General features: G+C 47.0%; 50 protein-coding genes (2 of these 50 cut by a window edge). 36 read left to right on the top strand and 14 right to left on the bottom strand.

Going from position 1 to position 57671, the window contains the following annotated elements:
* Positions 1 to 1383, top strand: partial view of a YheC/YheD family protein gene (locus AC6RGY_RS05780; RefSeq protein WP_499860435.1) — the 3' portion only. It extends 885 nt beyond the left edge of the window; only the last 1383 of its 2268 coding nucleotides appear in the window; its start codon lies beyond the left edge, outside the window; it ends in the stop codon at positions 1381 to 1383.
* Between the two features lie 150 nt (positions 1384 to 1533).
* On the opposite strand, the gene AC6RGY_RS05775 is transcribed toward AC6RGY_RS05780, so the two are convergent.
* Positions 1534 to 2772 (bottom strand): UDP-N-acetylmuramoyl-tripeptide--D-alanyl-D-alanine ligase, encoded by a 1239-nt coding sequence (locus AC6RGY_RS05775; RefSeq protein ID WP_499860433.1) that lies wholly within the window; start codon positions 2770 to 2772, stop codon positions 1534 to 1536.
* Positions 2773 to 3132: 360 nt separating this feature from the next.
* On the opposite strand from AC6RGY_RS05775, the gene AC6RGY_RS05770 reads away from it, so the two are divergent.
* Both AC6RGY_RS05770 and AC6RGY_RS05765 read left to right on the top strand, forming a co-directional pair.
* The gene (locus tag AC6RGY_RS05770) at positions 3133 to 3870 is read left to right on the top strand and encodes a hypothetical protein (RefSeq protein ID WP_499860430.1); all 738 of its coding nucleotides are present in this window, start codon (positions 3133 to 3135) and stop codon (positions 3868 to 3870) included.
* A 211-nt stretch (positions 3871 to 4081) separates the two neighbouring features.
* A complete protein-coding gene (locus AC6RGY_RS05765) occupies positions 4082 to 5455 on the top strand; it encodes a nucleotidyltransferase family protein (protein WP_499860428.1) in 1374 nt (457 codons plus the stop codon).
* 10 nt (positions 5456 to 5465) lie between these two features.
* Here AC6RGY_RS05765 and AC6RGY_RS05760 read toward each other — a convergent pair whose 3' ends face one another.
* On the bottom strand, positions 5466 to 6095 hold the full coding sequence (locus AC6RGY_RS05760) for a LysE family translocator (protein ID WP_499860426.1): 630 nt from the start codon (positions 6093 to 6095) through the stop codon (positions 5466 to 5468).
* Between the two features lie 287 nt (positions 6096 to 6382).
* On the opposite strand from AC6RGY_RS05760, the gene AC6RGY_RS05755 reads away from it, so the two are divergent.
* The 14 genes from AC6RGY_RS05755 to AC6RGY_RS05690 all read left to right on the top strand — a co-directional run bounded on the left by AC6RGY_RS05755 (position 6383) and on the right by AC6RGY_RS05690 (position 28201).
* Positions 6383 to 6913, top strand: a complete 531-nt coding sequence (locus tag AC6RGY_RS05755) for a DUF7948 domain-containing protein (protein WP_499860424.1) — start codon at positions 6383 to 6385, stop codon at positions 6911 to 6913.
* Positions 6914 to 6952: 39 nt separating this feature from the next.
* Entirely contained in the window at positions 6953 to 8467 is a 1515-nt protein-coding gene (locus tag AC6RGY_RS05750) for an SBBP repeat-containing protein (protein ID WP_499860422.1), read from the top strand.
* Between the two features lie 422 nt (positions 8468 to 8889).
* The gene (locus AC6RGY_RS05745) at positions 8890 to 10980 is read left to right on the top strand and encodes an SBBP repeat-containing protein (RefSeq protein WP_499860420.1); all 2091 of its coding nucleotides are present in this window, start codon (positions 8890 to 8892) and stop codon (positions 10978 to 10980) included.
* Between the two features lie 465 nt (positions 10981 to 11445).
* A complete protein-coding gene (locus AC6RGY_RS05740; RefSeq protein WP_499860418.1) occupies positions 11446 to 13530 on the top strand; it encodes a DUF7948 domain-containing protein in 2085 nt (694 codons plus the stop codon).
* Between the two features lie 378 nt (positions 13531 to 13908).
* Complete coding sequence (locus AC6RGY_RS05735; protein ID WP_499860417.1) at positions 13909 to 15990, top strand: SBBP repeat-containing protein; 2082 nt, start codon at positions 13909 to 13911, stop codon at positions 15988 to 15990.
* 447 nt (positions 15991 to 16437) lie between these two features.
* Positions 16438 to 18504, top strand: a complete 2067-nt coding sequence (locus AC6RGY_RS05730) for an SBBP repeat-containing protein (protein ID WP_499860414.1) — start codon at positions 16438 to 16440, stop codon at positions 18502 to 18504.
* Positions 18505 to 18613: 109 nt separating this feature from the next.
* The gene (locus tag AC6RGY_RS05725; RefSeq protein ID WP_499860412.1) at positions 18614 to 18769 is read left to right on the top strand and encodes a hypothetical protein; all 156 of its coding nucleotides are present in this window, start codon (positions 18614 to 18616) and stop codon (positions 18767 to 18769) included.
* Between the two features lie 218 nt (positions 18770 to 18987).
* Positions 18988 to 21066 carry a DUF7948 domain-containing protein gene (locus tag AC6RGY_RS05720; protein WP_499860410.1) on the top strand — a complete coding sequence of 693 codons (2079 nt, stop codon included), beginning with the start codon at positions 18988 to 18990 and terminating at the stop codon, positions 21064 to 21066.
* Between the two features lie 497 nt (positions 21067 to 21563).
* The gene (locus AC6RGY_RS05715; RefSeq protein ID WP_499860409.1) at positions 21564 to 23642 is read left to right on the top strand and encodes an SBBP repeat-containing protein; all 2079 of its coding nucleotides are present in this window, start codon (positions 21564 to 21566) and stop codon (positions 23640 to 23642) included.
* A gap of 524 nt (positions 23643 to 24166) precedes the next feature.
* The gene (locus AC6RGY_RS05710) at positions 24167 to 24907 is read left to right on the top strand and encodes a sugar phosphate nucleotidyltransferase (protein ID WP_499860407.1); all 741 of its coding nucleotides are present in this window, start codon (positions 24167 to 24169) and stop codon (positions 24905 to 24907) included.
* Complete coding sequence (gene rfbB, locus AC6RGY_RS05705) at positions 24904 to 25875, top strand: dTDP-glucose 4,6-dehydratase (RefSeq protein ID WP_499860405.1); 972 nt, start codon at positions 24904 to 24906, stop codon at positions 25873 to 25875. Before AC6RGY_RS05710 ends, rfbB begins: the two co-directional genes overlap by 4 nt.
* A complete protein-coding gene (gene rfbD / locus AC6RGY_RS05700; RefSeq protein WP_499860404.1) occupies positions 25872 to 26723 on the top strand; it encodes a dTDP-4-dehydrorhamnose reductase in 852 nt (283 codons plus the stop codon). Before rfbB ends, rfbD begins: the two co-directional genes overlap by 4 nt.
* 1 nt (position 26724) lies before the next feature.
* Complete coding sequence (locus AC6RGY_RS05695; RefSeq protein ID WP_499860402.1) at positions 26725 to 27180, top strand: dTDP-4-dehydrorhamnose 3,5-epimerase family protein; 456 nt, start codon at positions 26725 to 26727, stop codon at positions 27178 to 27180.
* 40 nt (positions 27181 to 27220) lie between these two features.
* A complete protein-coding gene (locus AC6RGY_RS05690) occupies positions 27221 to 28201 on the top strand; it encodes a CgeB family protein (protein WP_499860400.1) in 981 nt (326 codons plus the stop codon).
* Here AC6RGY_RS05690 and AC6RGY_RS05685 read toward each other — a convergent pair.
* Positions 28191 to 29603: a UDP-N-acetylmuramoyl-tripeptide--D-alanyl-D-alanine ligase gene (locus tag AC6RGY_RS05685; protein ID WP_499860399.1), complete on the bottom strand. Its 1413-nt coding sequence runs from the start codon at positions 29601 to 29603 to the stop codon at positions 28191 to 28193. The two genes, AC6RGY_RS05690 and AC6RGY_RS05685, sit on opposite strands and share 11 nt — an antisense overlap.
* Before the next feature lie 261 nt (positions 29604 to 29864).
* Here AC6RGY_RS05685 and cysC point away from each other — a divergent pair, with 261 nt between their 5' ends.
* Positions 29865 to 30416, top strand: a complete 552-nt coding sequence (cysC, locus tag AC6RGY_RS05680; RefSeq protein ID WP_499860397.1) for an adenylyl-sulfate kinase — start codon at positions 29865 to 29867, stop codon at positions 30414 to 30416.
* The gene (locus AC6RGY_RS05675) at positions 30413 to 31834 is read left to right on the top strand and encodes an alkaline phosphatase family protein (RefSeq protein WP_499860394.1); all 1422 of its coding nucleotides are present in this window, start codon (positions 30413 to 30415) and stop codon (positions 31832 to 31834) included. The genes cysC and AC6RGY_RS05675 overlap by 4 nt, the downstream gene beginning before the upstream one ends.
* A gap of 180 nt (positions 31835 to 32014) precedes the next feature.
* Here the strand turns inward: AC6RGY_RS05675 and AC6RGY_RS05670 are convergent, their stop codons facing one another.
* On the bottom strand, positions 32015 to 33355 hold the full coding sequence (locus tag AC6RGY_RS05670; protein WP_499860393.1) for a sulfatase family protein: 1341 nt from the start codon (positions 33353 to 33355) through the stop codon (positions 32015 to 32017).
* A 231-nt stretch (positions 33356 to 33586) separates the two neighbouring features.
* Between AC6RGY_RS05670 and AC6RGY_RS05665 the strand changes: the two genes are divergently transcribed.
* From AC6RGY_RS05665 to AC6RGY_RS05655, 3 genes are read left to right on the top strand one after another with little or no spacing between them, the layout of a single operon-like run.
* A complete protein-coding gene (locus AC6RGY_RS05665; protein ID WP_499860392.1) occupies positions 33587 to 34609 on the top strand; it encodes a CgeB family protein in 1023 nt (340 codons plus the stop codon).
* 31 nt (positions 34610 to 34640) lie between these two features.
* Positions 34641 to 35603, top strand: a complete 963-nt coding sequence (locus AC6RGY_RS05660; RefSeq protein ID WP_499860390.1) for a GDP-mannose 4,6-dehydratase — start codon at positions 34641 to 34643, stop codon at positions 35601 to 35603.
* 46 nt (positions 35604 to 35649) lie between these two features.
* Positions 35650 to 36846, top strand: coding sequence for a glycosyltransferase family 4 protein (locus AC6RGY_RS05655; protein ID WP_499860389.1), 1197 nt, complete (start codon positions 35650 to 35652; stop codon positions 36844 to 36846).
* Between the two features lie 39 nt (positions 36847 to 36885).
* On the opposite strand, the gene AC6RGY_RS05650 is transcribed toward AC6RGY_RS05655, so the two are convergent.
* Together AC6RGY_RS05650 and AC6RGY_RS05645 are read right to left on the bottom strand one after the other, a co-directional pair.
* Positions 36886 to 37206 carry a transcriptional regulator gene (locus tag AC6RGY_RS05650; RefSeq protein ID WP_499860387.1) on the bottom strand — a complete coding sequence of 107 codons (321 nt, stop codon included), beginning with the start codon at positions 37204 to 37206 and terminating at the stop codon, positions 36886 to 36888.
* 151 nt (positions 37207 to 37357) lie between these two features.
* A complete protein-coding gene (locus AC6RGY_RS05645) occupies positions 37358 to 37537 on the bottom strand; it encodes a DUF896 domain-containing protein (protein WP_499860386.1) in 180 nt (59 codons plus the stop codon).
* A gap of 103 nt (positions 37538 to 37640) precedes the next feature.
* Here AC6RGY_RS05645 and AC6RGY_RS05640 point away from each other — a divergent pair, with 103 nt between their 5' ends.
* On the top strand, positions 37641 to 38705 hold the full coding sequence (locus AC6RGY_RS05640) for a M42 family metallopeptidase (protein ID WP_499860383.1): 1065 nt from the start codon (positions 37641 to 37643) through the stop codon (positions 38703 to 38705).
* 172 nt (positions 38706 to 38877) lie between these two features.
* On the opposite strand, the gene AC6RGY_RS05635 is transcribed toward AC6RGY_RS05640, so the two are convergent.
* On the bottom strand, positions 38878 to 39474 hold the full coding sequence (locus AC6RGY_RS05635) for a DUF421 domain-containing protein (RefSeq protein ID WP_499860382.1): 597 nt from the start codon (positions 39472 to 39474) through the stop codon (positions 38878 to 38880).
* A gap of 101 nt (positions 39475 to 39575) precedes the next feature.
* Here AC6RGY_RS05635 and AC6RGY_RS05630 point away from each other — a divergent pair, with 101 nt between their 5' ends.
* The 5 genes from AC6RGY_RS05630 to AC6RGY_RS05610 are packed head-to-tail and all read left to right on the top strand — an operon-like array spanning position 39576 to position 44598.
* Positions 39576 to 40544 carry a glycerophosphoryl diester phosphodiesterase membrane domain-containing protein gene (locus AC6RGY_RS05630; RefSeq protein ID WP_499860380.1) on the top strand — a complete coding sequence of 323 codons (969 nt, stop codon included), beginning with the start codon at positions 39576 to 39578 and terminating at the stop codon, positions 40542 to 40544.
* Positions 40541 to 41170: a DUF4129 domain-containing protein gene (locus AC6RGY_RS05625; protein ID WP_499860377.1), complete on the top strand. Its 630-nt coding sequence runs from the start codon at positions 40541 to 40543 to the stop codon at positions 41168 to 41170. The genes AC6RGY_RS05630 and AC6RGY_RS05625 overlap by 4 nt, the downstream gene beginning before the upstream one ends.
* Positions 41167 to 42348 (top strand): DUF4350 domain-containing protein, encoded by a 1182-nt coding sequence (locus tag AC6RGY_RS05620; RefSeq protein ID WP_499860376.1) that lies wholly within the window; start codon positions 41167 to 41169, stop codon positions 42346 to 42348. Before AC6RGY_RS05625 ends, AC6RGY_RS05620 begins: the two co-directional genes overlap by 4 nt.
* Positions 42324 to 43283: an AAA family ATPase gene (locus AC6RGY_RS05615; protein ID WP_499860371.1), complete on the top strand. Its 960-nt coding sequence runs from the start codon at positions 42324 to 42326 to the stop codon at positions 43281 to 43283. The genes AC6RGY_RS05620 and AC6RGY_RS05615 overlap by 25 nt, the downstream gene beginning before the upstream one ends.
* Entirely contained in the window at positions 43237 to 44598 is a 1362-nt protein-coding gene (locus AC6RGY_RS05610) for a DUF58 domain-containing protein (protein WP_499860369.1), read from the top strand. The genes AC6RGY_RS05615 and AC6RGY_RS05610 overlap by 47 nt, the downstream gene beginning before the upstream one ends.
* Here AC6RGY_RS05610 and AC6RGY_RS05605 read toward each other — a convergent pair.
* Positions 44576 to 45559 (bottom strand): stage II sporulation protein M, encoded by a 984-nt coding sequence (locus AC6RGY_RS05605; protein ID WP_499860365.1) that lies wholly within the window; start codon positions 45557 to 45559, stop codon positions 44576 to 44578. The two genes, AC6RGY_RS05610 and AC6RGY_RS05605, sit on opposite strands and share 23 nt — an antisense overlap.
* 53 nt (positions 45560 to 45612) lie before the next feature.
* Here AC6RGY_RS05605 and AC6RGY_RS05600 point away from each other — a divergent pair, with 53 nt between their 5' ends.
* The 7 genes from AC6RGY_RS05600 to AC6RGY_RS05570 all read left to right on the top strand — a co-directional run bounded on the left by AC6RGY_RS05600 (position 45613) and on the right by AC6RGY_RS05570 (position 51686).
* Positions 45613 to 46395, top strand: coding sequence for an RDD family protein (locus AC6RGY_RS05600; RefSeq protein ID WP_499860363.1), 783 nt, complete (start codon positions 45613 to 45615; stop codon positions 46393 to 46395).
* Positions 46392 to 47684, top strand: a complete 1293-nt coding sequence (locus AC6RGY_RS05595; RefSeq protein ID WP_499860360.1) for a GNAT family N-acetyltransferase — start codon at positions 46392 to 46394, stop codon at positions 47682 to 47684. Before AC6RGY_RS05600 ends, AC6RGY_RS05595 begins: the two co-directional genes overlap by 4 nt.
* Positions 47685 to 47783: 99 nt before the next feature.
* Positions 47784 to 47960 carry a hypothetical protein gene (locus AC6RGY_RS05590; RefSeq protein ID WP_499861489.1) on the top strand — a complete coding sequence of 59 codons (177 nt, stop codon included), beginning with the start codon at positions 47784 to 47786 and terminating at the stop codon, positions 47958 to 47960.
* The gene (locus tag AC6RGY_RS05585) at positions 47884 to 48228 is read left to right on the top strand and encodes an HAD family hydrolase (RefSeq protein WP_499861470.1); all 345 of its coding nucleotides are present in this window, start codon (positions 47884 to 47886) and stop codon (positions 48226 to 48228) included. Before AC6RGY_RS05590 ends, AC6RGY_RS05585 begins: the two co-directional genes overlap by 77 nt.
* 184 nt (positions 48229 to 48412) lie before the next feature.
* Positions 48413 to 49477 carry an undecaprenyldiphospho-muramoylpentapeptide beta-N-acetylglucosaminyltransferase gene (murG, locus tag AC6RGY_RS05580; protein ID WP_499860358.1) on the top strand — a complete coding sequence of 355 codons (1065 nt, stop codon included), beginning with the start codon at positions 48413 to 48415 and terminating at the stop codon, positions 49475 to 49477.
* Positions 49478 to 49951: 474 nt separating this feature from the next.
* On the top strand, positions 49952 to 50773 hold the full coding sequence (locus AC6RGY_RS05575) for an AAC(3) family N-acetyltransferase (protein WP_499860356.1): 822 nt from the start codon (positions 49952 to 49954) through the stop codon (positions 50771 to 50773).
* A 358-nt stretch (positions 50774 to 51131) separates the two neighbouring features.
* Positions 51132 to 51686 carry a class I SAM-dependent methyltransferase gene (locus tag AC6RGY_RS05570; protein WP_499860354.1) on the top strand — a complete coding sequence of 185 codons (555 nt, stop codon included), beginning with the start codon at positions 51132 to 51134 and terminating at the stop codon, positions 51684 to 51686.
* A 147-nt stretch (positions 51687 to 51833) separates the two neighbouring features.
* On the opposite strand, the gene AC6RGY_RS05565 is transcribed toward AC6RGY_RS05570, so the two are convergent.
* A complete protein-coding gene (locus AC6RGY_RS05565; RefSeq protein ID WP_499860352.1) occupies positions 51834 to 52850 on the bottom strand; it encodes a S66 family peptidase in 1017 nt (338 codons plus the stop codon).
* A gap of 87 nt (positions 52851 to 52937) precedes the next feature.
* On the opposite strand from AC6RGY_RS05565, the gene AC6RGY_RS05560 reads away from it, so the two are divergent.
* Positions 52938 to 54005, top strand: a complete 1068-nt coding sequence (locus AC6RGY_RS05560) for a Gfo/Idh/MocA family protein (RefSeq protein ID WP_499860350.1) — start codon at positions 52938 to 52940, stop codon at positions 54003 to 54005.
* A gap of 172 nt (positions 54006 to 54177) precedes the next feature.
* Here AC6RGY_RS05560 and AC6RGY_RS05555 read toward each other — a convergent pair whose 3' ends face one another.
* The 5 genes from AC6RGY_RS05555 to AC6RGY_RS05535 all read right to left on the bottom strand — a co-directional run.
* Positions 54178 to 55041, bottom strand: coding sequence for a TIGR03943 family putative permease subunit (locus tag AC6RGY_RS05555; RefSeq protein ID WP_499860347.1), 864 nt, complete (start codon positions 55039 to 55041; stop codon positions 54178 to 54180).
* A gap of 17 nt (positions 55042 to 55058) precedes the next feature.
* Positions 55059 to 56129: a permease gene (locus AC6RGY_RS05550; protein ID WP_499860345.1), complete on the bottom strand. Its 1071-nt coding sequence runs from the start codon at positions 56127 to 56129 to the stop codon at positions 55059 to 55061.
* A gap of 372 nt (positions 56130 to 56501) precedes the next feature.
* Positions 56502 to 56921: an arsenate reductase (thioredoxin) gene (gene arsC / locus AC6RGY_RS05545; RefSeq protein ID WP_499860343.1), complete on the bottom strand. Its 420-nt coding sequence runs from the start codon at positions 56919 to 56921 to the stop codon at positions 56502 to 56504.
* Positions 56921 to 57571 (bottom strand): MIP/aquaporin family protein, encoded by a 651-nt coding sequence (locus tag AC6RGY_RS05540; protein ID WP_499860342.1) that lies wholly within the window; start codon positions 57569 to 57571, stop codon positions 56921 to 56923. The genes arsC and AC6RGY_RS05540 overlap by 1 nt, the downstream gene beginning before the upstream one ends.
* Before the next feature lie 10 nt (positions 57572 to 57581).
* Positions 57582 to 57671 carry the final stretch of an ArsR/SmtB family transcription factor gene (locus tag AC6RGY_RS05535; RefSeq protein WP_499860340.1) on the bottom strand. It continues 243 nt past the right edge of the window, so only the last 90 of its 333 coding nucleotides appear in the window; the start codon falls outside the window, past its right edge; it ends in the stop codon at positions 57582 to 57584.

Here is a 57671-nt window from a genome sequence, read left to right as displayed (position 1 = left end):
GACGATGGATTGGCCGACTTGGGATTTGATATTGGAGTGGATCAGGAAGGGAAAGTCTGGATTATTGAAGTGAACGGTCGAGATCTGCGCATTACATTCCGGCAGGCGAGAGAATTTCAGTTATGGAATCGTACTTTTGAATTTCCGATGGCCTATGGTGCTTATTTAGCGAGGCAGGCTAGCGAAGAAGAACAGGTGACACCAGTGAAGAGAAAAGCGGGGATGAAGGCGGGGATGAAAGCGGTCGTTACTCCAGGTGATCTGCCTCTATCGGGAGTGGGTGCCGGCTCGGTTGAAATCTCTGTACGTGAAACAGTCAGCATCGAGGCGAAGCAGGAGCAAATCTGTGTTACAGGAAAACAAATTCCCTCACTGGGGAAAGCGATTCCGATTGAATGTCAGGCGACAGGCTCGTCGTTGTATCTGAAACAAGTATCTTCACAATTAAAGCGAGTGCAACCAGAAGTGATCCGTATTGAGAATCGTCCATTGTATGTAGAACCTTTGCGGAAAGTGTGTCCGGATGCACGCATTCTTCTCTATTTACACTCAGAACGATTTCTCTCTCCTCCCTATGGGAGTCTGCAATCAATCCGGAGTGGTCTAGCAAGTTGTGACTATATTCTGACCAATAGTCATTTCATGAAAAGGCAGATTGCGCAACGTTTTTCTAGTTGTGCCGGTAAGATTGAAGTGATTCCCTTGGGGGTAGATACCAATCGGTTCTTCCCGATCAGTGCAACAGATGATAGACGGAAGAAACTTCAGCAAAAGCAGGGGCTATTGGGGAAAAAGGTTATTTTGTACGTGGGAAGAATTATCGCCCAAAAGAGTGTTCATGTCTTATTGGATGTGCTACCAGAAATCAAGCGAGCCCATCCAGAGGCACATCTCCTTATTGTAGGTAGCACGCACTATCGGGGCAATCGGAGCACTCGCTATCTACGCTTAGTAAAGCAGAAGATGGAACGGGTCAAAAATGACGTCACCTGGATTCCCTCCACTTCTCACGAAGAGCTCCCTCTATATTATCAAATGGCCGACCTGTTGGTTACTCCTTCACGTGGAAGCGAAGCATTCGGACTTGTGAACCTAGAAGGGATGGCGACGGGTTTACCGATTATATCGACAACCAATGGTGGGATTTCCGAGGTGATAGAGGATGGAGTAAGTGGCCTCTTGCTTCCTGCTCATCAGATGCAGGAAAGACTCGCGGATGGTTGTATTGAGCTATTACACAATGGGGAAAAAGCAAAACGTCTCGGGCAAGAGGCACGTAAGCGGGCACAAGAGCAGTTTAGTTGGAATCAGGTTGTATCCCGCTATCAGAATCTGTATGCCAAAATGAAGGGGATACCCTATTCAGAGGCAGGAAATCAATAGCTTCTTTACTGATAAAAAGAAAATTCCTCCTTTTGCTGTGGAGGAGTCGTGAATGATAGACAGGAGTGGAAAAACGCTCTCTCATATCTAAACAAGTTTGCAACACAAACTTGGAGCGGAAAGAAAAAGCCCCGTAGTCAAAAACGGGGCTTATTTTTTACGTCGATTTAAGGAGCGAACAATGCCTTCGAACTTTAATTTGCGTGAGGCTTTGAGGTAGATGGCACCATTCTCTGGCGTTTTGTGTGAGAGATAAGGTGCGACGTCTCGTGTGTGATTGAAGTGAATGATTTGATTACGCTTCATCCCATTTTGAATGGCAGACTCACTGATAATTTTTCCATATCGACCGACGGTGATCAGCTTGACGAGTGGAATATCAGCCACGATATTGCCTATATATTTATGCCAATAATTTGTCTGGTTTCCCAGCTCAAGCATATCACCTAATACAACCAATGTGGGTCGATAAGGAGCGATTTGAGCCATCACCTGAAGGCCTGCTTTCACGGAAGAGGGGCTGGCATTCCAGGCATCATTAATGATCAATCTTCCTCTGCTATAAGGAATCGGTTGCATTCTCATTTTGGGTCCTTTAAGTTGCAACAGTCCCTTTCGGATGTTATCCACTGAGATCCCGAGGTTGTGAGCGATTCCAATGGCAGGCAATGCATTGTAAACATTGTGGATTCCAATCATCGGAACCGTGATCCCGCCCTTCGACACACCATCAATCAGGAGATTAAAAGCCATTCCTTTGGTTGTTAGTCGTACATCGGTTGCACGTAAATGTGCTTTGTTATTTATGCCGAATGTTTTTACTGTTCCGTTAAAACGTTTGGTGTTTAGTTTGGCTGAACGTTTATCGTCCGCGTTTAGAAAGACGACACCGTTTTTTCTCATTCCGGTGATGATCTCCTGTTTCGCCTTTACGATGGTATCCAGTCCACCGAGACTGCCGACATGTGCTTCCCCTACATTGGTAACAACTCCGATGTGTGGACGGACGATGGAACATTGCTTCGCGATATTGCCGAGTGATTTCATTCCCATTTCTAGCAACAAAATTTGATGGGAGCCATTGAGTCTGGTTAAATACCTTGGAAGGAAGGTGGCTGTATTTAAATTGCCTGTTGTTTCGACAAAAGAGTAATGCCTCTTCAATATGGCCGACACCATAGAGGAGGTGGTCGATTTTCCAGAACTACCCGTAATGCCGATTACCGTGGGGTTATGCTGTTTCCAATTCCAGTAGCCTAGTTTCCAGAAAGCAGTATAGGCATCCCACACTTTGATGAGTGCCGTTTGTGAGGGAAGCTGAACGTTGCCGAGTGATTGAGGAACCACCACGCCTAAGGGCTTTGCTTTTCGGATACGCTCCAACTGCAATGACCAATTGCTTCTCTTCGTGTAGAAGTAAAGGTGGTTGGATTGGAGGTGTTTTGATTCACCGAAATTACACACACGAACCAGTTGATTTCCCTGGCTTTTTATGAGCTTACCACCCATAATTCTGACGCAGGTGTTCAAACGGATGGGTTTCGTGGTAGACCCTCCTTTCTTCTTTCTTCACAGAATTTAAGATGTTCTCTGGTCAGTACTAAGGTATTCAAAAAGAAAAGGGTTTGGTTGGGCAGAACAAGAAATTTGATGAAGGGTCATATTTTTGTGTAGGATATGGTAATATCGGATGGAAGGCTCTTTTGCCGCGATCAGAACTTCTAGCGTGCAGTGGAGAGGAGATTAGTGATGTTGAAACGGTTAACCCTTCTTATTATTGGAGTGAGCTTATTAGCTGTTCTTTCTGGGTGTGGTACCCTCATGACAATGGCAAATGAAGAGGTAGAAAAAGCAGCGGAGCAACAAATGGGGCAAGTGGAAAAGTTGCAGGAGAGAGAAGAGCAACAAGATAAGGAAGCAGAAGAGGCTGTTAGGGAAGAAGAAAAGGATACGGAAGAGCTAGAGAAAATTGACCCGACGGATACAAATGAGCAAGAAAACTTTACATCGGAAGTGATCTACGGGTTGAAAATCAACTTAGACGATCAAGAATGGGTGAAGGTAGAAGAAGAGGATAGAGGAGAAGAAGGAGAGTATACGAATTTAGCGATTGAAGGACAAGGGGAAAATTGGTCGGAACAGGTGGATATTCTTTATTATGACCAGAATGATATGCAAGGGACGGGTTATACGGCCTCAGTGGTTATGGAACAGGTAATTGAAAACATGAAGCAGGAGTCTGGGGTAACTTATGACTTTAACCTGTTACAAGAGGGTGACGAGGATGCGATGGTTATGTTTACAACAAAGCCATTAGATCCAAAATTCGTTCATACGACGACCCTCTCGCGTGTGCTTGTCACAGAGCAAGGGATCTATTTTATTGATTATGTCTACAACGGTATCCCGATCCCGGATGAAAAGAAAGATCAATGGATTCAATTATTAAATCAAGCGCACCTCCCAGGTAGTGACACCTCTTTATAATTAAATAGACTCTTCACCTAAACGAAAACATCTCCTTATTGTGGATAGGTAAAACCACTTTGGTTTATCCATGACGAAGGGGATGTTTTCTTGTTTTATATTTATCTAATATAAGAAAATAGCATATACATATTTTTTCATTCACTCATAAAATACATTGTTATGAAATGGTTTGGGGGCTTTTCATAGAGTGCAGAAAGGAGGAGGTTGAATGAAAGCCGTGATTCTTGCCGGAGGAAAAGGGACAAGGTTGAGACCGTTAACGGACCATCTCCCAAAACCGATGGTTCCGTTGCTGGGAAGACCGTGCATGGGATACATGCTGGATCTCTTAAAAAAGCATGGCATTACGGAAGTAGTAATCACCGTCTCCTATTTGGCAGATAGTATAAAAGAACACTTTCAAGATGGCTCGCAATGGGGGATGAAACTTACCTATTTTGAGGAAGAGATTCCTCTAGGCACAGCAGGGGGAGTGAAAAATTGCCACTCCTTTTTAGATGAGACTCTTTTGGTTATTAGCGGGGATTCCTTGACGGACGTTCATCTGGGTAAGGCGCTTGCTTTTCATAAGCAAAAGCAAGCGCAAGCGACGATTGTACTCAGCCAAGTGGAGGAGCCCCTGAAATATGGAATGGTGATGGTGGATGAGCAGGGTCAAATTGAGCGTTTCCATGAAAAGCCCCGCTGGTCAGAAGTATATAGTGATCTTGTTAATACAGGGATGTATGTGATTGAGCCTTCTGTCTTCTCTCTTCTCTTAAAGAAAAACGAGGCTTACTTTGAGAAAGACATCTTTCCTGTAATGTTACAAAAGAACCTTCCTCTCTATGGCTATGTGATGGAAGGATATTGGCGTGACATCGGTTCACTCGAAATGTATCGCCAAGCGCAGGTAGATATGATGGAGAAGCGCGTGCAGGTGGACCTGATGGCTGATGAGATCTCAGCCAATGTCTATATGGAATCCGGAGTAAAGATGGCTTCCAATGTAAAGCTAGAGCCACCCGTTTATATCGGTGCAAAAAGCCACCTGGCCACAGGGGTGAAAGTAGGAGGGCGCACGGTCATTGGCTCGTATTGCGTTATAGCAGATACTTCCCATGTGGAAGAAAGTATATTATGGAGTAACACGCATGTAGGGGAGCAGGTTCACATGCAGGGAGCGTTATTAGGAAGCCAAGTGACGGTTGGTAACCGTGCTGTATTGGAGCCAACCTCAGTTATCGGAAGTGATGAGCGAATAAAAGATAACAGCCATATTGGAGCTGGGAGTAAATATACATCTTCACTAGTGATCACCGAAGTTGACCAACCTTACTGGCCTCTCCATCATGTACGGGGGAGATGCCCTTGTCCGCGCAAGCGAATTGCTGCCGTCATGGCAAGCCTGGTGGAAACGATGAGGGGCAAACGGATGGAGTTTGCTGAGGGCTTAAAAGTGTATGAGCAGGGTGGATGGGTGGTCCTTTATCCAGATGGTGAACGGGAAATGATTTACTTGTATACGCAAGGAAAAAGTAACACGCAAGCAAGTGCCTTATTAGCGGAATATACAGAATGGATAAAAAGATCCATTCCTTAAAGAATGGATCTTAGGAAATATCCGAGAGCACCAAGTTAATTGCAAAGGCAATGAAGATAACGGCTTGTCCATATTGCAGGCCTTTTAGAACACGTGGTTTTTTCAACAATTTGGTTCCCACCCATTCGGCAGCGAATGAGACCAGCGTGAAGATGACGAGTGCTTGCAACATAAAAATAACCCCTAGCAACAAGCTGTATAGGGTAGGATGATCGATATCAGGCGAGATAAATTGTGGAAAGAGCGCGAGGAAGAACAAGGCGACTTTGGGATTCAGTACATTCATCAAAAACCCCTGCCGGTAAAGCACTGAGGCCGCTAAGGATTTTGTCTCCGTGGTAGGTGCCTCTACCGTCGGCTGTTCTCGAATGGCTTTCCATGCGAGAAAAAGGAGGTATCCAGCACCTAATATTTTCAATATGAGAAAAGTAACAGGCGACTTTTGTACAATGACTGAAATCCCCAGCGCCGCTAGGGTCGTATGTACGATTACTCCCGTACATAAACCGAGGGCTACATAGATACCCGCTCGATAGCTTTGTACCATGCTTTGTGTCATGACATACAAGATGTCCGGTCCTGGAGCGAGTGTAAGCACGATCGCAGCAGCCAGGAAAGTAAGAAGATTGACAATGTCCATATTTTCACCACCTCAAGTATCTCCTTCATTATAAGGCAAATCCCTAATGTTGACGAGGTTGAAAATATGTAAATGAATTGTGCTAGCGGAAGGGAGTCCATGTGAACACGCGGACGAGTACGCTCACGTTAACCTTGCAAGAGGAGAAGGATCAGGAGAGCTAAGGTAGGAGTGTCCCGGTTGATATCGGTTGAAAATTGATTTTTCTAGACATATACACATTCCCGGATGGGAGATCACTTCATAGGATAAAGCATCTTAAGTGAGGTCCAATGGAGGGCTATGTCATGAAAAGAATCAAGGACGTATCATCACCCAGACGGTGGTTTCACCCCCGAGAGGACATGAGAGAAAAGAGGAAGGTGTTTGTTGCCGAGGGGGAAGGAATCCAGTACACCTTTTTTCCTGAGGGAGTAAGGTTTACGCTCAGTAAATCGACGGAGGTATTCTTACGGTTTGTGGGTGGCGGTGAAGATGTGCTTCCCCACAGGGTCGATCTACCTGGGCGAGAGGAGAAAATCGCCTACCAGGACGTGTGGCCGGGCATCGATGTCGTTTTCTATGGACAGAATGAGCAATTGAAGTACGATATCTGGGTTCATCCAGGTGTCTGTGTCGAAGCTGTGCGATTGCGATATGAAGGTGCAGAGGACATGGGAATTAATGAACAAGGCGACTTATTGGTGTATACCCAAGCAGGGACTCTTTGCGAGAAAAAGCCCGTCAGCTTTCAAGAGATAGCGCAAGGAAAGAGGCCGATTCCGACCCACTTTCAGAGAAAGGAAGACGGCTGTCTTGGCTTTCACCTCGAAGCTTAAGCATACGATGCTTCCCGCCTGCTGATAATTGACCCAGTGGTGTTTTATTCGACATATCTGGGGGGATCTCAGCTCGATAGAGGTCAAGGTATTGCTGTCGATTCGGCACGTCGTGTGTATGTGACAGGAAGTACAAATTCGTCAGATTTTCCTACTACCTCGGGTACATTCCAGACCTTGTTTGCGGGTACCAGCGATGTATTCGTATCCAAGTTTAGTGAAAGCGGGAGCTCATTACTCTATTCCACTTATATTGGTGGGGAAGGAGCGGATATAGGAAATGCCATTGTGGTTGATACGATTGGAAATGCGTATGTGACAGGAAGTACAAATTCGGATAACTATCCAACGACGTCGGGGGCTTTTCAGACCATTATACTCGGTGTGCAATCTGCTTTTGTATCCAAATTGAACGTCACGGGGAGCTCCCTGATCTACTCCACTTTCTTAGGAGGGAGTAACAATGATAGTGGAAATGCCATTGCTGTTGATGGTAGCAACCAGGCTTATGTGACGGGATCAACCAGTTCGGTCAATTTCCCCACCACTTCGGGTGCTTTTCAAACCACTTTTCCTGGTGGTTTGAATGATACAAATGCTTTTGTTACCAAGTTTAACGCAACGAGTACTTCCTTGGTGTACTCGACGTTTTTAGGAGGAAACAATACCGATGTGGGAAATGGAATTGCCCTCAATGGAAGCAATCAGGCTTATGTGGCTGGTTTTACAGCTTCCATTAATTTCCCTGTCACATCAGGAGCTTTCCAGACGACGCTAAATGGACCATCTGATGCCTTTATCACGAGGATGAATTCCCTGGGATCTTCCTTGGTCTACTCCACATTCTTGGGGGGGAACGGAGGAGAGAGAGGAGTAGCTATCGATGTGGATGGGGGCAATCAGGCTTATGCGACAGGATCCACTCGATCTACTAACTTCCCGACTACCAATAATGCTTTCCAGACTCTCCTGAAAGGCATACAGGATGCGTTCGTGACCAAGTTAAATCCCGCCGGAAGCAATGTGGTGTACTCCACTTATTTAGGCGGTGGCGGTATCGAATTAGGGATTGGTCTTGCCCTCACCTCTTTTGGAGAAGCATGGGTGACAGGACAAACGAATTCCACGAATTTTCCTGTTACCTCAGCTGCTTTCCAAGATAGCTTGGCTGGAGGATATGATGTTTTTGTCACGCAGATGAGCTTCTCGGGACAAGGAATTTCTTTTTCCTCGTATTTAGGAGGAACACAAGACGATTTTGGAAATGCTGCTACGGTGGATAATCAAGGCAATGCTTATTTTACTGGAGAAACTTCCTCTACGAATTTCCCTGTCACCTCTTCGGCCTTTCAAAGTCTGTATAGTGGAAGCACAGACGCTTTTGTCACGAGAGTGGGACAGCAAGCAGGCGTGACCGGTCCGACCGGTCCAACAGGAGCGACGGGTTCAGCTGGAGCGACCGGAGAAGCGGGAGATCGCGGACCTAGAGGGAGACGTGGACCGAGAGGCCCACGTGGACCGCGTGGGGCAGGCGGAGGAGAGTTTGGCGGATAGAGAGCGTATCCGGTTTCTATTATCGGCTTAGTGATTCATTTGTGAATAGAGAGCTTTTTTGCGCTCGATCAAGGAAGTTATCAGAGGCGTGCACATGAGGCAAGGGATAGGGAGACAGAGGTAGGAAACCCGAAGTTCCCGGCTGACATTGTTTTTACAGCACAAGAAGGTAGAGGTTGACTGTGAATGGGCATGAGAAGGGTCACCTTCGATGAGTAGGAGAAGGAGTCGGATGGGACCAACCTCGCCTTTTTTGTGGAGGGTAGTTGTTCCTTTTTTGTACGAGAGAAGGACCTGACAAAGTGAATTCGATCGACAGTAAATGTGGAGATGGGCTCTTTCTAGGCATATACACATTCCCGAACGGGGGGTCTCTTCATAGGATAAAGCATCTTAAGTGATATCCAATGGAGGGATAGGCCATGAAAAGAGTAGTCAAGAACGTATCATCAACTGGACGGTGGTTTCACCCCCGTGAGGAAATGAGAGGAAGTAGGAAGGAGTTTGTTGTCGAAGGGGAGGGTATCCAGTATACCTTTCTGCCCGAGGGAGTAAGGTTTACATTCAGTAAATCGACGGAGGTATTCTTACGGTTTGTCGGCGGTAAAGAAGATGTGTTGCCTCGTAAGGTGGCTTCATTAATGAAAAAGGAGCAAATCGTCTACGAGAGTGTGTGGCCGGGAATCGATATCGTTTTCTATGGACAGAATGAGCAGTTGAAGTATGATATCCGGGTTCATCCAGAAGCCTGTGTAGAAGCGATTCGATTGCGATATGAGGGTGCAGAAGACATGGGATTTAATGAACAAGACGACTTGTTGGTGCATACCCAAGAAGGGATTCTATGTGAGAAAAAGCCCGTCAGCTTTCAAGAAACAGCGCAAGGAAAGAGATCGATTCCGACCCACTTTCAGAGAAAGGAAGACGGTTGTCTTGGCTTTGACATCGAATCTGGAAAATACGATGCCTCTCGTCTACTGGTGATTGACCCGGTGGTGTTTTATTCGACGTATCTAGGTGGGTCTCAAAGTGATGTGGGGTTTGGGATTGCTGTTGATTCTGTGCGTAACGCGTATGTGACAGGAAGTACAAATTCACCAGATTTCCCTACTACGACGGGAGCATTTCAGACGGTGCTTACGGGGGGGAACGATGTATTCGTTTCCAAGTTTAGCAAAACAGGAAGCTCGTTACTTTACTCCACCTTCATTGGGGGGAGTGGTAACGATAGTGGAGGTTCCATTGCGGTTGATACTCTAGGAAATGTGTATGTGACAGGGGAGACATCTTCGGGTAACTATCCAACGACTTCGGGAGCTTTTCAACCCAGTATTGGGGGAGGTGAAGATGCTTTTGTATCCAAGCTGGATGTAACAGGGTCCTCCCTGATCTACTCTACTTATTTAGGAGGAATAGAAGACGATACGGGAAATGGCATTGTGGTGGATGCAATGAACAATGCCTATGTGACAGGATCGACCAGTTCGAGTGATTTCCCCGTCACTTTGGGTGCTTTTCAGACGATGTTACGAGGGACTCAGAATGCCTTTGTCACCAAGATGAACGCAGCGGGGACTTCTTTGGTGTATTCGACGTATTTAGGTGGAAACTTGTTTGATGCTGGAGGAGGAATTGCCCTCAATGCAAGTAATCAGGCTTTTGTGACTGGCGCGACAGCTTCGACCAATTTTCCTATCACTTCAGGAGCCTTCCAGATGACTCTAAATGGAGGAACGGATGCCTTTATCACGAGAATGAATTCTTTGGGATCTTCCTTGGTCTACTCCACTTTCTTGGGCGGGAATGCTGGAGATAATGGAACGGCTATCGATGTGGATGGAAGCAATCAAGCTTATGTGATAGGAACCACCTTCTCTACTGACTTCCCGGTTACCAACAATGCTTTTCAGACCCTTCGGAGAGGCACACAAGATTCGTTCGTGACCAAGTTGAATCCGACCGGGAGCAACTTGGTGTACTCCACTTATTTGGGCGGTGGTGGTGGTTCGGTTTTCGAACAGGGCTTAGGCATTGCTCTTAATTCGTTTGGGGAGGCATGGGTGACAGGACAAACCGATTCGACGAGTTTCCCCGTCACGTCAGATGCTTTCCAAGATAGCTTGGCGGGTAATTCGAATGCTTTTATTACCCAGATGAGTTTCTCGGGACAAGGAATTTCTTTTTCCTCATATCTAGGAGGAAATGAAAGCGAGATTGGTAATGCCGTTGCTGTTGATGATCAAGGGAATGCTTATTTTACTGGGCAAACTTCTTCTACGAATTTCCCCGTCACCTTTTCGGCCTTTCAAAGTCAATATGCTGGAGGAAATACAGATGCTTTTGTCACGAAAGTGGGACAGCAGACAGGCGTGACGGGTCCGACCGGTCCTACAGGAGCGACGGGTTCAGTCGGAGCGACCGGAGAAGCGGGACCACGTGGTCCAAGAGGGAGACGCGGACCGAGAGGCCCTCGGGGACCGCGTGGGATAGGTGGGGGGGAGTTGGGCGGATAGAGAGCGTATCTGGTTTCTACTAGCGGATCAGTGCCCGCCAGTGAATAGAAAGCTTTTTGATTACTATTTTACGTGATCGAGAAAGTCATCAGGGGTGTACATTTGGGCTGAGAAACAGATAGCCCGAGGTAGGAAACTCGACTCAGAGTTAATTCCTGTCTATTTGACAGAGGTTACTTCTTCCCGGCTGGTAGTACTTTTTTACAGTGGAAGAAGGTTGAGATTGACTGTGAATGGGCATGAGAAGGGTCACCTTGGATGAGTAGAAGAAGGAATCGGATGGGAGCAACCTCGTCCTCAGGGAGGATGGTTGCTCCTTTTTTGGTATGAGAGGAGTATCGGATAAGGTGGATTCAGCCCAACGAATGTAGATAGGGGCTCATTTTCGACGCATACGCCAATCCAAAAGGGAAGTCTCTTCATAGGATAAAGCATCTTGCGTGACATCCAATGGAGGGCTATGCGATGAATAGAATCAAGGATGTACTATCACCCAGACGGTGGTTTCACCCCCGAGAGGAAATGAGAGAAAAGAGGAAGGTGTTTGTTGCCGAAAGGGAGGGCATCCAGTACACCTTTCTCCCGGAGGGGGTGGGGTTTAGGTTAAGTGAATCGACTGAGGTTTTCTTACGGTTTGTTGGTGGTGAAGAAGGTGTGCTGCCTCAAAAGGTGGCTTCAGCAATGCAAGAGGAACAAATCGTCTACGAGAGCGTGTGGCCGGACATCGATGTCGTTTTTTATGGGCAACAGGCGCAGTTGAAGTACGATATCTTGGTTCATCCAGGATCCTATGTAGAAGAGATTCGATTGCAATATGAGGGTGCAGAGGACATTGTTTTAAATGATCAGGGTGACTTATTGGTGTATACCCAAGAAGGGATTCTATGCGAGAAAAAGCCCGTCAGCTATCAAGAATCAGCGCAAGGAAAGAGATCGATTCCGACCCAATTTCAGAGAAAAGAAGACAGTTGCCTTGGCTTTCATATCGAAGTCGGCACATACGATGCTTCTCGCCTACTGGTGATTGACCCGGTGGTGTTTTATTCGACGTATCTGGGTGGTTCTCAAACTGATGCGGGAAATGGGATTGCTGTTGATTCTGCACATCGTGCCTATGTGACAGGAAGTACAAATTCGTCAGATTTTCCTACTACCACGGGTGCCTTCCAGACGGTGTTTGCAGGTGCCAGCGATGTATTTGTAACCAAGTTTAGTGAAACGGGAAGCTCGTTACTTTATTCCACCTTCATTGGAGGGAGAGGTAGCGATATGGGAGCCTCTATTGCTGTTGATACTATAGGACATGCGTATGTGACAGGGGAGACAGATTCGACCAACTATCCAACGACGGCTGGGGCTTTTCAATCCAGTATTGCAGGGGGGCAAGATGCCTTTGTTTCCAAGTTGAGTGTAACGGGAGCCTCCCTGATTTACTCTACTTATTTAGGAGGAATAGAAGACGATATGGGAAATGGCATTGTGGTGGATGCGACGAACGAAGCTTATGTGACTGGAGGGACCCAGTCTGCCAATTTCCCAGCCACTTCCGGTGCCTTTCAGACGATGTTGCGAGGGATTCAGAATGCCTTTGTCACCAAGGTTAACATAGTGGGGACTTCCTTAGTGTATTCGACGTATTTAGGAGGAAACACGATTGATGTTGCAGAAGGTCTTGCCCTCAATGGAAGCAAGCAGGCTTTTGTGGTTGGTACGACAACTTCGCCCAATTTCCCCATCACTTCAGCAGCTTTTCAGACGACCCTAAGTGGAGGAACGGATGCCTTTATCACGAGGATGGATTCTCTGGGATCTTCCTTGATTTATTCTACTTTATTAGGTGGAAATTCCACGGAGAATGGAACGGCTATCGATGTGGATAATGGCAATCATGCTTATGTGACAGGACTCACCTCGTCTGTTAACTTTCCAACGACCATCAATGCTTTTCAGACCCTTCTGAGAGGCGCGCAAGATGCGTTTGTGACCAAGTTTAATCCGATTGGAAGCAATGTGGTGTTTTCCACTTACTTGGGTGGTGGTGGCGGTATGACATTTGAACAGGGATTAGGCATTGTGCTCACCTCGTTTGGGGAGGCATGGGTGACAGGAGAAACCGATTCTATGATTTTCCCTGTTACGTCAGATGCTTTCCAAGACAGCTTAGCTGGGAATAGGAATGCTTTTATCACGCAGATAAGCTTTTCGGGACAAGGAATTTCTTTTTCCTCGTACCTAGGAGGAAATGCCAGCGATTCTGGAGTTGATGTTGTTGTGGATAATCAAGAGAATGTTTATATTACTGGATTAACGACTTCTGCTGACTTCCCCGTCACTTTTATGGCCTTTCAAAGTCAATTTGGTGGAGTTACAGATGCTTTTGTTACGAAAGTGGGGCAGCAAGTGGGACAGATGGGTCCGACCGGTCCAACGGGAACGACGGGTCCAGTTGGAGCAACCGGAGAACAAGGACCCCGCGGTCCAAGAGGAAGACGCGGACCGAGAGGCCTACGGGGACCAAGTGGGATGGGGGAAGGAGAGTTGGGAGGATAGAGCGGAACGGGTTCTACTGGTGCCTCATATGATCAAGGAAGTTATCAGAGGTGTGCATATGAGGCAAGAGATAGAAAGCGAGGGGTAGGATCTATTCCTTGTTGATGAGGCTTTTTTATAGCGAAAGAAGGTCAAAGTTGCCTGTGAAAGGGCACGAGATGAGTAACGTTAGATGAGCAAAAGAAACAATTGGATGGGAGCAACCCCGTTCCTCTTCTGTGGAGGGTGTTGTTCTTTTTTTGAGAAAAACCTGCCAAGGTTGATTCAGCCTCTAGCGATTGAAAAGATGCTCTTCCTATAGGTGCATACACAAACCGGAAAGGAATGTCGATTCATAGGATAAAGCATCTTAAGTGACATTTAATGGAGGGCTATGCGATGAAAAGAGTCAAGGATGTTTCATCACCCAGGCGGTGGTTTCACCCTCAAGAGAAAAAGGAAGAGAGGAAGACAGTGTTTGTTGCCACAGGGGAGAGAATCCAGTACACCTTTCTGCCCGAGGGCGTAAGGTTTACAATCAGTGAATCGACCGAAGTGTTTTTACGGTTTGTCGGTTTGGATAAAGAAGTGTTGCCCCGCAAGGTCACTTCACCAGGAAGAGGGGAGCGAATCGTTTACGAAGGGGTATGGCAGGGCATCGATGTCGTTTTCTATGGACAAGAAGAACAGTTGAAGTACGATATCCATGTTCATCCAGAGGGCTGCGTAGAAGAGATTCGGTTGCAGTATGAAGGTGCGGAGGACATTGCATTAAATGAACAAGGCGACTTATGGGTGTATACCCATGAAGGGGTTCTACGCGAAGAAAAGCCCGTCAGCTATCAAGAGACAGTGCAGGGAGAGAGGAGGATTCCAACCTGCTTTCAACTGAAAGAAGACGGCACCATTGGCTTTTACATTGAAGCCGGAACGTATGATGCCACCCGCCTGCTGGTGATTGACCCGGTAGTGTTTTATTCGACGTATCTGGGTGGATCTCAGAACGAATCGGGGGAAGGTATTGCTGTTGACTCCGCTCGTCGTGCGTATGTGACAGGGAGTACAAATTCGACGGATTTCCCAACTACGACAGGGGCTTTTCAAACGGTATTTACGGGTGCGAGCGATGTTTTTGTTTCGAAATTAAGCAGAAATGGTCGTTCATTACTTTATTCTACCTTCCTTGGGGGAGATAGTGGCCAGAGTGGGGCTTCCATTGCTGTTGATACCACAGGAAATGCGTATGTGACAGGGAGGACAACGTCGACAAACTATCCAACGACACCAGGAGCTTTTCAACCCAGTATTGCAGGGGGGCGAGATGTTTTTGTTTCCAAATTGAGTGCAACGGGAGTCTCCCTGATCTACTCCACTTATTTGGGAGGAGACAGTATGGATACGGGAGCCGGAATTGTGGTGGATGCAACCAACAATGCGTATGTGACAGGAGTGACCATGTCGAGCGACTTCCCCGTCACGTCGAGTGCCTTCCAGACGATGTTACGAGGGTCTCAGAACGCCTTTGTCACTAAAGTCAATGCAACGGGGACTTCTTTGGTGTACTCAATGTATTTAGGTGGAATAAATTTTGATGTTGGGACTGGAATTGCTGTCAATTCGAGTAATCAGGCTTTTGTGACTGGCACGGCTTCTTCGATGAATTTCCCTATCACCTCAGGATCTTTCCAGACGGTTCTAACCGGGAGGAATGATATCTTTATCACGAGGGTCAATGCCAGTGGATCTTCCTTGATTTACTCCACTTTCTTGGGAGGGACTTCTCTAGAGAACGGAGGGGGGATCGATGTAGACGGTGGCAATCATGCTTATGTGACGGGAAGCACACTGTCTGCTGACTTTCCAACCACCAACAATGCTTTCCAGACTCTCTTGAGAGGTACACAAGATGCGATCGTGACCAAGCTGAATCCCGCCGGAAGCAATCTGGTGTACTCCACTTATTTGGGTGGTAGCGGTACAGCTGATGTCGGAAGTGGCATTGCCCTCAACTCGTTTGGAGAAGCGTGGTTGACAGGACAGACGAATTCCACCGATTTCCCAGTTACCTCAGATGCCTTCCAAGACAGCCTAGCTGGACTAAGTGATGCTTATATTACGCAGATGAGCTTCTCGGGACAAGGAATTTCTTTTTCCTCGTACCTAGGAGGAACGAATCTTGATTTTGGCAATGAAGTGGCCGTGGATAATCAAGAGAATGCTTATGTTACCGGGCAAACTTCTTCTACCAATTTTCCTGTTACGTCTGACGCCTTTCAAAGTCAATATGCTGGAGGAAATACAGACGCTTTTGTCACGAAAGTAGGGCAGCAAGTGGGTGTGACGGGTCCGACGGGACCAACAGGAGCGACGGGTTCAGTAGGAGTGACTGGAGAAGCGGGACCTCGCGGTCCAAGAGGAAGGCGTGGACCGCGAGGACCACGGGGACCGCGTGGGACGGGTGAAGGAGAGTTGGGAGGATAGAGTGCATCGGTTTTTATGAAGGTCTCCATTTAGTGATTTCGCTAGGTGGAGAAGCTGTCGATGAAGGTAAGGGTGAAAGCTCGTCCTAAGAGTGATTGGAAGATGGGGCGATTGAGAGATCTGAGTCGTGGATCAGGTAGCGATAGGAGATGCCACCGCCCATCAACCATAATATGGAAAAACCTACCACGCTTGAACTGACTATTTTCATCGGGATCGTGTGGCACCAACCATGCGGGTTTTCTACGAGGGGAGTGGCAGAAACAAAATCGATGAGAGCAATCGCTTTCCTTATGGGAGGGTGGTTGCTCTTTTTTTGAGAGGGGAGTATCCCATCTGTATTTCGGATGAGGAAATGCTCTCTTTCTAGGTAAATACACATTCCCAAAAAGGGCGTCGCTTCATAGGATAAAGCATCTTAAGTGAGATTCAATGGAGGGCTATGTCATGAAAAGAGTCAAGGATACTTCATCACCTAGGCAGTGGTTTTACCCCCGGGAGAAAAAAGAAGAGAGGAAGACAGTTTTTGTTGCCGAAGGGGAGAGAATTGAGTACACTTTCCTGCCAGAGGGCATAAGGTTTACGCTTAGTGAATCGACCGAGGTGTTTTTGCGGTTTGTCGGTGGAGATGAAGACGTGCTACCCCACACGGTCGATTTACCGGGGCGAGAGGAGCAAATCGTCTACGAGGGCGTGTGGCCGGGCATCGATGTCGTTTTCTATGGACAGCAGGAGCAGTTGAAGTACGATCTCCGGGTTCATCCAGGAGCTTGTGTAGAAGAGATTAGATTGCAATATGAGGGTGCGAAAGATATGGGGTTAAATGAGCAGGGCGACTTATTGGTGTATACCCACGAAGGGATTTTGCGCGAAGAAAAACCTGTTAGTTTTCAAGAAACAGCTCAAGGAGTAAGAGAGATTCCAACCCATTTTCAGCTAGAGGAAGAGGGTTCCATTGGTTTTCATATCGAAGATGGAACCTACGATGCCTCCCGCCTATTGGTGATTGATCCGGTGGTGTTTTTTTCGACGTACCTAGGGGGATCTCTAACCGACCTAGGGAATGGGATCGCTGTCGATTCTGCACGTCGTGCGTATGTGACGGGACTAACCACTTCGTCCGATTTTCCTCTCACTACAGGTGCATTCCAGACGGTGTTTGCGGGTGCCAGCGATGTATTCGTATCCAAGTTTAGTGAAACAGGAAGCTCGTTATTTTATTCTACTTTCATTGGAGGGAGTGGTAGTGATTTCGGATCTTCCATTGCTGTTGATACTCTAGGAAATGCGTATGTAACAGGGGAGACAGATTCGACAAACTACCCAACGACGGCAGGGGCTTTTCAACCCAGTATTGGAGGGATGATAGATGCTTTTGTATCTAAATTGAATGCTGCGGGGAACTCTCTAATCTACTCTAGTTATTTAGGAGGTACTGGCAATGATTCCGGAATGGGTATCGTGGTGGATACAATGAGCAATGCCTATCTGACAGGCGCGACCGATTCGGTCGATTTCCCCACCACTTCCGGTGCTTTTCAGACGATGTTAGGAGGCTTTCAAAATGCCTTTGTCATCAAGGTGAACGCTACGGGGACTTCCTTGGTGTATTCGACGTATTTAGGTGGGAACAATCTGGATACTGGAAATGGAGTTGCCCTCAACACAAGTAATCAGGCTTTTGTGGTTGGCAACACAAATTCGATCAATTTCCCCACTACTTCAGGAGCTTTTCAGACAACGATAAATGGAGGAGTAGATGCCTTTGTAACGAGGATTAATTCTCTTGGATCTTCCTTGATCTACTCCACTTTCTTGGGGGGGAATACCTTTGACATTGGTTCAGCTATTGATGTCGATGGGAGCAATCAGGCTTATGTAACAGGAAGCACCCAGTCTACTGACTTTCCGATTACCAACAATGCTTTTCAGACACTCCTGCGAGGCATGCAAGATGCGATCGTAACCAAGTTGAATCCCACCGGAAGCAATTTGGTGTACTCCACTTATTTGGGGGGGAGCGGTATCGGACCTAACGATCAAGGGTTTGGCATTGCACTCAATTCGTTTGGAGAAGCATGGGTAACAGGAAGAACGAATTCCACCAATTTCCCTGTTACCTCAGATGCTTTCCAAGATAGCTTAGCTGGAATAATCGATGCTTTTATTACACAGATGAGCTTTTCGGGACAAGGGATTTCTTTTTCCTCGTACTTAGGAGGGACAGATGCTGATATTGGAAATGATGTGGCGGTGGATAATCAGGAGAATGCTTATATTACTGGAGAGACTTCTTCTACGAACTTCCCCGTTACCTCTGTGGCCTTTCAAAGTCAGTATGGAGGAGATACAGACGCTTTCGTCACGAAAGTGGGACAGCAAGTAGGTGTAACAGGTCCGACCGGTCCAACAGGAGCGACCGGAGAAGCGGGAGAGCGCGGTCCAAGAGGGAGACGCGGACCGAGAGGACCGCGCGGACCACGTGGGACGGGGGGAGGAGAGTTGGGCGGATAGAGTGCAGCGGTTTCTATGAAAGTCTTCACCTAGTGAAATTAAGTTTTCGCTAGGTAGAAGGTTGCTGTTGAAGATAAGGGTGAAAGCTCACCCTGAGAGTGATAGGAAGATGGGCGAGCGGTTACTCTTTGAGAGACGCTGGGTCGTGGATCAGATAACAATAGGAGATGCCGCCGCCCATCAACCAGGCGCGATAGAACCTGATGCACTCATGTTGACTGCATTCATGGGGTGTGTGACACAAAATCTTGTGGGTTATCTATAAGGGGAGTAGAAAATACACTCTGATGAGAGCGACTGCCTTCTTCTTATGAGGAAGGTGGTTGCTCTTTTTTTATGAAAGAGAGAAGGATCACGTAAGGTTGATTCAACCGATAGCGAGTGAAGAAGGGAGGCATCTCTTTCTAAACACCTACTCGTACCTAAAAGGATGTCACTTCATAGGATAAAGCATCTTAGCTGATATCCAATGGAGGTTTCACCATGAAAAGAGTCAAGAGCGTATCATCACCCAGACGGTGGTTTGACCCCCGAGAGAGAAAAGGAGAGAAGAAGACGGTGTTCATTGCTGAAGGAGAGGGCATCCAGTATACCTTTCTCCCGGAGGGGGTAAGGTTCACACTTAGCGGGGTAACCGAGGTGTTTCTGCGGTTTGTCGGTGGCTGTGAAGATGTGCTTCCCCAAAGGGTTGATCTACCGGAGCGAGAGGAGCAGATCGTCTACGAAGGCGTGTGGCAGGGCATCGATGTCATTTTCTATGGACAGCAAGCGCAGTTGAAGTACGATATCCGAGTTCATCCAGGAGCTTGTGTAGAAGAGGTTTGCCTGCGATATGAGGGTGCGGAGGACATGGACTTAAATGAGCAAGGTGACTTACTGGTCTATACCCACGAAGGAGTTCTACGCGAAGAAAAACCCGTCAGTTTTCAAGAAACAGCGCAAGGAGTAAGAGAGATTCCAACCCATTTTCAACGAAAGGAAGACGATTCCATTGGCTTTCACATCGAAGCCGGAACCTACGATGCCTCCCGCCTGCTGGTGATTGACCCGGTGGTCTTTTATTCGACGTACCTGGGTGGATCACAATCCGATGTGGGGAATGGAATCGACGTTGATTCGGCACGTTGCGCGTATGTTACAGGTTCCACCGGCTCTACTAATTTTCCTATCACTACCGGTGCGTTTCAGACGGTATTTGCGGGAGCGAACGATGTCTTTGTATCCAAGCTTAACGAAAGTGGTCGCTCATTGCTGTACTCCACCTATATTGGAGGGACTAGAAACGATGGGGGATTTTCAATTACGGTGGATGCCATCGGAAACGCGTATGTGACAGGGCAGACATTTTCGACGAACTATCCAACGACGTCAGGTGCTTTTCAACATAGCATTGCAGGGGGAGGAAATTCTTTTATTTCCAAATTGAGTGAAACGGGAGCTTCCTTGATCTACTCTACTTACTTGGGAGGAGGAGGTCCTGATTTGGGATATGACATTGTGGTGGATGCAACGAACCATGCTTATGTGACAGGACAAACGTTTTCCATCAATTTCCCTGTCACGTCGGGTGCCTTTCAGACGATGTTACGGGGGATTCAGAATGCCTTTGTCACCAAGGTGAACGCAGCGGGGACTTCCTTGGTGTACTCGATGTACTTAGGCGGAAACTTAATCGATATTGGGTTTGGAATTTCCCTCAATGCGAGTAATCAGGCTTATGTGACAGGACAAGCGTTTTCCACCAATTTCCCTATCACTTCAGGAGCCTTTCAGACGATGTCGAGAGGGGTGCGGAATGCCTTTATCACGAGGGTGAATTCTTCTGGTTCTTCCTTGATCTACTCCACATTCTTGGGTGGGAGTGCAACAGACGAAGGAAGGGCGATCGATGTCGATGGGAGTAATCAGGCTTATGTGATAGGAACCACCGCTTCTACTGACTTTCCAACGACCAACAATGCTTTTCAAACTCTCCTGCGGGGCTCGCAAGATCCGTTCGTGACCAAGCTGAATCCTACCGGAAGCAACTTGGTGTACTCCACTTATCTGGGTGGTAGCGGAACTTTCGAACAAGGGTTAGGTATTGTACTCAACTCGTTTGGAGAGGCATGGGTGACAGGACGGACAAACTCCATCGATTTCCCTGTTACCTCAGATGCTTTCCAAGACAGCTTGGCTGGTAATTCAGATGCCTTTATTACACAAATGAGCTTCTCAGGTCAAGGAATTTCTTTTTCCTCGTACCTAGGAGGAACGGATCTTGATATCGGTAATGATGTTGCCGTGGACAATCAAGAGAATGCTTATCTTACTGGGCAAACTTCATCCATCAACTTTCCCGCCACTTCTGTGGTTTTTCAAAGTCAATTCGGAGGAGTCGCAGACGCTTTCGTCACGAAAGTGGGTCAGCAAGTAGGTGTGACTGGTCCGACCGGTCCAACAGGGACGACCGGTTCAGTTGGAGCGACCGGAGAAGCGGGAGGTCGTGGTCCAAGAGGGAGACGTGGACCGAGAGGCCCACGGGGACCACGTGGGACCGGGGGAGGAGAGTTGGGCGGATAGGAATAGCGGTTTCGCATGAAGGTTTCTACTAAATGAAACTAAGTTCCATTTAGTAGAAGAATGCCATTGAAGATAAGGGTGAAAACTCACCCTAAGAGTGGCTGGAAGATGGGCGAGCGGTTTCTCCTTGAGAGACTCTGAGCCGTGGATCAGGCAGCGATAGGAGATACCGCCGCCCATCAACCAGGCGCGAGAGAACTGATACTCTCAGATAGTCTACTTTAGGTGGTCCATTTTCATATGGGCGTGTGGCACCAACCAAGCGGGAGCTCTATAAGAGGAGTAGAAGATAGACACGAATGGGAGCAACCTTCTTCTTGTTATGTGGAAGGTGGTTGCTCTTTTTTTATGAAAGAAAGGAGGATCACGTAAGGTTGATTCAACCACCAGCGAGTGAAAAAGGGAAGGAATCTCTTTCTAGGCAGTTACACGTACCCAAAAGGATGTCACTTCATAGGATAAAGCATCTTAGGTGACATCCAATGGAGGGCTATGCCATGAAAAGAGTCAAGAACATATCATCACCCAGGCGGTGGTTTCACTCCGAAGAGAGAACAGAAGAGAAGAAGACGATGTTCATCGCTGAAGGAGAGGGTATCCAGTATACCTTTCTGCCAGAGGGGGTCAGGTTCACACTTAGTGAATCGACCGAGGTGTTCCTGCGGTTTGTGGGTGGCGGTGAAGGTGTGCTTCCCCACAGGGTCGATCTACCTGAGCGAGAGGAGCAGATCGCCTACGAGAGCGTGTGGCCGGGCATCGATGTCGTTTTCTATGGGCAACAGACGCAGTTGAAGTACGATATCCGGGTTCACCCAGGAGCTTGTGTAGAAGAGGTTTCCCTGCGATATGAGGGTGCGGAGGACATGGGCCTAAATGAGTTAGGTGATTTACTGGTATACACCCACGAAGGAGTTCTACGCGAAGAAAAACCCGTCAGCTTTCAAGAAACAGCGCAAGGAGTAAGAAAGATTCCAACCCATTTTCAGCGAAAGGAAGATGGCTCTATTGGCTTTCACATTGAAGCCGGAACCTACGATACCTCCCACCTGTTGGTGATCGACCCGGTGGTGTTTTATTCGACGTACCTGGGTGGATCGCAATCCGATGTGGGGAATGGGGTCGCTGTTGATTCGGCACGTAGCGCGTATGTGACTGGAGCAACCAATTCGACTGATTTTCCGATAACTACAGGTGCGTTCCAAACGGTACTTGTGGGAAGCAATGTCTTTGTATCCAAGTTTAATGATAGTGGTCGCTCATTGCTGTACTCCACCTATATTGGGGGGACTATGATCGATAGTGGACTTTCCATTACGGTGGATGCCTTAGGAAATGCGTATGTGACAGGGATGACATCTTCAACGAATTATCCAACGACGTCGGGTGCTTTTCAACCCAGTCTAGCAGGGGGAAACGATGCTTTTATTTCCAAATTGAGTGTAACGGGAGCTTCCTTGATCTACTCCACTTATTTGGGAGGAGTGGCGGACGATGTCGGAAATAGAATTGTGGTGGATGCAACAAACAATGCGTATGTGACAGGATCAACGGGTTCCGCCAATTTCCCCGTCACTTCGGGTGCCTTCCAGACGATGTTGCGAGGGATTCAGAATGCCTTTGTCACTAAGGTGAACGCAACGGGAACTTCTTTGGTGTACTCGATGTTTTTAGGCGGAAACGTATTGGAAATTGGAAATGGAATTGCCCTCAATGCGAGTGATCAGGCTTATGTAACAGGGGTCACTGTTTCTACTGACTTTCCGGTTACTTCAGGAGCCTTCCAGATCACTCAAAATGGCGGAAACGATGCCTTTATCACGAGGTTGAATTCTTTCGGCTCTTCCTTGATCTACTCCACTTTCTTGGGTGGGAGTGCATCAGAGGGAGGTACGGCTATCGATGTCGATGGGGGCAATCAGGCTTATGTGATAGGTTCCACCAACTCTACTGACTTTCCAGTTACCAACAATGCCTTTCAGACTCTCTTGCGAGGCGCACAAGGTGCATTCGTGACGAAGCTGAACCCCACTGGAAGCAATGTGGTGTACTCCACTTATTTGGGTGGTAGCGGATCTGCCGATCAAGGGTTTGGTATTGCCCTTAACTCATTTGGAGAGGCATGGGTGACAGGAGTAACGGATTCCACCAATTTTCCTGTTACCTCAGATGCTTTCCAAGATAGCTTGGCTGGTGGAAGGGATGTTTTTGTCACACAGATGAGCTTTTCCGGACAAGGCATATCGTTTTCCTCGTATCTAGGGGGCACTGAAAACGATAGAGGAAATGATGTGGCCGTGGACAATCAAGAGAATGCTTATCTTACTGGGGAAACTCCATCTACGAATTTCCCCATCACCTTTGCGGCTTTTCAAAGTCAATTTGGAGGAGGGGCGGACGACGCTTTTGTCACGAAGGTGGGACAGCAGGCGGGTGTCACCGGTCCGACCGGTTCAACAGGAGCAACCGGTTCAGCTGGAGCGACCGGAGAAGCGGGAGAGCGCGGTCCAAGGGGAAGACGTGGTCCGCGAGGCCCACGGGGACCACGTGGGGCAGGTGGAGGAGAGTTGGGCGGATAGAGCGTAGCGGTTTCTATGAAGGTCTCCACTTCGTGAAATTAAGTTTCGCTAGGTAGGAAATAAGGGTGAAAGCTCGCCCTAAAGTTGTTGGAAGATGGGCGAGCGGTTTCTCCTTGAGAGACTCTGAGCCGTGGATCATGGAACGAAAGGAGATACCGCCCGCCCATCAACCAGGCAGCGAGAGAACCTGCAACTCCCATGCTGGTTGCTTTCATCCGGGGCGTGTGGCATCAACTATGCGCGAGAGAATCTGAAACTCCCATGTTATCTGCTTTCATCCTGGGCGTGTGCTACCAACCATGTGGATGAGATGCCACCCGAAGACGAATGAAAGCAGCTTTGTTCGAGTCGATGTCGAATGGGACTGCTCTTTTCTTTGATTGGTCTCCTCTAAAGTGGCAAGGTTCATGGCAGACAAAGAAGAAATTCACCTAAATTTGGGCGTCTATCGGATACGCAAATCTCCCCTGGCGAATACCTTATGAAGGACCAGCGTTTTGCTGAGAAGAGGGGAGGGAGTACGTGTGAAAGGCGTCGTGTTGGCAGGAGGAACCGGTTCCAGGTTATACCCATTGACAAAAGTGACCAATAAGCACCTGCTTCCGGTGGGTGGTTATCCGATGATATACCATCCCATTATGAAGATGGTACGTGCCGGCATCGAAGAGATCTTGATTGTCACGGGTGTGGAGCACATGGGGGATGTGGTGCGCCTTCTCGGAAGCGGACAGAAAATGGGCGCAAAACTAACGTATAAGGTGCAAGATCAGCCGGGTGGGATCGCCCAAGCGCTGGCGCTCGGACGGGAATTCGTGGGAGAGGAGCGCGTCCTCATCATTTTGGGCGATAACCTTTTTGAAGATGAACTTCATCCTTATGTGAAGAAGTTTCGAGAACAAGCGATGGGTGCACGCTTACTTTTGAAGAAAGTAAAGCATCCGCAACGGTTTGGGGTAGCGGAAATTGCCGACAACAAGATCCTCTCCATCGAAGAAAAACCTTTGGTACCGAAGAGTCACTATTGCGTGACAGGCATTTACTTTTACGATCCGCAAGTCTTTCCCTTTATTGATCAACTTTCGCCCTCGAAGCGAGGAGAGTATGAAATTACGGATGTGAACAATTTGTATATTCAGCATAGTCTATTAGCATATGACCTGTTGCAGGGTTGGTGGACGGATGCAGGGACACCTGACTCGCTTCTGCGTGCCAATCAATACGCACAAGGAGTGAAGTATGAAGAGTTACAGGAGGGATCCGTGTGACGAAGACCCTATTGGTCACCGGAGGATGTGGCTTTATCGGCAGTCAATACATCGCTTATTTATTAGAAAATGAGGCGAACGTCCATGTCATCAATGTGGATGCCTTGAAGTATGCTGCCAATCGGCGAAATGTGGCCAGATATGAAAGTGATCCGCGCTATCGGTTTTTTCACGTGGATTTGGCAGATAAGAGCGAGGTGATGCATCTTTTTCAGCACGAGATTGATGAAGTGGTTCACTTCGCGGCGGAAAGTCATGTGGATCGCAGTATCCAGGCTATGGACCCGTTTGTTGCTTCCAATATTCAAGGGACGACAAACCTCTTAGAAGCCGTACGCAGGTCCGGCATAGAGCGCATGGTTCATATCTCGACGGATGAGGTGTATGGCAGTATTTCTGTCGGCAGTGTGGGAGAAGAGGCGCATCTCAATCCCAAAAACCCTTATGCGGCAACCAAAGCCAGTTCCGATCTTCTCTGCCTCGCCTGCGCGCATACGTATGAGCTACCAGTGGTCGTCACACGCTGTACCAATAATTATGGTCCACACCAACACCCGGAGAAGTTGATACCCAAATTGATCTTAGCGGCATTACAGGACCAGCCTCTTCCGCTGTATGGAAATGGACTTCAGGAGCGGGATTGGATTCACGTGCGGGATCATTGCGCGGCGGTGGATCGTGTACGCAGAGCGGGTACCCTTGGGGAAATCTATCATATTAGTGCCAGACAAACGATGCCGAATCTGGAGATTGCCAAAATGATCTTGGATCAATTGGGCAAGCCTCATCGCTTGATTCAGTTTGTTGCTGATCGACCAGGCCACGATGTTCGTTATGCCCTCGATCCAAAAAAGATCGAAGAGCAGCTGGGATGGAAGCCACAAATTCAGTTGGAACAAGGATTGAAGGAGACGGTGGCTTGGTATCAAGAGCAATACCATTGTGATGAAACGAGGGATATCCGTTGAAAATCTGGGTAACCGGTGCCGATGGGCAGCTGGGACGCGAAGTGGTACGGTATTTTTCCATTCATCACGAGGTAAAAGGATTTTCACGTAATGAGTGGGATATAACGCAGCAGTCACAAACCGATGCGCTGTTTGCACAAAAAGAGGTAGCCGATACGTTGATCCATTGTGCTGCTTACACACAGGTAGATGCGAGTGAGAAACAGGCAGATCTCGCACACCGGGTGAATGCAGAGGCGACGCGTTCTTTGGTCGAGGCATGTGATCGACGGAAGGTAAAGATGGTTTATATCAGTACGGATTATGTATTTGCGGGAAATAAAGATTCGGGTTATATAGAGTCTGATCCCCCTGCTCCAATCAATGTTTATGGTAGAAGCAAGCGTGCGGGAGAAATTTGGGTGGAAAGTGGTTGCCCGCACCACATCATCGCGCGTACGGCTTGGCTCTATGGGAGTGGCGGTCAGCATTTTGTAGCGAACATTCTGCGCCAAGCAGAGGAAAGAGGGCGGTTGCAGGTGGTGGGTGATCAAGTCGGATCTCCTACTTATGTGGGCCATCTGATAGAGAAGTTGGATCAACTTTTGCAAGAAGAAGCGAGTGGACTTTTTCATGTGGCAGGGAGCGGGTCCTGTTCGTGGTTTCAGTTTGCGCAAGAAATTGTAAAGATTATGGGGCGTGAAGATGTAAGGATCGAGTCGATCACCTCACAGCAGTTGACCCGAGTGGCTCCGCGTCCGCAGTTCTCTATATTGCGTTCCATCCGCTTACCGGAGTATGCTTTATCTCCTTGTCCGCATTGGCGAGAAGGGTTGAGAGCGTATTTTATGCAAGAGGGGAGGGAGTAACATGATCAATGGAGTGGTGGTAAAAAAGTTAGAGAAGTATTGTGATGACCGTGGCACCTTTATGGAAATCGTACGTGACGACGAGGGTTTGTTGGAGCGATTTGGGCAGGCATCGGTTTCGATGTCTTATCCTGGGGTGATCAAAGCGTTTCATTATCATGAAGAACAAGACGATCTCTGGTACTTTGTTTCAGGCAATGCACAAGTGGTGTTACATGATCTGCGTCCGAAATCTCCCACTGTAAGGGAGACGAATGTCTATTATTTAGGAGAAGAGAATCCGTCTATCGTTCTTATCCCCAAGGGAGTGGCACATGGATATCGCGTTTTGGGAGAAAGACCCGCCACGATCGTTTACTTTACCACGCAGTCCTACAACCGCACAGCGCCAGACGAAAAGCGAATTCCGTGGAACGATGGTGCCATTGGTTTCGACTGGCAGACCTCGTTTCGCTAAGCACCCAAGGTGCGTCGATTTTGCATGAGGAGGGGAGAGAATGAGGGTTCTTTATATCGCTTCTTCCATCAAGCGTCCCTTTGCTTTTCTGGACAAGGCGATTGTACACGGATTGAAACAGCTTCGTATTCAGGTAAAGACCCTGATGGTGGATAAAGATTTCAAAAAAAACTTGATGACATCGGTAAAAAAAGAGAAGCCCCACCTTATTTTGGTGATGCTGGGATGGAAGTTGAAAGAGAAGCAACTTCGCGCTTTAAACCGGGTCTCCATTCCGAAAGCGATTTGGTATACCGACGATCCTTACGCAATTGATCGAGCGGTGAAAACATGTCGTTACTTTGATGGTGTATTTACGATCGATTCAGCCTCTATTCCTACTTATAAAAAGCGAGGGTGTCGTCATGTATACCATTTGCCACTGGCAGCTCCCTATCCATTTTTCAAACCTCGCTTGGTGCCAGCAAGATACCGTAGTCAGGTATTGTTATTAGGGATGTCATTTGATAATCGGAAACAAGAGATTCGTGGTCTCATGCCACTCTTGCGGAAATACCACACTTTGTTGGTAGGGCCAGGCTGGGACAAGGTCGTCCTCAGAAAGGGCATCTCTCCGAAAATCGTCAATAAGTGGGTTACGCCGACGGAAGCGATGCGATACTACAATGGGGCGAAAATTGTGCTCAATATTCATCGTTCTTCCGATGACTCATTCTTAAAGTTGAATACGTTGCAGGTGCCGGCTGATACCCCCAATAACCGCTTATTTGAAGTTGCCTCCTGCTCTGCCTTTCAATTGGCTAGTTTTCGCAAGGACTTACCCCGATTTTTTCGTTTGCCAGATGAAATCGTTGCTTATCAGGAGTTGAAGGAATTGGAGGACCTCATTCCTTACTATTTAGAGAATGAAGAGGAGCGTGAGCAGGTGGCGAAAAATGCTTATGAACGAACACTAAATGAACATTTGTATGAACATCGCTTGCGTGAATTAATCCAGATCATGCGCAGAATTAGGGGTTAGCTGGACGCTTACGGTTGGCACGCAAGCGATTGACGATGTCTTCGAAAAATAGATTCCGTGAAGCTTTAAAGTAAGCGATGGCTCCCTCGGGCATCTCTTGTTCCAGATAGCGAAGGGCATGCCATTTCATCTCGAAGTGTTGAATCGATTTTTCTGGATAGCCATGAATTTTTGCGCTTTTTGCGATCTCTTGAGCTTTTGGACCGACGGTAAGCAATTGATCGGGTTTTGTTTGGGCGACCACTCTCCCTACTCTGCGATGCCCGGATACGGAGAGACTTCCCAACTCACTCATCTCTCCTAACACGGCGATGGTGTGGCGACCCCGTGCAATTCGCTTTAGGACCTGTAATCCGACGCTCATGGAAGTGGGATTGGCATTATACGCATCGTTAATGAGGAGCGATTGGTTGATGCCACTAATTTGTTGCATGCGCATATAGGGAGGGCGATAATACGTGTTGATTCCTTTTTGAATCGCACTGGGTGTCATTTTTAGGTGAGTAGCGACCGCAATAGCTGATAAAGCGTTATACACGCTGTGTTCTCCATACATGGGGATAAAGTAGGTGTGATTACGTACCTTAAAGCGCATACCTTTAGGTAGAAACTCAACATGTGTCGCTCTGAGACTTGCGGGATTGTGAATGCCGATGGTAAGGATCTTTCCACGAAATTGTTTGGTGTTTAATTTTTTGCTTCCTTGATCATCCGCGTTGATGACCAATACGCCACCTGGGGTAATACCGTCAACCAGTTCTTGCTTTGCGCGTGCGACGTTGGCAAGAGAACTACCCAGGCTGCCGACATGCGCTTCACCAACGTTGGTGACGATGCCGATCTGGGGTTTAGCGGTTAGGCATTGACCTTTGATGTTTCCTAAGCTGGCCATTCCCATTTCTAAGACGGCTGCCTGATGACGTGGTTGCAAATTAAATAACGAATAAGGGATATATTGAAAAACATTAAGGTTGTCGACGGATTTCATCGTAATAAAATTCTGACATAAAATGCCCGTTAACAGCTCTTTCGTCGTGGTTTTCCCTGCGCTTCCTGTTATACCGATGAAAACAGCTTTGGATTGAAGGCGGTGCCACTTGGCTAAGCGATAAACGGCAATTTTTACATCATCGACGACAACAACGGGGTGGTGTTTGGGTACACGCGATGCCCAATTTTTTGGGACGATAATACCTGCGCTCCTTTTTTTCCATAAGCTATTAAAGTTGCGGTTATTATCTGTAGAAGGAATGATTTTAGAAGGTGAAAAGAAGAAGACGGTGTGCGAGTTGAGATGTTGGGTTCCTAGATAGAGTGCGTGTGCTACAGGAGTATCTTTGGCACCGCGTATCAGACGTCCGTGGATGATGTTCGTTAGTTGTCCAAGAGTCATGGGGTACATCGCTTTCACTCCTATAACTTCGATGTAAGCTATATCATTATATGTGAGTAGATTTTGAAAGTGCTAGGCTAGAATCCCTTCTTACTGGAGGATGGACAGTCCCCTAGCCAATGGAGAAGAAGGAAAAGCACAGGCTGAATCTCGCTGAGATGGATGAGAGTTAAAAGCGATTAGAAGGGATGAGCATGGAAGCTTGCTAGTTTTCCAAAAGGGATCGGTAGACTAGAAGCGGGATCAAAAATGGTAAATGAGGTGGAGGCAATGGGGAATTCAGGTATGACTTTATGGCTGACTGGTCTTTCAGGAGCAGGAAAGACGACCATCGCGTGTGAGGCAGAAGAGATTCTTAGACAGAGGGGGGTACGTGTACAACGACTCGATGGCGATATCGTTCGTATGGGATTGACGAAGGATCTTGGATTTTCTAAGGAAGATCGCATCGCCAATGTTGAGCGGGTGGCCTATGTGTCACAACTATTGACACAACACGATGTGATCGTGCTGGCTTCCTTTATTTCTCCTTATCGTCAGATGCGAGAGCATTGTCGCCAAACCATCTCTCCCTTTGCGGAGGTTTATGTCAAGTGCTCCCTTAATCGCTGTGTCGAAAGAGATGTCAAAGGATTATACAAGAAGGCGATTAAAGGGGAGATTCAGGAGTTTACGGGCATAAGCGACCCTTATGAAGAACCTCTTGATCCAGAGTTAGTGATTGAAACAGAAAAAGAGACTCCTCAAGCAAGCGCACAAAAGTTAATTCACTATCTAGAGGATGAGGGAGTGATTCCGCGCGATCAGGGGGGACAGAAGTGAATGACAAGGAGAAGAAGGTACTGGTCATTGGTTTGGATTGTGCTGATCCAGAGTTGGTATTTGACCGATATATAGACGATCTTCCGCATATGAAACGCTTGATCCAATCCGGGGCATCGGGTCGATTGCGGAGTACCGATCCACCGATTACCGTTCCCGCATGGGCTTCTATGGTGACAGGAAAAGATCCGGGACAGCTTGGGATTTACGGATTTCGTAACCGCACGGGCTATGGGTATGATTCGATCGGCATTGCAGATGGTTCATCCCTTACCGATGCGACGGTGTGGGATATATTAAGTAAACACGGCTACCCATCGATTGTGATGGGCGTCCCCCCTTCTTATCCTCCAAAGCCAATAAACGGTCATTTGATCTCCTGTTGCCTCACTCCTGATCAAAACAGCCATTATACCTATCCTGCTTCCTTAAAAGGAGAGATAGAGCGTGAATTAGGAAATTATCATTTTGATGTGGAAAATTTCCGCACGGCTGATTATGAGCAATTGCTCGCCTCTATTTATGAAATGACCCGTGCTCGCTTCCAGACGGCCCGTTATCTCTTGAAAGAGAAACCATGGAACTTTTTTATGATGGTTGAGATGGGAACGGATCGCATTCAGCATGCATTTTGGCAATTCATGGATGAAAAACATGTCTTTTATCAACCCTCTAAGTATGCGGATGCCATCTTTCGTTACTATCAATATGTAGATCAGCAGATCGGTGAATTGCTGGCCTCCATTCCAGAAAACCCATTAATCTTGGTTGTGTCTGATCATGGTGCCAAAAGAATGGATGGTGGGTTTTGTATTAACGAATGGTTGATAAAAGAAAAGTTTCTCAAGCTGAAAAAAAAGCCTACCGTCCCGGGGCCCCTTGCCTTAGACCAAGTAGATTGGCCTCGTACGAAAGCTTGGGGATATGGTGGGTATTATGGGCGCATCCATCTGAATGTAAAGGGACGAGAGCCGGAAGGAAGCGTGGATAAGAGTCACTATGAACGTGTGCGGAATCAGTTGGTCAAAAAGTTGCGGTCGCTAAAAAAGGATAATGGGGAAGCTTTCCCAACGACGGTTTTTAAGCCGGAGAATCGCTACCGCGAGGTGCGAAACATCCCGCCTGATTTAATCGTATACTTCGGAGATCTCTACTGGCGCTCGCTCGGTCAAGTCGGGACGCGCACCATTTTTACACAGGAGAATGATATGGGACCTGACGGAGCCAATCATGATTATGAGGGAATCTTTGTCGCTTCGTGGAAGAACAATTCGCCACGTGTGGATGGAGGAATGAAGCTAAGCGGTTTACAAATCGCCGATGTGGCACCCACGTTGTTAAGTGAATTTGGCATTAAGCCGCTACCAGAGATGGTAGGAAAGGTGATTCGAAGTTATCAGCGGAAGGGAAGCGTATGAGCTTATTTGGTAGGGGAGTAGGGAAAATGACAACTGACAGGGTGTCCCATCTATAAGGGGACACCCTGTCAGTTTAAGAGAAAGATAGGTTTTGATCACTCATCTCCACAAATAGACGGTCACTAAGTATGGGATAGGTTCCCGTTAGTGACCGTCTTTATCTATCATTTGTCTATCCTCTTAGTACCCCAACTCCGTTAACCTCTTCTTTACCTTTTCTTCCTCGCTGGCGGTGAGAGGGTGAAGGTGTTCTCTTGTCCCGATCCGGAGGGGGTCTTTGTGTCTGTACTTTTTTAACATGTGAACAACCCAATTGCTCATTTGGCGATGGAGGGATTTGCGTATATAAGGCAATTCTTGTGCGAGGTTTTTCGTTTCACCCGGGTCATCTTTTAGGTTATATAGCTCGAAGCGAGGGTTGCCATATGCATCTTTACCGAATGCTTGGATTAACTTCCATTGTTGGGTGCGAATCGAACGTTTTATATGCCAGTTGGCCTCGCACGAAACCACAAAGGGATGGATCTCTTGTCTTTGCCCTGTGATCAAGGGAGTGAGTGGTTTTCCATCCAAACGTCCTAATCGTTTGGGTGGCCGTATATTGGCCAGATCGAGGAGAGTAGGAAAGATATCGGCTTGTTCGACGAGTGCGGGAATCCGTTTGTCGGCAGGAAGTTTTTTCGGATAGGTGAGAATGAGCGGTACATGAATCATCGTATCGTATAGTCCATGGTGGTTAAAGTAGATTTGATGCTCGCCCATTCCCTCTCCGTGATCAGCTACCAGCAGAATAAGGGTATCTTCAAATATGTCTAGGTCTTTTAACGTTTGTACAATTTCCCCGATGGCACGGTCCACTTGCGAAACGGTTTGATTGTATTGGGCGCGGATATAGTCGGGGTTATTGGTCTCTGCGTTCCATTCTTTGACGTAACTATAAAGGGGTTCTCGCATCACTTCTTTCAGCTGGAAGTGATCGTCTCGCATCCGATCGACGGTGATCGGGATATCCGATGTTGGACGATAGGGATAGTGAGGATCCCAATAATGCAAGAACAAAAAGAAATCTTCTTTATCATAATGCTCTTTGATCCATGGAATGGCATGTTCGTTAATTTCACTGGCTTCTGTTGTTAAATGGGTGGATCGTTCGCGAGCAGGGTCAATATATGTTTGGTACCCGCGGGTGAACCAGAGATTGTCTTCGCCTGTAATGCGATAGTTGCAATCAATGGCTGCTGTTTGATAGCCCCTGTTGCGAAGCAATGAACTGAGAGGGAAAATGTTTCTGGGGATGGGGCGCGGTTTCATATTCACAATGCTATGTTGATAAGGATGTTTCCCACTCATCATGGTAACGAAAGCACTCTGCGTCACATTGTTTTCAGCGATGAGATGTTCAAACAGGACCCCTTCTTCCGCGAGCGCATCCATGTGGGGGCTTAAGTTGCTCGGGTCGGCTCCATAGCATCCGAGCCGGTCTTTGCGCAAGGTATCAACGGCAATCCAGACGATTTTCAACCACTTACACCTCGCTTAAGTTACTATTTCTCCTATACACCCACTATATGTAGGAGTTCCGCTGTGTGTGCTTTATCTTACTGAATGGATTTAGATCGCTCCTTCTCTCCCTCTAATTCCTTCTCCCGGGACAGGAGCCGCTTTTGCCTCTTAAACCGAACCCCCCCTCTGTTAGAGAAATAAAATAGGGAATGATCATCCTATTGGAAAGCGGTAGAGAGCAGGTGAATCATGCGTTTATTCTATCTCTCGTCGGGGTGTGGATTTATTTTTCGGCGTGATCTGGCGGACGAAGATCAGGGCATTATCTCCGCATTACGAAGGATTTCCACACAAGATCCTACTTTTCAGTTCGCTTCTTTCCTCCTCAAGCATGAATCGGAAAAGAAGCTTCTCCAGCGGATTCATACCTTTCAACCAGATATTATCCTCGCTTTTCGGGGGTTACGTTTAAGTTCAGCGACGATCGCTAAGATCAAAGAACGAACATCCGCTCCGATTGGGGTATGGATTGTGGATGACCCTTATCGTTTAGAGAGGCACGAAGAATTGGTAAAGCCCTATGATTATGTGGTAACGCAAGATGCTGCCAGTGCCCCTTTTTATCGGTCACTTGGAAAGCCAGCGACTCCTCTCGCACTTGCTTGTAATCACAGGAGGTATCACCCCACCCGGGTGTCACGGAAATACCACTATGACCTCTGCTTTGTTGGCAGTGCGTTTCCCGCACGACTGCGGATCTTTGATCAACTTGCTCCTTATTTGCGCCGTAAGCGCTTTATCATCATTGGACAGTGGTGGGATCAGCTGAAGAACTATAAGGCTTTGCGTCATTCCATCTATAATCGTCCCATTCCGCCTAAGGAAGTGATGAAGTACTACAACGGTTCGAAGATCGTATTGAACATCCATCGCACACCCAATGATCGCCAAGAAAATCATCAGAGGTTGCCTGCGGTTACTCCCAATAGCCGCACCTTTGAAATAGCTGCTTGCCGCTCTTTTCAGCTCGCCACCTGGCGCCATCAAATGGATCAGTATTATCGGTTGAATCGTGAAGTGGTGACGTACCGGGGAGTGGAAGATCTCAAGCGGAAAATGGATTATTATCTCACCCATGAGAAAGAAAGAAAAAGCATTGCCCGGCGTGGCTATAGACGAACATTGAACAGTCACTGCTATGACCACCGCTTACTCCAATTGCTCCAGAAGATGGAGAGCTATTTAGAGCGGAGGAAGAGAAAGCTTTCATAGCGTACTTGAGGGAGTGAAGGGGGGAGTGGTCGTGGAAAAACAGCCGCTGATCTTCATCGCAGGAGTGAATGGGTTTGTTGGAAAACACCTTGTTTCCTATTATGCGAAGCGCCATTTTCGCGTAATAGGAATCGGTCGACGGAAGAGATCCCCCTTTTTATCAAAGGGTGAATACACACCATGTGACCTTCTTGATCGAGCCCGTGTGGAAGAAGTGGTGCAGCACTATCAACCGGACTATATGATTCATTTGGCTTCCGAAAAGCAGGTTTCACTCTCTTATGAGAAGCCCCTAGGCTCGTTTCAAACCAATGTGCTGGGTACGCTGCACTTATTGGAAGCGGCCCGCTTAGTAGAAGGTAAGCCAATCCAAGGAATACTCGTCGTCGGGACGAGTCATGAATACCGTGGAAGTGTCGTCGGGGAAGCAGGTAAGTTGACGGAAAGCTCGGAGATTGCCCCACACAGTCCTTATGGGCGAAGTAAGCAAATACAGACACAGGTGGCACAGATGTATGCAAAGTTATACGATCTTCCCATCATGATTGCCCGCACATTTAATCTCGTGGGACCGGGAACGACGGGAGGAGTTGGTCATTACCTCACGCAAGAGGTGGTCGCCATCGAACAAGAACGAAAAGAGGCTCAGCTGATCCTCGGCGACAAAGTAGAGCTTCGTCGTGACTTTTTAGATGTGCGTGATGCGGTCCACGCTTATGCTTGTTTGCTGGAACAGACGAGAATAAGAAATGGAGAAATTTACAATGTTTGCCGTGGTGAACACACGTCCATTGCGGAGCTGGTTGCATTCTTTCAGAAGCAGAGTCGCCATCCTTTTCGCCTTCGCTTAAATAAGAGCCGTAATCGGGGAGAGGAACCATCCGTGATTTGTGGTGACAATGACAAAATCTGTTCTGAAGTGGGATGGAAACCTGAGATTCCGTTGGAACGTTCGGTGATGGATATGTTGAATGAGTTAAGAGAGTCGTCATAGTGAATACAGGTTTGTCAGAGATAGAAGAGACGGAGGAAGAGGGTGCATGGGCAAAAAAGTGTTGTTTTTCTCTCATTTTTGTCAGAAGGAACGGATGACAGGAGCAGAGCGGTTAATCTTATTAATGGTGGAGAAAGTTCAACATCTTTTCCCTGATCATACGTGCAAACTAGTCGTGCCACAAGAGGGGCAATTGGCGGCTTTAGCACGGAGGCGAGGAATGGAGGTAACGGTCTTCTCTTATCCACTGAGCTGGTCGATGATTAAAAGCAACCATACTCTAGGAGATGACCTTTTCTTAGGGAGAATGCCGTTGGTCGATCCACAAGCGATGAAGCGCATGGTGGAATTCTTAAAAGGGGAGCGTCCAGATGGGATCGTGGTGAACACGGCAGTAAATGTACTCCCTTGTCGTGCTGCAAAAAAACTAGGGATTTCGGTACTGTGGTGGATTCAAGAGGTGATTGCAGAAGAGAGACGCGCTTTTGCTGTGCGGACGATTCGCCGTTTTTCCGATCGAATTATCGGCTCCTCCCAATCGATTTTGCAGGTGTTTGCTCAGCATGGCGTCGAACCAGCAAAACAAAAATTGCTCTACCCAACATGGGATGAAGCCATGAACCGGCCACTGCGCTGGTCCTCCCAGCGCCAAAAGATCCGTCAGGAATGGGGAGTGAGTGAGCAAAAGGTGGTCGTTGGTTATATTGCTCCGCAAATGTCACAGAAGAAGGGGACATTTGACTTTATTCAGTTGGGGCTGGCCCTTTGTGACCAGTGCGAAGAGGTGTGCGTGGTGATGCGTGCGGATACCACTGATCGTACCTATGCCAAACAGTGCTTGGACCTTATTTCCCATTCTACTCAGTCTGAATGCTTTCAAGTGTTGTCCTTTCTTAAAAAGATTGAACCCTTTTATGCTGGTATCGACCTGCTGGTTGTTCCCAGCCATGTGGAAGAAGGGTTTGGTTTGACGGCATTGGAAGGGATGTTGTTCGCTAAGCCGGTGGTTACCTACACGGCAGGAGGTTTAAAAGAAGTGATGAAACGGACGGGTAATGAAGATCTATTAGTGAAGAAAGGGGATCTTACCGTGTTGGAAGAGAAGGTGCTCTCACTCATCCAAGATCCAAAGAAACGAAAACGAAGAGGAGAGCAAAATCGGGAACGTGTGTTATCCGCCTTTTCCCCTGTCCAATTTGAAGATCAAGTACGCCATCTTTTTAAGAGAGAGGGCTTAGCTTAAGTGGGGTGGGCGGGACGTCCCTTCTTGTTCCCGCCTCTTTTATCCCTGCCATTGTTGAATCTTATCTTGAATGGCGGTCAATTGCTCCCAATGTTTATGTACCGCCTGTTGTCCGCGGGGGGTGATTTGGATGGTGGTGTGTGGGATTTTGTTACGAATAAATTGCTTTTCAATACGAATGAATTCGCCTTTTTCTAATTTGGATAAATGAGAAGAAAGATTCCCTTTTGTCATACCAGTCAATTCTTGTAAAAACAAAAATTCTGCGATTTTACAAGCGGATAAGGCGGTTAAGATCGCCAACCGTCCAGGTTCATGTACCAATTTATCCAACTTGGCAATTTCCTTAAATGGCATCATATTCATCACTCCTTTTGCAACCAGTATATAATGCCAACTATGTCCCTATCAACTAGTTTGTGATCCAAACCTTTCCTTGAGATAAAAGAAAGACCCTGGAACCCAGAGTCTTTTACATGGTATGATGAATGCGTGTTCGTGTGCTGTTAGCCTATTTTTCGTCGTCCACAATGCGGATGTTGTCTAGCTGTTGTTTCACACGACCGCGAATACCCTTTACATATTGTTGTCGTAACTTCGACTGTTCTTCTTTTTCTTGCGGAGACAGACCTTCATTTTTTTGTTTGCGCGCAAGCACATTAATGCGGTCGATGAGTTCTTTGGTAATCATGGATTGTCACTCCTCGCCCTTACTTTAGCGGATTCTGATGGGTCTTGCAACTGGGGAGATGGGTAAACAAGTGGAGTCAATGAAATAAAGGAGAGATGGCTAAATGAACTGGAAACGATTTTCTGAATTGACACAGCTACCTGGAGCACCGGGGGATGAGAGTGCTGTTCGCTCTTATATGAAAAAAGAGATGGCCAAGCATACATCTGAAATGAAACAGGATGGCCTAGGTGGGCTTTTTAGTATTAAGCGTGGGAAGACAGATGGTCCACGGGTGATGGTAGCCGGTCACATGGATGAAGTGGCTTTTATGATTACGCGAGTGACGAAAGAAGGCTTCTTAAAGTTTGAGACCGTAGGTGGCTGGTGGTCGCAAGTGATGTTGGCGCAGAGGGTAGATGTGTATACAGCCGAAGGGAAGTGCATTCCTGGTGTGATCGGTTCGATCCCTCCTCATCTATTGGCGCCGAAGAAGCGATCGGAGCCGTTTGCGATGGAGGATATGTTTATCGACATCGGGGCACGCAATGAGGAGGATGTGTATGATTTCGGAATTCGTCCGGGGGATTCGGCGATTCCACACAGTTCCTTCTCCTTCATGGAGGGCGGACATCGCGTGATGAGCAAAGCGTGCGATAATCGCTTTGGCTGTAGTATGAGCTTAGAAGTACTGGAAGCGATGAAAGACGAGCAGCATGATAATGTGTTGATCGCTGGTGCGACGGTGCAAGAGGAAGTGGGTCTCAGAGGAGCCAAGGTGGCAACAAACTTGATGCGCCCGGATCTGTTCTTCGCTGTGGATGTCGGTCCTGCTGGTGATACTCCTGGGGTAAAAGACGGATATGGGAAGATTGGTGAAGGGGTTGTTATCCGATTGATGGATCGTGGCATGATCCTATCTCCTGGGATGCGTCAGTTCCTTATTGAGACAGCAGAAGCAGAGGGAATTCCTTATCAGTTTTTTGTATCGAAGGGACAGACAGATGCAGCGGCTGCACATCTACATGGAAAAGGAGTGCCATCAGCGGCGTTGGGGATTTGTGGACGCTACATCCACTCCCATACGTGTGTCTACGATAAAGGGGATGTAGAAGCAGCACGCGCCTTCCTCGTTGCTTTGGTGAAACGCCTTGATGCAGAGCGATTACAGGCGATTCAGGGTTTGTAAGGGCGAGGTCTAGCAGGAGAAGATGACGGATAAAGAGTCATCTTCTTCCCATCACTAGCCTGATGGGAAGGCGGGGCTCTTCTTTAGGATAAGTGAGTACTGTGAAGAAGCTAGTATGCATCTATTCTGGATCGCTGGCCATGTAAGCGTTAACGTCTTCATGACTTCACTTTTACTGCAGTTTCTTGGGTGGGTTTTGTCGGTGCCCTTTATTGGCGACTTCTTCGAACAGATTGCTTTGTTCTGGTGGGGAGGGAGAAGGTGTGGATGGAGGCTGATTCGTTTGTAAGAGCGTCATTAACTGTTGGAGATCTTCTTGGGTAACAGGCTTCTTATGATCCATCAATTCATAACCGAGTTGCCCACTGGGCTCTAAGGTTGCCCATTTGACATCTTCGATGACGGCAATGTTTACTTGTCGTAGCCTTGTTTCCAGTTGGTCCGCCGTTAGACGTAACTTTTTCATATTCTGTTCTTGTAGGATTCCATCTTGGATCACGATCACGGCATGTCCAGTGAGCCAACTCTCAAGTGGATGAATGAAGAGTTGACCCACCTCCATAAGTAGTAGCGTAAGAATGAACGTCGCCGCGATACCAAAGGTAATCCAAAGGCTTTTTCCACTTACCGGCTGGATAAGCAACGTTCCGAGTGAGATCATGATGATGGTTTGTGAAAGTGTCATCTGAGAGATTGATTTTCTTCCGGCAATCCTTAGCAGAAACGTTCCCACTAGTATGATTAGAACGCCTTTACCGATCCACGCCATGTGGGGGCACCTTCCTTCCTTCATCTATAATGATAAGATGTACTGTCTGAGAGAGGTTGATTCTTACAGAGAGGAAAGTCATAGAGAGGAGAAACGAAAATATGCGTTCATCAACCAATATTCGTCCCCTCCATTTTGGGGAAATTTTAGATGCCACTTTTCGCATCTATAAAAAACATTTTCTTCCGTTTTTCTTATTCGCTTTATTGTTTGTGGCTCCCGCTCAATTTATTATAAGCTGGGCGAGAATGCAGTGGGAAGTAGAGCAGAAGGTTATTGAGATGACAGGTCAATGGGCGGGAGTGATCCCCATTTTGCTGATGATGCTTGCGGGGTATGTGTTAACGATTCTGTTTTACCCGCTCTTTTTGTCAGCGATTACGTTGGGAGCTCGCCATCAAATGTACACCAATGCAAGGCTTTCTTTTGACTCATTGGTGAAGCAGGTTCCCAAAACAGCAGGGAAGAGCATCCTTACCTACCTACTCTACTATTTGTTATTGATAGGGTCGATTGTGCTGGCATTCCTTGTATTGGGGATTGTTATCGGTATTCCTATGGGTCTTGTGGCGGGGATGATGGAGAGTGCCGGTGCCACGATCATGAGTGTGCTTCTTTTGGTCATCGTCTTCCTACTGATCGGAATTCCATTCACCTTAGCGATTATCTTTTTTGCTTTGCGATTGGGGTTGTTCCTCCCTATCTTAATTGAAGAAGGTATCGGTTATTGGGGGGCACTTGTGCGCAGTTGGAAGCTAACCCAGCGCTCTTTTTGGCGGATTTTTGGTCTTTACATTATTGTGATGCTTATCGCCTTTATCATTCAATTTGTACCTGGGATGATTAGTGGTTTTGCGACCGCCCTCACGACGCTCGATGGCGGAGAGATCTCTACTGTCTGGCTTGTATTGTTGTCGTTATTGGTAGCGGTTATTGGTTGCCTTACTGCCCCTCTTACTCCCATCTTGGCTACGGTTATCTACTACGATCGTCGAGCGGTACGGGAAGGAGCCGATTTGGAGATGAGTTTCCCCTCCGAGAGTGAGGATCGAAACGAGGTGACAGAGTGAGTGAGCAAGAACGCGCACGTGAACAATTGGAACAGATATTAAGGGATCGTGAGTTTCAGTGGGACAGCCCTTTACAAAAGATGATGGAAAGCTTGACGGAATGGATGGATGAATATGTCTTCGATCCGTTAGATCGTTTTATGTTTGAAATGTTTGGTTTGGAGACGAACGGTTCGTTTTCCTGGTTGCTGCCTCTCTTCATTGGTGTGATCATCGCTTTGTTTATTTGGTGGCTGGCAAAACGGATGCGTTGGGGAGAAATGGGTGAACGTGTTTCTACTATGGACACAGATGATGGAAAGAGAGCCACTTCTGTTCGTGATTGGTGGCAAGAAGGCGAGTCGTATGCTGCAGAAGAGCAATACCGCGAAGCGATCCGACACTTGTTTCAAGCTGTTCTTCATTCGCTAGAGGAACAAGGTGTGCTTTTGTATTCCCAAGATAAAACCAACTTGGAATATATTGAAGAGTTGGGGGCTCATGGATCTGTGATGAAGGAGCCCTTTACACACTTGGTTCTTCAATTTGATACGGCTTGGTATGGGATGCTTTTCCCGAGTGAACAAGATTACCTCACGTTTCACCGTCATGCAGAGCCGCTGTTGAAGGGGAGGGAGGGAGTATGAGTAGAAGGAATGTCTGGATTTGGCTCCTGTTTGGAAGCGGACTGGTGTTGATCTTTTCTCTATTAACACTTTCCTCTCCGACAAGGGCGCCTGCTTTTTCTGTACATAGTAGCAAACCGGATGGAAGCAAAGCGGTTTATCGATTGCTGGAGGAGCGCGGCGTCAATGTACACACATGGGAGGATTCCTTTACCGAGTTGCCTGACGGGAATCAGGAGCAATTGCTTTTTCTCTTATCTCCCACGAACTTTGACTTAACTGAACGAACGAAAGATTCCTTAACCACTTGGGTGGAGAAGGGGAATCTGCTCGTGTTGTGGGCAGGATCGGATCATCTGTTGACGGAACAGCTAGGATTTTCTGCTGGAACTGATTTTGAGGACAGGGAAACGGTGTCTGTCCAAGCGACAAAAGGACCATGGTTAGAGGAGATCCAGTATCTGAAGTGGGATATCGGGTATGACGTGGTGCGGGAAACGGATGCAAATGAGGTGCTCCTCACGACGGAAGACGGGGAGGTGTTGGTCGTCAAGCGGGACGTGGGAGAGGGAGCCATCTATTATCTCCCCAATCCACAATGGGTGAGCAATGGCCTCATTGAAAAGGAGGATCATCTCTTCTTGCCCCTCTATTTCGCCTCACTCGTAGGGAATGAGGGCACGGTTTACTTTGATGAAAGTGGTCACCAGCTAAGTGGATGGTCGGAGACAGAAAAGCCTACTTCGCCTTTTGATTTGTTTTCCATAGTAGGATGGTTGCTATTGGGGGGGAGTCTTCTTCTGTTGGGGCTTTGGTTATTTGCAAAAGGAAAGCGCTTTGGTGCCCCGCGTTGGGAAGAGATCAGGCAGGAGCGATTGGCAGATGAGTATCTACATGCTATGGCTGGTTTATACCAACGAATGGGATTCCAGCGGGCGTCCTTACAGATCTTGTGGAAACGGGTCATACGTGAGAGTGCACGCCTATTGGGTCTGTCACAGCAACCCTCGGTAACGGCTTTGATCGCTCATGTGGAAGAGCGCTTAGGCAAGGATACTGCCCAGAAAATGAAGAGGATAGAAGCGCTTCTCATGGAGGACGGGCGGTCGCTTAAGCGAAAGCAATTTCTCCAGTTGCAAGCAGATATGAAAGAGATCCGGGAGGAGATGAAGCAATGGAAAAACAAACGATGGACGTAGAAAAAGTGGCGCAAGCAACGGAAGAAGTGTTGACTGCACTTCACCAAGCGGTGAGAGGGCACGAGCAGCAACTAAAGCTGATGTGGGCGGGCTTACTCTCTGGAGGGCATGTATTGGTAGAAGGAGTACCGGGATTGGGGAAAACCATGATGGTACGTGCTCTTTCTAAGGTAATAGAAACTGGTTATTCTCGGATTCAATTTACTCCGGATATGATGCCGTCTGATGTAACTGGAACCAAAATTTACGACTTGCAATCGGGGCAATTCACTTTTAAACAAGGACCGATCTTTGCGCAACTTGTCTTAGCGGATGAATTGAATCGTACCCCTGCCAAGACACAGGCGGCTCTTTTAGAAGCGATGGAGGAGAAGCAAGTGACCGTGGATGGAGAAGCCATGCTCCTTCCAGCCCCCTTCTTTGTGGTAGCGACACAAAACCCGATCGAATATGAAGGGACCTACCCGCTACCAGAAGCGCAACTAGATCGATTTGCTCTCCAGTTGCAGGTGGAATACCCGACTGAAGAACAGGAAGATGCCATTCTATTAGGTGAGAAGATGACTTCTCGCCCGGAAGACAAGTTATCTGCCGTGATTTCAGGGGAGACGATCTTAGCGATGCGTGCTTGTTTAGAAGAGGTAACCGTGGAGCCTTCCGTGCGCAGCTATATCTTATCGATCGTCCGCAAAACGCGTGAACACCCGCAACTAACTTTGGGAGCAAGTCCGCGGGCGGGAATAAGCTTGTTGTCCATCAGTCGGACTTTGGCGGCGATGGCAGGTCGTTCTTATGTTACTCCGGATGATGTGAAGATGGCGGCGCGTCCAGTATTACGGCATCGCCTCATCTTGAGTCCGGATGTGGAACTGGAGGGATACAAAGCGGATGACATCATCGAAGAAATTATCCATTCGCTCACGGTTCCGCGCTAAGGCTTATCTCCCGAGTACACGGTTATTATGGCTCTTGGGAGGAAGCCTCTTGCTAACAGTAGGGGGAGCATGGTGGCAGTGGGGCGGGTTCCTCTTCTTGCTTACGCAAAGTATGCTCCTGCTACTCGTTGTGTTTGACGCGCGCTCTTTAAAAGGAGTGGCGAAAGGTGAGGGCAGAAGAGAGAGCCCATCCTTTTTTGAAATGGGATCTGATAATCGTGTGAGGTTGACTATAGATAACCCCTTCCCGTTTGAGGTCAGCTGTCAGGTCAGAGATGACTACCCGCATGGTTTTGCTGTGGATGGACGAACGTTTTCCTTTTCCATTCCGGCAGGAAGCCAAGGAGAGGCGCATTACCACGCGCGTCCACGCAAACGGGGGAAACATGTTTTTGGTGATATTCATGTACGCATGAGTGGACGCTTGGGATTGCTTTATGTACAGCGTGCACTTCCTGCGCAGGAGACGAAGCGAACCTATCCCAATTTAGCGGAGGTTCGGCGGATTCGAGGAGGAGCCATTCAGCGTCTTCTATCTCGGTCCGGTCCTCATCGGCAAAGAGGATGGGGACGGGGAGTGGAGTTTTCTCATATTCGTGAGTATGTTCCGGACGATGAGCCACGTAGCATCAACTGGACGGCGACCGCCCGTAGTGGACGCTTGGCGACCAACGTGTATCAGCCGGAGAGAGGGCAGCATATTGCTATTGTCCTCGATTGTGGGAGAATGATGGGCGTCCGTGACGAGTATGGTACTCGGCTGGACCGTACGATTGAGGCGGCATTGGTGTTTGCCTCCATCGCTTTGGAGCAAGGGGATCAGGTTAGTTTGCTAGCGGTCTCTAACGAGACCAAGGCGTGGGTTCCTTTAGGAAAAGGACCGCGTCAACTGGAACGTATCTTGGAGTCCATTTATGATTTGGAACCGGATAGCGTGGAGACGGATTACCGTACAGCGATGGAAACGCTCTCCTTTAAACAGAAGAGGCGCATGTTGGTTGCCGTGTTTACGGATGCTGCCCAGTTAACCTTCGTTGATGAATTGGCACATTCGATTCAACTACTTAATCGCAGGCATTTGGTCTTAACCGTTTCGATGGAGGACCCGGTGGTTGAACGCGAAGCGAGCCAATGGAAAGAGACGGAAAAAGCGATCTTCCGTCAGGCGATCGCGCAGCAATTTATAGAGGAACGCCAAGAAAAACTGCGCCAGTTAAATAGCCGAGGAGTCATCACATTGGATGTACCTCCTGATCAGCTATCTGGCGCAGTGATGCATCAATATCTGGCGATCAAGAACCGGGGATTGCTTTGACGCGTCCCTGGTTCCATGCTTCGCGGCCCACATAGTAGCTGAGGAAGAGGAGAGTCATCCAAGCGACTCCGTATTTACTCCAATGGGGCCAAGAGAGTGGAGTGATGTATCCTTCTATAAATCCAGCGAGGATGAAGAGTGGAATGACTCCGATGACAAGCTGGATCGTGATGAGCCCTTCACGTTTAAATGACTCGAGTCGAGTGTGCTCTTTTGGAACAAAGAAGGAATAGGCCAGTGAGAGTCCAGCTCCACCTGCAATAAAGATGGCAAACAGCTCAATGACGCCGTGAGGGAGGATAAAGGCCCAGAAGGCATAAGATTGATCTGCTTGCTGAAAGAGGGCCGCTAACGTGCCCAACATGGCTCCATTATAGAGCAACATCCAGATTGTGCCGATGCCAAATAGGGCTCCCAATGCGAAGCAGAGGAAGGCTACTTTAATGTTGTTCATCATAATCTGACCAGATACGACCGTACCATTCCAAGAATGATCTCCGACGGCATGGGGATCGATCTGCGTCAAAAGTTCTTCGGGTAAGAAGGCATGGGCATTGTCGGCATCAACCAGTGTGAAGGCATAAGCGAAGAGGGTGCCTCCCAAAAAAAGAAGAGCCGCTACGAGTACAAAAGGTAATCGTTGATAGAGAAGAGAGGGGAAGCCCGAGCGGAAAAACTGGAGCATGCGGCGGGTATCCCCTTTCTCCTTCGTAGCATAGACCACATTGTGGCTACGAACGACCAAATCATTTAAGTAGTGGGTAACTTCATGATCAGGAAAATAGGTTTGTGCATAAGCTAGCTGAGATGCTACTTTGCGATAGGTAGCTCCGAGCTCATCCAACTCTTTTTTGGTTATTTGCTTCTTTTGCGAATGGGTAAGAAGGTTTTCTAGTCTCTTCCACACAGCTTCTTGTTGTTTGACGAAATGGTGTAATCGATGGGTTGATGATATGGACATGCTCTCCCTCCTAACTTTCTTCATTGTACATGATATAGAGGTGAATATGGACTATGAATAATCGAGTGGATATTACTACACCAGAATATGTGAATCTACGGTTTCATATTGCGGGTGTGGGGACCCGCTTTTTAGCTGCTTTTCTTGACTTTTTATTGTTGGGTGTCGTGTTAATTCCTCTTTGGTTTGCGGCGCTCTTTTTTATAGGTGCCTTATCCCCTGATTTTGTTACGGGAGAGACGTTTTCAGCAGGGTCCTTCCTCCTTTTTCTTTTTCTCGTGCTCAACACCGTCATCCCCTTCGGTTACTTTGTTTTGACCGAGTATTTTATGAAAGGGCAAACGTTAGGGAAAAAAATGATCGGATTACGCGTGGTATTGGATGACGGACGCTCTGCTGGTTTTTTGGCAGTTTTCTTGCGTAATCTGATGCGTCTGGTTGACTATCTACCGGTAGGCTACTTGGTGGGACTGGTTACAATGCTGAGCAATCAACATGAAAAGCGCTTGGGTGATTTGGTAGCGGGTACGCTGGTGGTCAAGGAGGAGAAACAAAAGCAGAAAGTCTGGAAACCGGGAGATGCGCTGGTACAAACGACGACTTCCCCAGAGCTGATGAATTTGCATCCCCATACGAAAGAAGCGATGACCGCCTTTCTTCGTCGGCGCAACCAGTTGGATGTGTCCAGAAGACAGGACTTGGGAAGACGCATAGCGGAGAAAATAAGCCAAGAGACCGGACTTCCGATTGCTCCCGGGCAGCATGAGTCTTTTTTGCTTGAGATTGATGCACGACTACAAGGATACTGGAAAGGAAGCGAAGGTGAGGGGCCGTGATTCACTATAAAGCAGAAGGGTTAACGGTGTTTCAAAGTCAACTTTTTCAAACAAATACGGCTGTGATAGAGACAGACGATTTTTTATTGGTAGTCGATCCAACGTGGCACCCACGAGAAGTAGAGGAGATTGTTGCGTATATTGAGAGGATGCGACAGCAGCGCGACATCCCACTCTATGCTCTTTTTACCCATGCTGACTTTGACCATGTCCTTGGTTACGGAGCGCTTCCAGCTGATACGATTGTGATCGGCAGTAGGGGACTTGCTGAGGCTGATCAAGCACGCGCACTTCGGATCACACGTGAGTTTGATGACCAATACTATTTTGCACGGGAATATGATTGTCGGTTTCCGAAGTTGGACATCGTTGTGGAGCGTGACGGTCAGACGTTGACGGTAGGAAGAACAACCATGACGTTTTATCTTGCTCCCGGACATACAGCGGATAGCGTATTTGCTATTGTAGAGCCTGTAGGGGTTTGGATTGCGGGTGACTATTTATCCGATGTTGAGTTCCCTTTTATTCGTGACACGGTCTCTCACTATGAAAAAACGCTTCACAAAGCGAATCATCTATTAACCGAGCATGCAGTAACCACACTGGTTCCTGGACATGGTAGTGTTACAACCCGCCAGACAGAGATAAAACAGCGCATTCAATCCTCTATGGTGTATTTATCCGCCTTGAAAGAGGACCACGAGCAGGCGGCAAAGATCGTTCGTTCCTATTCATTCCACGGATCGATGTGGGAACTCCATCGAGGAAATCAACAACAGTTAGAAAAGGAAGCGTCATCGATTTCGACGGCTGAGGCGGTGGCAAAAGATGATGAGTGGCTTGCTACACTGTGGAAAAAGGAATGGGACGAAACGGTGATGGTAGTGGGTGGAGAGCGTTATTCATTATCTAAGCTAGAAGGAATTATCGCCTGGCATCAAGGAAAGCGTGTAGGTGCACTAACCTTTTCGAAGGAGGAGAATTCCCTTCTTATCATCAGTATGAACGCGGTATATGAACAAATGGGAATTGGTACGAAACTGCTACAAGCGGTGGAAGAAAAAGCGAAGATGCAAGGGAAACAACGCATCACGGTTATGACGACCAATGACAATTTAACTGCTGTACGCTTCTACCAAAAGCATGGTTACAGAGTAGTAGCTGTATCCTATGGAGCGGTTGATGAAGCACGTCGGCAAAAACCCTCGATTCCGTTGAGGGGCAAAGAAGATATTCCTCTACACGATGAATGGATCTTACAGAAAGAGATTGGAGAGGGAATGGAATGAATCCAACTTTGGAGAGGGTTTGTTCCCAATGGGCGTTGTTTCCTACGCACTCCGCTGTCAAATGTGAAATGAATTGGAACGGTGAAAGGAGTTGAAGCCATGTATCAAGCTGTTCTTTTTGACTTAGATGAGACGCTATTAGATCGAACAGCTTCTTTACGCGCTTTTGTCCGAGATCAGTATGACCGCTTCCGCAAGCATGTTGGACATGTTCCTTATTCGGAGTGGGAGCAGCGGTTTTTTTCAAAAAAGAAACATCCAGCGTCTAAAAATTGATACGTGGATGGATACCCTTTTGGTGTCAGAGTATGAGAGAATAAAGAAGCCGGACTCTGAGATCTTCTTGCGGGCAGCAAGGCGGTTGCAGGTTGAACCGACCGCCTGCCTATTCGTTGGTGACCATGAAAGTAACGATATCATGGGTGCACAACGGGTGGGAATGCGGACCGCTTGGCTCTCTGAAGAACGTGCGCCGTCCATCTCTCGCCCTGACTTTCATGTAAAGCGTTTGACCGAGTTGGTGGAGATCGTCCAAAAGAGATAGAAGGAAGAGCTTTTCGAGTCGGTGCGGTTGGAGGGGAACAAGAGCCGGATGAATCCGTGTCAGATTGTGCGAAGCACGAGGCTTACGAGGAAATACATACAAGGGTTCACCTTGCTCATGCATCGATCCCTTTTGTTCCTAATTGAATTGTTTAAAAGAGAAAAAATGTTTGAGGTGAACATCTATGAAAACCATCGTGATGACTGGGGGAGGAACAGCAGGACACGTGACTCCCAATATGGCGTTAATCCCAAAGTTACAACAAGCGGGCTGGAAGGTGCATTATATTGGTTCCCATCAGGGGATGGAGAAAGGTCTCATTGAGCCGATGGGAATCCCCTACCATGGCATATCCTCTGGTAAACTGCGTCGCTATCTGGATTGGCAGAACATAAAAGACCCGTTTAAAGTATTGAAAGGTGTAGTGGATGCTTACTTTCTCTTGCGTAAGTTAAAGCCGCAGGTGGTGTTCTCCAAAGGTGGGTTTGTTACCGTGCCCGTCGTGATGGCTAGTCGCTTGTTGCGAATCCCCGTCATCATCCATGAATCAGATATTACACCGGGATTGGCCAATCGCATAGCTGTTCCGTTTGCTACTAAAGTATGTGTGACTTTTTCAGAGGCGATGGATCATTTGCCAGCGGAGAAGGCTGTCACTACAGGGACGCCCATTCGTCCTTCTGTCTTTGAAGGAAACGCTAGCGAGGGACGCCGGATTTGTGGTTTTACAGAAGGCAAGCCAGTCCTTATGGTGATGGGAGGCAGTCTTGGCTCTCACAAAATTAATGAAGCGATTCGCCAAAATCTTGATCGCTTACTTGATCATTTTGAAGTGGTCCACCTGTGTGGCAAGGGAAATGAGGATGAGTCGTTAGCTGATAAACAAGGGTATAAGCAATTTGCTTATGTGAATGAAGAACTTCCTCACCTTTTTGCCATGACGGATATGATTGTCTCACGTGCGGGTTCCAATGCGATCTCTGAGTTTTTAGCACTTCAGATTCCTCACATTCTCATCCCACTCACGCGAGAACAAAGTCGTGGGGATCAAATCCTTAATGCACAGGCATTTGAGCGGAAAGGGTACAGCCAAGTACTGTTTGAAGAAGATCTCTCTGGTACCGATCTCGCTCAACTGATTATTGAAACGTACGAAGATCGCAAAGAATTCATGGATAAGATGAAAGAGAGTCCCCAACGAGATAGTGTGGACCAGATTATTCACATGATTGAAGAGCTAAAAAAATAATCGTAGCAAAAAACAGGTGGGGATTCTTCACCTGTTTTTTTCGTCATGAGGGAAAAGAAGATGATCGTTTCGAATAGACGAGCTACTCCTTCTTTTGATATCGTAAAACTAGTTTGCAACACAAACTAACAAATTTCAAGAGCAGAAACGATACAACACGTTCCTTCATCAACGAGGGGCAATCACTCCGTATACGAGAGGATATCCTTTCTTACGCGAGGATAAAGAGGAAGCTATCCACTTGCATGAATGCTAATATAACCCATATAATAGATATCGGTAAAAAAATAGTTATCATAATTGAATCGAAAAAAGAGAGGTATAGGACAGAAACGAGAGAAGGTTTTCCGATCCAAGACAAGAACGAGCAAAAGGGCGCGATGACTACTTGGAAATAGGAAGAGCCGGATTCCTTTTAAAAGTGAGAGTACAATTTTAATAGTGGTGAAGACACTAATGATAGGAGAGAAAGATATGTCAGAATTAACTGCGATTCAAAAGGCAGATCGACCCCAAACCCGATCGACATTGGCGGAAGATTTGCGGAGTTTGGGGTTAAAAGAAGGTATGACCGTCATTGTTCATTCTTCGATGAGCGCACTTGGATGGGTATGTGGTGGACCGATTGCTGTTGTACAAGCACTGCAAGATGTTCTTACAGAAGAAGGAACACTGGTGATGCCGACGCATACGGCAAACAATTCGGATCCCGCAGGGTGGGAAAACCCACCTATCCCGCAATCTTGGTGGGCCAAGGTACGTGCGGAGATGCCAGCCTTTGATCCGCAGATAACTCCCACTTGTTTTATGGGAAAGATCGTTGAAGCATTCCGTACATTTCCGGAAGTGAAGAGAAGTAATCATCCTATGCACTCATTCGCCGCGTGGGGAAAGCATCGTGATCGCGTGGTCAATCACCACGCATTAGAAGGAGGGATGGGGGAAGAGTCTCCGTTAGGCGTGCTGTATCAATTGGGTGGCTATGTCTTGTTACTCGGAACCACAAACGAGAATAATACATCCATGCATTTAGGAGAACATCGGTCAGGATGTCTGTCTACTGTAACCAAGGGAAGTTCAATCTATGTAGACGGACAGCAAGTATGGAAAGAGTTTATGGAATTGGATTATGATGAGGAACCATTTGGCGAAATCGGAGAGGCATTTATGGAGGAGCACAAAGACAAAGTGAAGGTTGGTCATGTGGGCTTAGCGGAGTCCACCTTGTTGCCTCAGCCGGATGTTGTTGATTACACAGCTGCGTTTATTCGCAGAAAAGCGAAGTTGGAAAAGTAAAACCCATGTGCTTTCGCTATAAGTTGTGCGCAAAGACAAGTAGATCCAGAAAAATTTATTGTAAAACTAGTTTGCAATACAGACTCATATTACTATATACGAAGATGCTACCAGCAACTTCTCTCCTAGGGGGAGGACAACGGGACTAGTTAGCGGATACATCTCTTAAATCGGTCATCCGAAAGGAAAATGGTAGGAATGGATGCGGGAGAATTGCATCATAAACGTCTGACGCATTCAATGGAAGTAGATCAGATTGCTAGGGGAAGAGCGCTTTTATGAACGAAGGCTCGTTTTCTTCACTTTCACTGCTGAGGCGAGAAACAAGAAAGCGTTCCATTGGCTGGGAAGGAGATAGATGATGGAGAAAGAAATCAGGTTAATTGTCGGTGCGGGCACCTTCAACAACAATCCTGATTGGATACATACACAGGAAAATGAACTCAACTTACTTCGAGAGGCGGATTGGTCTGCTCGCTTTCTCCCTGATTCGATTACAGCGATTATGGCGGAGCACGTATGGGAACACCTCACATATGAAGAGGGGTTACAGGTGGCACGAATCTTATCTGTCTACCTGAAGCGAGGGGGGCATTTTCGCTGTGCGGTTCCAGACGGGAATTTTCCCCATGAAAGTTATCAAGAGATTGTCCAAGTAGGTGGACCACCCGGCCAGAGTGATCATCCTGCGGCAAGTCATCAAATGGTTTATACGTATTCTACGCTATCAAACTTGTTGCAAGAGGTAGGATTTTCCGTACGATTACTAGAATACTTCGATGAAGATGGGAATTTTCATTATAACCAATGGGATGAAAAAGATGGACTGATTTTTCGTTCCAAACGGTTTGATCCGCGCAATCGAGAGCAGATCGTTTTTCCCTCGCTGATTGTGGATGCTATCAAGGAATGAAGGTAGGAAGAGACGCTGGCAATTCACTTCTTGCCAGCGTCTCTTCCTACCCGAACCCCTGTAAAGATGAGAGAAATAGAGGCTCGGGTAGGGTGTACTGTGAAGAGCTAGTTGAGATATGTTTCATGATTTCAGGTTTGTGTATAGTTACGGCCTAAAATACTGTGTTAGCTGTCCTTTTCCATCTTTCACTTCTACTTCTGCATAGGCCCCATTAATTAATGTCATCTGTGGTGGAACATGTCCACAGTCGATATCGTAAATTACAGGGATTTGCAGTTCTGATGCTAAATCTTGATAAACATCTTCTAAGTTGTAATCACCAATGGGCTCATTGATGCCACTGCGGCCAAAGAGAAGTCCAGAACACCCTTCGAACCATCCGGCAAGCTTCATTTGTATTAATGATCTACGTAAATCCGCTGTGTTGAGTTCGCAGTTCTCAAAGTACCATAGGAGAGGTTCACTATGAAGGTGTGTCTCTCTAAAGCTTCTTACGTCACCGTAAGATGTCCCAACTAAGTGGCGGATAACATCTATGCATCCACCAAGTATCCGTCCTTCGACAAGAAGAGGTTGTGTGTCTGTCGTCTTCCACTCTGTTGGCTCTGTTAAATGAAAGAGACAAGGAGAGGGGTTATCGTGTTGCCACTGCACCTGGTATTTTTCTGAGGAGAATTGTTGAATAGACTCACCTTGGCTAGTATGTAAAGCCTTCAACCAACGTGCGGTCGTGTCATCCCAGTACTCTCCGCGTAAATCAACCAAATTGGCTCCGTGAGCGGTGGCAATGCCTGTTTTTAAGGTGAAGGCCAATAGCAAAAGGCTGGTATCAGAATAACCCAAAATCCACTTAGCTGGAAACTGTTCAAAATGAATATATTCAAGGATCTCCATTAAAAGCTGTCCGCCCCATGGCGGAATGATGAGGTGGATGGAATCATCCTGCATCATCTGTGTAAGCTCTTGCGCCCGTTGTTGGGCTGGTGCTGATTTGGATTTTGCTTGTGTCCAAGCCGTCTCACCTATTACTACGTGAAATCCTCTCTCTTCGAAACGTCGGCGTGATTCGTGTAATAAGTGATGCAATTCAGTAGGAACTCCAGAGGAGGGAGCGGTTACTCCGATGGTACTCTCCTCTTGTAATAAGGGGTAGCGAATCATATTTGTCCTCCTCGCATCGATTTCGCCTGATTGTACCAGAGGAAGTGGATTTCAACAATACCATGGATGAATAATGGGGGGAGAAAAATGAGAAAATTACGTGTAGGCATCATTGGAACCGGCTTTGGCGCGAAGTTACACCTTCCTGTTTTTACTGATCATCCTGGCTATGAGGTATGTGCGCTCTCCTCCGTACATAGGAAAAGAATAGATGAAATACAGGAGGAAACAGGAGTAAAGCGAGTATATAGTGATTGGAAACGGATGCTTCATGAAGAAGAGTTAGACCTGTTGTCGGTTGTCTCCAATCCACGGGAACATTGCGAGATGACCCTTTCGGCTTTGGAGCAAGGGTTACATGTCTTATGTGAAAAGCCGATGGCGATGGATGAAGGGGAATCACAGCAAATGGTGGAGATGCTTCAGAATAAGGAATGTGGGGGAGCAATCAACTTTGAATTTCGGATGTTACCCGTTCGGAAAAAGATAAAAGAAATCCTTCAATCAGAGCAACTCGGTCGAATTCTACACATCCATTATTTTGTTAGTAGAGGTGGGTATCGACGTGCAGTTGAAGAGCCGATGGGATGGCTGGGGCAAACCTCTTTCGGAGGCGGACTTTTAGGAGCACTTGGTTCTCATATGATTGACTCATTATTGTGGTGGATGGGAGAAGAGATAAGCGAGGTGAGTGGACAGCTAGCCACTCATGTGCCAGAAGACCGCTCCAAAAAAGAGTGGCGGACAGCGGATGATACCTTTCAAGCGATGGGAACGTTTACAAGTGGAACGACCTTCTCATTTGGACTTATTCGCCCGAGCAGAGATGAACCAAGGATCGAGTTAGAAGTCTATGGAGCCGAAGGAACGCTTAGAATGAAAAACGATGAAACAGTAGAGATGAAAAAGGGTGAAGGAGCTTATCAGGTTCTATCCTTGGATGAGCAAATAGAGCCCCCATTGTACATAAAGGATGAGTCGATACGGTACCACTATAAGATCTTTTATCCTTTTGTCGAAGCGATTTATCAGCAACTAGTAAATGGCGAGAACTCACCTATGATTGCGAGCTTCCAGGATGGACATCGTGTGCAACAAGTAATCGATGCCGTTCGACGTTCTCACGAAACGGGAATGCGTCAGAAACTCGTATAATTTTGTACGGCCACTAGGAGAAAAATACCCTGGAGTAGAGCGGTTCTTGTGCACGCTTGGCTAGGATATGAAACAAGCTAGAGCTACTTCGAAATCAAGAAGACAGATCTAGCTTGTTTGTGTTGTAACCAGGAATTGCGATATGGTCTCCTGTTGAACACGATCTTCAACGTCAATAGTTCGTATACACATAGGGATCAACAGGTGCTTTTACTGCTCGATAAGTAGTAGCTACAATTGATGGAAATGCTGAATTATCCATATTGATTTTTGACAAGCTTCCTTCTACCTCGATCCATCTCCCTTCCTTAATAGAGGTATTTTCAGGTAGCTCGACAAAAAGGCCAATTACACTTGCATCTGCGACACAGCAGGTAATCGAGTACCTAGCAAGGAGAAAAGCACCCTCTGGCATATCTTCAGCACGGTAGACAAATCCCATCAAACGTATTTTCTGTCCCTCTAATTGATCATGTTCGAGTTGTATAGTAACGAGACGATCCATGTAGTTTTCCTCATCCAATGTAATGATAGGTGCTGATTGCAAATCTTCCAAAATCGAATCATAATAATCATTCGTTCCTGTCTCTTCTTCCTTTGCGGAGGATTCAGGTTGCCCTTCTGATTCAGGAAGGGTGGGATTTGTTGAATCAGGAGAAGTGTTAGGGGATGTATCTCGTTTCCGAATCTCTTCTTTGGACAATGGATATTGAGTGGTATCTAATGTATCGAGCGAAAGATATTGAATGGCTTTGTTAGAAGCTACTTCACCTCCCAATGCAACGGGAGGGAACAGAAGTCCGATCGTAAGTGGTAGAAGCAGTAATAATTTTCCTCCCCAACCCGTTCCATGCATGGGTGGAGAGTCAAGATACCACACCTGTACCCAACCAAGTATGATCAGAAGAAAAATACCGATCCATACAAAAGGGTTAAGGGATGGGTTGATATATAATTGCATTTCACCATTGACAAACCATTTTATCAAGACAAGTGCAGTACCGAAGCAGATGATTATACGTAAGAAAGCTCCCAATTTTCATCCTCCCTTTGTCATTCATATATCATGATCCAGACGGTTGTGAAAGAAAACGTCAGAATGATCGTTCCCAAAAACAGAATGATAATGGTTCTTCTGCGAAAACTTCCACTCATCATTAAAAGGTTTTTTAAATCCATCATCGGTCCAAATACTAGAAAAGCGAGTAGAGGACCAGTTCCAAGAGTAGACCGAAAAGAAGCGGCAACGAATGCATCTGCTGATGAACACAAAGAAAGTCCAAATGCCAGGGCTATCAGGAGAAGGAGAGAAAAACTTGTTCCCAAAGTAAGATCGCTTAAAGGTCCTAAGCCGATAAATACTTGAAAACCAGAAGCGATCAATGCACCTGTAATGAAGTATTTTCCCATGTCCATAAATTCAAATATTCCATGATAAAGTGCATGAGTGAGGGGACTCATTCCCTTTCTCTCATCACTCCTATGTCTTGTTGTTTCCTCTTCATTTACTGATGATGAGTGATGGTTACAAGTAACGGAATCGTTTGAGCTTTTGAGAACATCTATTTTTAAAAAAAGGAACAGCATCCCCATGGATATAGCGATCAACGCCCCCATACTTCCACGAGACAGGGTGATGTGCCATTCTTGTCCGAAGGCAAGATAAGTGGAGAGGAGAGTAATAGGGTTGACGATGGGAGCTGCTAAAAGAAAAGTAATAGCTAAGTAGGATGGGAGACCCTTTTGAATAAGGCGACGGGTAACCGGGACGATCCCACATTCACAAACAGGTAGAGCCAGTCCCATTAATGCTGTCAGGGGAATTCCGAGCCATGGATATCGGGGAATAATACGCCAAAGTGTTTGTTCGTTGACGTAAGCCTGAATCAAACCTGAGATAAGGACGCCAATTAAGATAAAGGGTATTCCTTCGATGAAAATACTGAGAAATAGTGTGATCCAATCTTGAATGGGCACTGGAAGAGGAGGTGAGTGAAGCGAGTCCCATAAATGAGTAGATGGCCAAAGCCAAAATTGGGTTCCGATACACAGAGCAAACACGAGTAATATTAAAATGCCTACCCAATCATGAGAACGGTTCGTCGGCCTTCTAGACCTTTCCATCTTCATTCCTCTTTTCTCTCAATATTTCGGCTTTGATACGCGTATTCATAGTAGAGGATAACTCTGATTTTGATGTGAACTTTCATAGTTAAACTAAGGTTTACTTCAACTTATCTATCGACTTCTCCTTTTAATTCGATGATTTAAAAAATAATCATTACGATTTACTTATGCAGGAATGCTATTATTAATGATTATTTGTAGATCGTAAAGAAGAATAAATCTCATTAATAAACCCCTTGCAAATAAATGCGAGGGGTGAGCTGAATACTCCATGAGATGGATATAGTCTTTTGTTTGTCATTTATTTTGCTATGGAGGTGTCAATCAATCTAAGCTTACTCCATCGATACTGTTTTTGTTCTCCTTCGATCAGGTGACTCTTGCAAACTGTCGAACACGATCTTCTATGTCATCCCGTACTCGCTGAAAAACTGCCCACTTTTCTTCGTCTGTTCCATGAGCTTTAGCAGGATCGTCAATCGCCCAATGTTCTTTTTTGGTTTGAGGAGGAGTGGTGGGACAGCGATCGTTGGCATCTCCACATAAGGTAATCACATAATGTGCACGGTGGAGTAATTGTTTGTCGATCTGATCGGAGGTTTGCAAAGAGATATCTATTCCTTTCTCAGCCATAACTTCAACCGCGTGAGGATGGAGTCCATGCGCTTCTATTCCCGCGCTATATACTTGAAAGTGCTCCCCCAGATATTTCTTTCCGTACCCTTCGGCCATTTGGCTACGACAAGAGTTTCCTGTACATAGAAAGTAGACAATCTTATTATCTTCCATCAAACTTCCCCACTTTCGTGTAAGTATTGATACATCCATGTTGCTAGTAAGCCACCTAAGACGGGGGCAATCAAATAGACCCATAAGGAATCTAGATTCCCTGAGACAAGAGCCGGGCCGATGGAGCGCGCAGGGTTCATCGATGCACCGCTAATGGGTCCCGCAAACATTGCCTCTAACCCAACGATTGCTCCAATCGCCAGCCCAGCAAATGATTTGATCGCTTTCCCATGAACGGAAGAGCCAAATATGACGATCATCAAGGCGAAAGTTAGAATGATTTCCAAGACAAAAGCCTGGTGCCAAGAGGAACTGGGTAGGGTTGCACCCAACTGCGCGCCGTTTTCCAAAACAAGCGAGACTGTCATACTAGCAGAAATGGCTGCTATCGTTTGAATACAGATATAGAAGAGTGCTAGCCTTCCTGAGATCTCCTTATGGAATAAGAAAGAGAGTGTAACCGCTGGATTAAAATGAGCTCCAGAAGTATGTCCAAAGGTATAGATCATTACCATAACAACAAGCCCAAATGTTAGGGCAACCCCTACATGGGTAAGGCTATGTGTTTGTTCATTTACGACAATGGCTCCCGTTCCAGCAAAAACCAGAAAATACGTACCGATAAATTCAGATAGTAATTTTCTCTTCATGGAAACACCTCTATCGACAAGTCGCTTTTAACCCTTTGTGTCTTAACTGTTCCATCTCCTGTGAAACATTTGGGAGAGCATCAAAACAAGCGGCGAGAAA

It is taken from the genome of Mechercharimyces mesophilus (assembly GCF_059818345.1).
The sequence above is the reverse complement of the archived record's forward strand: the minus strand, read 5'-3'. Positions and strand labels throughout refer to the sequence as shown.

Excerpts from the sequence above, each read along its gene's own strand:
- AC6RGY_RS05715 (WP_499860409.1), top strand. The coding sequence starts at position 21,564 with ATGAAAAGAGTCAAGAACATATCATCACCCAGGCGGTGGTTTCACTCC.
- AC6RGY_RS05755 (WP_499860424.1), top strand. The coding sequence starts at position 6,383 with ATGAAAAGAATCAAGGACGTATCATCACCCAGACGGTGGTTTCACCCC.
- AC6RGY_RS05765 (WP_499860428.1), top strand. The coding sequence starts at position 4,082 with ATGAAAGCCGTGATTCTTGCCGGAGGAAAAGGGACAAGGTTGAGACCG.
- AC6RGY_RS05615 (WP_499860371.1), top strand. The coding sequence starts at position 42,324 with ATGGAAAAACAAACGATGGACGTAGAAAAAGTGGCGCAAGCAACGGAA.
- AC6RGY_RS05575 (WP_499860356.1), top strand. The coding sequence starts at position 49,952 with ATGTCAGAATTAACTGCGATTCAAAAGGCAGATCGACCCCAAACCCGA.
- AC6RGY_RS05630 (WP_499860380.1), top strand. The coding sequence starts at position 39,576 with ATGCGTTCATCAACCAATATTCGTCCCCTCCATTTTGGGGAAATTTTA.
- AC6RGY_RS05645 (WP_499860386.1), bottom strand. The coding sequence starts at position 37,537 with ATGATTACCAAAGAACTCATCGACCGCATTAATGTGCTTGCGCGCAAA.
- AC6RGY_RS05540 (WP_499860342.1), bottom strand. The coding sequence starts at position 57,571 with ATGAAGAGAAAATTACTATCTGAATTTATCGGTACGTATTTTCTGGTT.
- AC6RGY_RS05565 (WP_499860352.1), bottom strand. The coding sequence starts at position 52,850 with ATGATTCGCTACCCCTTATTACAAGAGGAGAGTACCATCGGAGTAACC.
- AC6RGY_RS05550 (WP_499860345.1), bottom strand. The coding sequence starts at position 56,129 with ATGGAAAGGTCTAGAAGGCCGACGAACCGTTCTCATGATTGGGTAGGC.
- AC6RGY_RS05620 (WP_499860376.1), top strand. The coding sequence starts at position 41,167 with ATGAGTAGAAGGAATGTCTGGATTTGGCTCCTGTTTGGAAGCGGACTG.
- AC6RGY_RS05600 (WP_499860363.1), top strand. The coding sequence starts at position 45,613 with ATGAATAATCGAGTGGATATTACTACACCAGAATATGTGAATCTACGG.
- AC6RGY_RS05635 (WP_499860382.1), bottom strand. The coding sequence starts at position 39,474 with ATGGCGTGGATCGGTAAAGGCGTTCTAATCATACTAGTGGGAACGTTT.
- cysC (WP_499860397.1), top strand. The coding sequence starts at position 29,865 with ATGGGGAATTCAGGTATGACTTTATGGCTGACTGGTCTTTCAGGAGCA.
- AC6RGY_RS05730 (WP_499860414.1), top strand. The coding sequence starts at position 16,438 with ATGAAAAGAGTCAAGGATACTTCATCACCTAGGCAGTGGTTTTACCCC.
- AC6RGY_RS05570 (WP_499860354.1), top strand. The coding sequence starts at position 51,132 with ATGATGGAGAAAGAAATCAGGTTAATTGTCGGTGCGGGCACCTTCAAC.
- AC6RGY_RS05585 (WP_499861470.1), top strand. The coding sequence starts at position 47,884 with ATGTTGGACATGTTCCTTATTCGGAGTGGGAGCAGCGGTTTTTTTCAA.
- AC6RGY_RS05685 (WP_499860399.1), bottom strand. The coding sequence starts at position 29,603 with ATGTACCCCATGACTCTTGGACAACTAACGAACATCATCCACGGACGT.
- AC6RGY_RS05735 (WP_499860417.1), top strand. The coding sequence starts at position 13,909 with ATGAAAAGAGTCAAGGATGTTTCATCACCCAGGCGGTGGTTTCACCCT.
- AC6RGY_RS05640 (WP_499860383.1), top strand. The coding sequence starts at position 37,641 with ATGAACTGGAAACGATTTTCTGAATTGACACAGCTACCTGGAGCACCG.
- AC6RGY_RS05745 (WP_499860420.1), top strand. The coding sequence starts at position 8,890 with ATGAAAAGAGTAGTCAAGAACGTATCATCAACTGGACGGTGGTTTCAC.
- AC6RGY_RS05610 (WP_499860369.1), top strand. The coding sequence starts at position 43,237 with ATGACATCATCGAAGAAATTATCCATTCGCTCACGGTTCCGCGCTAAG.
- AC6RGY_RS05605 (WP_499860365.1), bottom strand. The coding sequence starts at position 45,559 with ATGTCCATATCATCAACCCATCGATTACACCATTTCGTCAAACAACAA.
- AC6RGY_RS05690 (WP_499860400.1), top strand. The coding sequence starts at position 27,221 with ATGAGGGTTCTTTATATCGCTTCTTCCATCAAGCGTCCCTTTGCTTTT.
- AC6RGY_RS05655 (WP_499860389.1), top strand. The coding sequence starts at position 35,650 with ATGGGCAAAAAAGTGTTGTTTTTCTCTCATTTTTGTCAGAAGGAACGG.
- AC6RGY_RS05760 (WP_499860426.1), bottom strand. The coding sequence starts at position 6,095 with ATGGACATTGTCAATCTTCTTACTTTCCTGGCTGCTGCGATCGTGCTT.
- AC6RGY_RS05665 (WP_499860392.1), top strand. The coding sequence starts at position 33,587 with ATGCGTTTATTCTATCTCTCGTCGGGGTGTGGATTTATTTTTCGGCGT.
- murG (WP_499860358.1), top strand. The coding sequence starts at position 48,413 with ATGAAAACCATCGTGATGACTGGGGGAGGAACAGCAGGACACGTGACT.
- AC6RGY_RS05650 (WP_499860387.1), bottom strand. The coding sequence starts at position 37,206 with ATGATGCCATTTAAGGAAATTGCCAAGTTGGATAAATTGGTACATGAA.
- arsC (WP_499860343.1), bottom strand. The coding sequence starts at position 56,921 with ATGGAAGATAATAAGATTGTCTACTTTCTATGTACAGGAAACTCTTGT.
- AC6RGY_RS05740 (WP_499860418.1), top strand. The coding sequence starts at position 11,446 with ATGAATAGAATCAAGGATGTACTATCACCCAGACGGTGGTTTCACCCC.
- AC6RGY_RS05770 (WP_499860430.1), top strand. The coding sequence starts at position 3,133 with ATGTTGAAACGGTTAACCCTTCTTATTATTGGAGTGAGCTTATTAGCT.
- AC6RGY_RS05695 (WP_499860402.1), top strand. The coding sequence starts at position 26,725 with ATGATCAATGGAGTGGTGGTAAAAAAGTTAGAGAAGTATTGTGATGAC.
- AC6RGY_RS05560 (WP_499860350.1), top strand. The coding sequence starts at position 52,938 with ATGAGAAAATTACGTGTAGGCATCATTGGAACCGGCTTTGGCGCGAAG.
- AC6RGY_RS05720 (WP_499860410.1), top strand. The coding sequence starts at position 18,988 with ATGAAAAGAGTCAAGAGCGTATCATCACCCAGACGGTGGTTTGACCCC.
- AC6RGY_RS05590 (WP_499861489.1), top strand. The coding sequence starts at position 47,784 with ATGTATCAAGCTGTTCTTTTTGACTTAGATGAGACGCTATTAGATCGA.
- AC6RGY_RS05725 (WP_499860412.1), top strand. The coding sequence starts at position 18,614 with ATGGGCGAGCGGTTACTCTTTGAGAGACGCTGGGTCGTGGATCAGATA.